Source organism: Bacteroides sp. 3_1_13 (assembly GCF_001185845.1).
Lineage (GTDB): Bacteria > Bacteroidota > Bacteroidia > Bacteroidales > Bacteroidaceae > Bacteroides > Bacteroides xylanisolvens.
In genome coordinates, this window is sequence record NZ_KQ236955.1 from 1663748 (window position 1) to 1721418 (window position 57671).

Below are 57671 nucleotides of genomic sequence, written 5' to 3' on the forward strand. Positions count from 1 at the left end.
AGAGTCATTCGTTCGACTTGTCTTACAGCAGTTTTACGTCCAAGTTCAACATCAATCTTTCTTTGCGTCATTCTTTCAATAACAACGGAATTGAAAGAATCAGCCGCTTGATTACTGATAAAGACGGAGAAATCTTTGAAGGCGGGCATAAAGCTCCCTACGGTGCACTGTATAGCACATACGGTAATATCGGAAAGAGCCGGGAAACAGGATTGAACTTTTATTTGAACTGGAATGCTTCTCCTAAAACGAGAATTTACGTCAATGGACGTGGCAATTATAGCGATTTGCGGAGTCCTGCCCAAGAGCTGCATAATTATGGATGGAATGCTTCTGCTTATGGAGGAATTCAGCAGACCTTACCGGGAAAAGTTCGTTTGAGCCTGAACGGCGGAGGTAGCACACCCCGAATCAGTTTGCAGGGAAAAGGTTCAGGATATAGTTATTATAGTTTGGGATTGAGCCGTTCTTTCCTGAAAGAAGAACGTCTTTCTTTGAATATTTATTGCAGCAATGTTCTGGAGAAATACAGAACTTACAATAATCACACAGAAGGAGCTAACTTTATTTCGAAGAGTTCGAGCAAATATCCGAGCCGGTATTACGGTTTCAGTATTAGCTATCGGCTTGGAGAGTTGAAAGCCAGTGTGAAGAAAGCCGCACGAAGCATCGACAATGACGATGTGAAAGGTGGTGGCGGAGGAGGTGGAAACACCGGTGGTGGAGGTGGCCAGTAGACCACTTCCGCACACCGGGATTCCCTCTTATTTCTGTCTCACGTCTTGCTTGTTGGTGTTAAAACCAAGTTTGGTTAATCCGGCCTGTACGTCGGGATGGCTCATGAAAAGGTTCCATAATAATCCGGTCCGGTAGTTTTCGATCATGACAGCAATAGGACCCTGGTCGATAGCCAGATAACGTTGCGGATACCAATTGTCCGTTTCGCTGAAAGCATCGTAGAATCCGAAAGGACCGAACACTTTATCTCCCATACCATATAGATGGCGCATCACTTGCATGGAATATTCCGGTGTATAGACAATGGATGAAAGTGCGGCGGTAGGGGAGATCACTCCTTTGTCCTCCTGCTCATTGGGCGAATGAGCCGCATATCCATCGACGGAGTAGCTGGCAGTCAGTCCCCAACAATCCGGTCCGAAACCTTTGTAATGTTTAGGGTTGCGGATGCAGTAAGCACGGTTCACCAGTGTCAGGTTGCGCATTTCGTGGAAGTAACTGGGGCAGTATTCATCTTTTAGTCCCACTGGATCAAGTCCGAGGAAAGAGTATTGAGCCCAGAAAAGCGGTCCGGCTTCGGTGCCCTGATAGCGGAGGTGCAACTCGATTCCTTCCACTTTATGCGGAGAAACGATGGCTCCGTTCTGTGCCCAACCGTCATGATAGACAGCCGCAGGTACTCCGTGTGTAGGAGAAGCGGCGGCAAGAATATACATAATCATACATTCGTTGTAGCCGTGTACAGGGAAATTCATTTCCCAGCCATACGTCGGACTCCAATGCCAGTAAAGAACGTTTTGCCCGCCTTGCCGATACCAGTTCCAGTCGACATCCCGCCAAATCTGGTCGATCCGTTGGGCGAGGGCTTTCTCTTTCTCGTTTCCGTTGACGTAATATTGGTGTACGGCCAGTAGCCCTTGGATGAGGAAAGCGGTCTCTACCAGATCGCCACCATTGTCTTTCTGACCGAATGGTTTCACCTTGCCCGTATCACCATACCACCAATGAGGGTAGGCTCCATGGAAACGGTCTGCCTTTTCGAGGAAAGAAACGATGCGTTCCATTCGTGCCAGTCCCTCTTCGCGGGTGACGTAACCGCGGTCGATTCCCGTAAGGATAGCCATGATGCCGAAGCCGCTGCCGCCGGAAGTGACTACGTTGGCATCGTTTTCTGGATAAACGCCGTCCACATGATAACGTTCGGGAGCCAAGCCGCTATTCGGCTCGGCACCTTCCCAGAAATAGAGGAAAGTCCGTCGCTGGACGGTATCCATCAGGGCGTCGTCCGATAACGAGTCGGTGGCTGCGGAAAGGTTGTTGCTTTTGCTTTTCCCTTTACAGCTCTGGAAAGTCAGGGCAACGGCGGATAGAAATAGTAACATGAGTGGAAGTGCACTCATTTCTATTATTCTTTTATATTTATCGTTCATAATCAAGGTGATAAAAGTTTAGTTTAACGTGAACTTCGCGGTTCTCACATCACGGCTGTTCGTACCGATCATCACTTCAAAGTCGCCCGGTTCGGCAACCAGTTGCAAGTCATAATTATAGTATCGAAGCATTTCCGGAGCAATCTTGAAACGGACAATCTTCATTTCTCCCGGTTCCAGGAATATCTTTTGGAAACCTTTCAGCTCTTTGACGGGACGGGTACTGCTACCCACAACGTCGCGGATATAAAGCTGTACCACTTCCGATCCGGGCCATGTTCCGGTATTGGTAACCTCCACTGCCGCGGTCAACGAACCGTTCATGTCCATGGAAGAATGACTCAAGTCGATGTCACTGTAAGAGAACGTCGTATAAGAAAGGCCGTAACCGAACGGATAAAGCGGATCATTGTCCACATCGAGATAGTTGCTGCGGAATTTCTCGAACCATTTGCCATCTTTCAATGGGCGTCCGGTATTTTTGTGCGCATAATAAAGAGGTATCTGGCCGACATTCTTCGGGAAAGTCATAGTCAGTTTACCACCCGGATTGACGTAACCGAAGAGGGCGTCACCAATGGCATAAGCGGCTTCACTACCTCCGAACCATACATTCAGAATGGCAGGCACATGCTCCTGTTCCCAATTCAGCGTAAGCGGACGTCCGGTGAATAACACCAGTACCACCGGTTTGCCTGTCTTTAAAAGTTCTTTCAACAGATTCTGTTGTACGTCGGGAATATTCAAGTCTGTACGACTGCTGCTTTCACCGCTCATTTCAGAAGATTCGCCTAGCGCTGCGATGATGATATCCGACCGACGGGCTACGTTCAATGCTTCGTCCAACAACTGCTGGTCGGTGCGGTTGTCACGGTTCAGGGAACGGCCGAACATCGTTGCCCGTTCTTCGTAACTTGCATCACTAATCAGGTTGCTTCCTTTAGCGTACATGATATTCGCTTTTCCGGCTGTCATCTCTTTCAATCCTTCTACCAAAGAAGGGCAACGGTCGAGCACAGCTGCTACGCTCCATGTACCCGGCATATTGCTACGGCTGTTTGCCAACGGACCGATTACTGCAATATTTCCTTTTGGGTTGAAAGGCAACAACGGATTTCCGTTCGGATTACCGTCGGGACTGTCATTCTTCAGAAGAACGAAACTTTCTGCTGCAATTCTGCGGGCTGCATCACGATGGACTTTGGTAAAGATGTCGCGTGCCGGACGTTTCGGATCGCAATATTTATAAGGATTATCAAACAATCCCAGTTTATATTTGGCTTCCAGAATACGACGGCAAGCCGTATTCAATGTTTCCATAGAGACTTTTCCTTCCTGAACGGATTTCTTCAGTGTCCCTACAAAACCTTCGCTTACCATATCCATATCCACTCCGGCATTGATGGCACGGGCGGATACTGTCTGAAGATCGCCGATACCGTGGTCGATCATTTCTGAAATGCCGGTATAATCAGTTACCACAAAACCGTTGAATCCCCACTGTCCGCGGAGAATATCCGTCATCAGCCATTTATTGGCAGTGGCCGGAATACCGTCTACTTCATTAAAAGAAGCCATCACGCTACCTACACCCGCTTCAACGGCTGCTTCATACGGTAGCATATAATCATTGAACATTCGTTGGCGGCTCATATCCACGGTGTTATAGTCGCGGCCGGCTTCGCCTGCCCCATATAGCGCAAAGTGTTTTACGCAGGCCATGATTTCGTCATTCCGTTCCATGTTTTTCCCCTGATAGCCGCGCACCATCGCTTCGGCAATCATGGCACCGAGAAACGGGTCTTCGCCACTACCTTCGGATACGCGTCCCCAACGAGGGTCGCGTGAAATATCCACCATCGGGCTGAAAGTCCATGAGATTCCATCGGCACTTGCCTCTACGGCTGCAATGCGGGCAGACTCTTCAATGGCTGTCATGTCCCAGGTGCAAGACAAACCGAGCGGGATAGGGAACATCGTTTCGTATCCGTGAATAACGTCCATCCCGAACAATAACGGAATACCCAGCCGGGAATCTTCCACAGCTTGTTTCTGTACTTCACGTATTTTCTCTACTCCTTTCAGATTGAACAATCCTCCCACTTCGCCTTTCTTGATTTTTGCGGCGATGTCGCTGCTTTTAGCTTGTCCCGTAGTGATCTCTCCGGTGACGGGAAGGTTTAACTGTCCGATTTTTTCTTCCAGCGTCATTTTATTCATCAATACGTCGATGAAACGATCCATATCCTGTGGCGACTTTTGTGCCGACGCGGTTAGAAAACCTGCGGCAAACAACAGGACGGATAGTCTTAACTTTTTGTATATCATATTATTATAGTTACTTTTATCTCTATTCATATAAAGTCCTCCTGATGCGTTGAATGTTCGGCACCGAGGAGGACATTGTTCGACACCGAGGAACAGTAGTTTCGGCACCGAGGAAACAACCGTTCGGCACCGAGGAACTTTCTTATTGGTAGTCGGGGTTCTGTACTAACACTCCCTTAGACTTGTCGATCTCTGTCTGCGGCAGTGGAAGCAGTGCGTTTTTGTCCTGATAATTGGTTTTACCGGCTGCGTGCAACACTTCTTTTGCAATGCCCCAACGAACGAGGTCATAGAAACGGTCGAATTCCAACCCTAATTCCACACGGCGTTCGTGGCGGATGGCTTCACGCAATTCTCCCTGATCGGTAGTCGTCACTTTAGGTAATATATTGCTGTTGGTGCCTCTGGCGCGTGCGCGTACTTGTTCCAAATAGTCGATTGCTTCACCCGGAATACCTTTTTCATTAGCTGATTCGGCTCCCATCAGCAGTACATCTGCGTAGCGGATCAGACGAATGTTTACCCAGAATCCTTTGTTGGTATATTCTTTACGCAAAGCCGGGTCGGTATAGGCTTTCTTGTTAAAGTAAGCACCCATTGCCGGAGAGACCGGAGATTCGCCGTATGGCTCGTTGGTGTTTTCCGGAGTGATAGGCTCGCTGTCCGAGTGGCGGAAGTAGAGTAGGGTGGAGTTTTTGCGTGGATCACCCTGTTCGTAGGCTTGCGCCATATATTCTGTTGCCATGTGCCATCCCCAGCCCAAGTCCCATTGACCTGCTCCGCGCACACCCTGTACTTCACAGAACTGGCTACCGATAACATCGCTTTGAGGAAGGGCGGCAGTGGCTGTACATTGCAACTCGAATATGGAACCTCCGTTATTTTCACCATCATCCGTGAAAATCTCATTATACGGAGTCTTTAAGTTGTAGAGCCCCTTTTTGATGACATCGGTGGAGGCTGTGTACATATTGTTCCAGTCGTTGCGCATCATATAAGTACGCGCGTGTAAGGAACGGGCAGCTCCCCAAGTCAGTCGTCCGGTGTATTCGCTACTCCATGTTTCCGGCAATGACTCTTCTGCTGTTTTCAGGTCCTTGTCAATCTGCTCATAGATTTTATCAGCGGTTGTCTTCGGGATATTGGCTTCCGAAGCGTCGTTGATTTTGTAAGTCACCAAAGGAACTTCGCCGAAAGCTCTTACCAGATTGAAGTAACAATAAGCGCGGAAGAAAGAGGCTTCTCCTTTGTTGATAATATCTTCAGCTTCTGTCTGTCCGGCTGTCTCTTTCTCTGCAATAGCGGTAAGGATGTCATTACATTGGTAAATGATGGCATAATTCCTTCCCCAATAAGCACCCAGCAGGCCGTTGGTCGGTGTGTATACGAAGTCGTCGTACATTTCGGCCACGTCAGAACCGTCACTGGAAATACTTCCTTTTTCCGAGTCTTCGGAACGGAAACAGTGGATGGCAAGCGCAGGAGGTCCGGCAGTGACATCATAGTTACGCATCAGCGTATACACATTATAAATCTTACCGTTGACCAGTGCGTTCGGATTATCATCTTCCGTGAACTGTCCTTGCGGACTACGATCCAGAAAGTCACTACAACTACCTAGAAATAATGTAGTTGAAGTAATAAGGGTTGCAAATATATATTTATTCAGTTTCATATAATGATAGTTTTAAAGATTAAAGTTGTGTTCCGCATGGAAAACTGGCAGTGGCACCTTGTCACTAGAATGTTAGGTTGATACCGAAGGTATAGACTGCAGGTACAGGATAACTGCCGTTATCTACTCCGAATGCGGTGGCAGTTCCTCCAAGTTCGGGAGTATATCCGGTGTTATGTTTCCATGTCTTCAAGTTCTGTATGTTGACATAGACTTTCAGAGCTTGCAGACGTATTTTGGCAATTAAGCTCTTGTCGAACGTATACGCTAACTGTACATTACGGATACGGAAGAATTTGCCGTCCTCAATGTAATAGTCGGAGTTGAGGTTGTTGATGGAATGTTTGGTGTTCAGCAACGGTTGGGTGTTGGACGTACCTTCTCCGTGCCAGCGGTCCAAGCGTTGTTCCAGGTAGTTGAACTGGGCAAAATTGTAGTTATCCCATGTACGGAAAATCTTGTTTCCGCCTTGTCCCATCATGTCGATGCCTAACGACCAATTCTTGTAGTCTACTCCGAGGGAAAAACCGTAAGTGACCTTTGGAGTCGGGTTGCCTATCATGGTACGGTCTTCCGGGGTGATTTCTCCGTCACCGTTCACATCGGCGAATTTCAGGTCACCGGGGGTAACGGTAGCCAGTGTATTTTTGGGTGATGCGTCAATATCTGCTTGTGACTGATAAACGCCTGCCACTTTGTAACCATAGAAATATCCGATAGGATAACCTGCCATTGTGTAACTTTGCTGCTTATCTCCGGCAATGATGGAATATCCTTCCTGAACAAGACTTTTTACCTCATTCTTGATAGTAGTCAGGTTGGCACTGACGGAATATCCCCAGTCACCAATCTGATCGCGCCAGGTTACAGCCATTTCCACTCCTTTATTCTGAATCTCTCCCAAGTTTCCGATACCGGGGATAGTTCCGGAAATCCCGGGAACTTCGGCTAACAAATCTTTGGTATTCTTCTTATAGTAAACACCCTCAAAATGCAAGCGGTTGCGAAGCAGGTTCGTTTCAAATCCGGCTTCCCAGGCTTCTACTTTTTCCCAACGCAGGTTAGGATTAGGAAGATAGGCAAGCTGGTATCCGGGATAAATGATGGACGGTTTACCGAATACGGCCGAATAAGCATTGGTCAATAAGGGTTCGGCAGGATAGGCTTTATCCAGGTTCTGGTTTCCTAACGTACCGTAAGATGCTTTGATTTTCAACATATCCAGCCATTTGATGTCTTTCATAAATTCTTCTTCGGACATCAACCAACCTCCACCCAGCGAGAAGAAGTTCTGCCATTCATTTCCTGTATAGGAGAAAGCGGAAGAACCATCCCGGCGGAAAGAACCGTTGAACAAGTATTTGCCTTTATAGTTGTAGATCACGCGTGCAAGTACGGATAATGTACTGCGTTCCCATTGAGTACTTCCATTGGTAGCGGTAGCTGCATCGCCGATGCTGACAAACCATTTGTCCGGATTATCCGGAATAACCAGTCCGACCCCCTGCTTGCGTGCTCCGTCCAATCGGCTCAACGAATTATAATAGGTAGTAAAACCGGCGGTAGCTGTCAGGTTATGATTTCCATTATCAAAGCTGTTGGTGTATGTCAACAGGTAGTCGCTCTGAACTTTTGTTTCATTCTCTTTAAACTGGCTGACCTCGGTCTTGCCTGTTCCCAAAGTAGAGATCCCTCCGTTGACAGTGGCATCGTATACTTTTACGATCGGTGTATACGTCCGTCCGTTGTTCGACGCATAATCCATGGAGAACATCGCTTTGAACGTGAAATGTTTCAGGAAGTCTACCTCACCATAAATGTTACCGGATGCCCGGTAGTTCTCCGCTTTGGTAGTATTCGCTTTCAATTCGACGTCTACCATCGGGTTGTTGATCTGCGCTTTCTGGAATTCGGGCAGAGCCGTATATAATCCGTATTCGTTGTTATACACCGGAGCGATAGGAGTTGCACGCAGGGCATTCAATACCTGTTTGGAATCAGCAGGAAGCATACGTGCACCGTTGAATTGGAAACCGACTTTCAAAAAGTCCGTAATCTTATAATCATTACTTGCGTTGATGGTTACCTTACTGAATTTCTCATGCTCGATGTTGCCTTGTTCGTAAGAATAGCCTACACCCAGATAGAAACTATGTTTGGGCGAAGCCCCTGTAATACTGATGTTATTGTTTGTAATGAAAGCAGTCTGGAAAATTTCGTCTTGCCAGTCGGTATTGGCATCCCAGCCGGTATAATCGAAAGGGTCATCTTTCTGATTGGCGAGCTGTTCGTTATATAGTTCCTTGAATTGTGAACCATTCACCAGTTTCACTTTATCCACTACTTTCTTGAAACCGAAAGAAGTATTAATATTGACCAGTGTCTGTCCCTCTTTGGCTTTCTTTGTGGTAATGATGATAACACCATTCGCACCGCGAACACCGAAGATAGCCAGAGATGACGGGTCTTTCAGGATTTCCATAGATTCGATGTCCTCCGGATTCAGGAAATTGATGTTGTCATTGAATAATCCGTCGACAATGTACAGCGGTTTATATCCGTTGATGGAGTTTGTTCCGCGAATACGGATTTCCGGGTCCGATCCGGCTCGTCCGGAGTTTACAATCTGCACACCTGCCACTTTCCCCTGAAGGGAAGATAGCGGATTCATTGCCGGTTTGTTGGCTAACTCTTCTCCTTTGATATTGGTGATAGAACCTGTCAAGTCTCTTTTCTTTGCACTACCGTATCCGATAACGACTGTTTCGGCTAGTACTTGTGAATCTTCTTTTAAAGTGACATTGATGACGTTCTGTGTCCCCACTTTAATGGTTTGCGAAGTCATCCCCACGTATGAAAATGCCAGTACGTCCTCCGGAGTGACAGAGATTGAATATTTACCGTCCATGTCCGTGATGGTTCCGGTGGAAGTTCCTTGTACGAGTACCGATGCGCCGATCAATGGTTCATTGGCAGCGTCCGTCACTGTTCCTGTCACCGTCTTTGTCTGTGCAAAGGCTGATGCAGAGGCCAGTAGCAGGCAAACAAGCGTCATGATGCTCTTTGACCTGATGGCTTTTTTCTGAAGATGTTGTAAAAGTCTAGTCCTCATTGCATTAAATTTTTCCATTTGTTATTATTTAGGTTGAAGTCTTTTTTCTGCCGTCTTTTGGCAAGAGTAACAAAGGAAACAAACGAAATTCAAAAAAGATTTTGGAAAAAAGAGGGAATGGTTGATTTTAACACTAAAAGAGAGGTGACTGTTGAAAAAAGTCAGGCACGAACCGGTGTTGTTCGTGCCTGAATAATGGGATGAGGATTACCCGTCGGGGGAGGTATATCCTATATATACGCTGTTCGTTTTATGATTTCCTGTTTTAAAACATCTGTTCCGCAGTGGTCATACATTGAATGACATCTTCTTTGCTGCCATTGAAAGGACCTGATTTCTCTATTTTTAAAGTTGACATGGCTGCTGCAAAACGTCCTGCTTCTTCGATGCCGGCACCCGATACCCGTTGGTATAGATACCCGATGGTGTAAGTGTCTCCACACCCTGTTGCATCTACCACTTCTTTGGGTTTATATGCCGGAATACGATAGAAGTCTTTTCTGTCGAAAATAAGTGATCCCATGCTTCCCAAGGTGACAAGCACTTCTTTCACGCCCCATTCATATAATTGACGGGCAGCTTCATGCGGATCGGAAAGACCTGTCAGCACTTCCATCTCGTGCTCGTTGACTTTCAGGAAATGGATATATTGCAGAGCCTCCCGCTTATCTATCCAATCCACCGGATAGACGTGGGTGTCACGCACTTCACGTAAATAGCCTTGTGAGTCTACTGCAATCAACCCTTTTTGAGATAGTTCTTTGATTACTTCCAACGAGAAGTCGTCTGCCAGCAGAGAGCCGAGATGGTAGATTTGCGCATCTATATCTTTCAGCTGACCGGCAGTGAACGGATCGGCTTTCGCTAATACACGTTGAGTACGGTCGTCCGGATTGGCGCCATAGATATTCTCGAAGTATACGGAATATTTGCTTGGCAGGGCGGTTACATGAATACCCATTTCACGTAGTTGCTCCACGACGTTCATTTCAGTGGCACCAACTGCTGTTACTAAAGCGTAATCGATGTCGTTAAAATGGCGGATGGCATGTGAACAATAAAAAGCCGTTCCTCCCGGCATATAGACAGTGTTTTGGGGAGTGACTACTTTGTCTAAAGTGATGTGACCGATGCAGCAAAGTTGATGTTTATTCATGTCTAACCAATTAAAAAGCCTCCAAGATAGTATCTTGAAGGCTTCTAGTTTATTTTTTTGTGCGGATGATAGGACTCGAACCTACACGCCTCACGGCACCAGATCCTAAGTCTGGCGCGGCTACCAATTACGCCACATCCGCATGTGTAGCTTTTTTGTTTAGCGGTGCAAAGATAGGAAGATTTTCTGATTTGGCAAATAATTCGGCAATAAAGTTATTCACTTAAGATTTCGAATGCCTTTTCAATCAGTGGATCTTTCTTTTGTGATTCTATGTCGCCCTGCTCTATCCCTTCTTCCAGAATCTTATCCATATTTACATATACATCAGGTTTTATTCCATCCTCCAATGACTTTCCATACTTATCAAAGTGGGGGCTGGCAGAGAAGCGGACGCTCCAGCCATTGGGTAATTCTGATGAAAATGGCAGCCCTGATCCACCACCAGTCTGATCGCCCAGCTGGATGATTCTTTTATCCTCGTTATCATTGTTTAAGCTGCGCATTATGTTAACAAAATCATTTGTGGCACTATAACATCGACGATTGGTTAGTATCACGACCTTTTTTTGCCAACGAATACTGTTGGAGGGTTCTAAATAAATGGGTTCCATCTCTGAGAAATCATTGTGTCCCGGACCTGTCTTATGTTGGATATATCCTGTTAGTGCCAGTTTATCAGTGAACCGGGCAGCTATGCGTGAAGAATTGGTTAGATTACCTCCTCCGTTATCACGGACATCGATAATTAATCCATTGCAGATTTGTAAATAGTAAAGGACCTCATCCAAATTGCCATCTCCAACTCCGGCACTGAAACTTTCATAACGTATGTATCCTATGTTATTGTCGAATATTTTATATTTAAGACCAGCGGATGTGCGATAGCCTGAATTGGCACTACCCAGATAATAGTTATAAAGAATATCTTCTCTATAATTCCAGGGGTAGCCCTGATACCATGCATCGTAATAAGAAATACGACTGGCAGAAGATAGATTGACATGCCCGTCTTTCAAGATATAAAGCATTTGACTTAGGATGTCGAACAGGTCATCATTGGACATCGACGGAATAATCAGTCTGCTGTATTTGTCATGAACAGCATCCCAGTCAATACCTTTCGTATCCAGGAAACAATACTGTTCGTCAATGATCTTCCATAGTTGTTCGAAATTACCTCTGGGATCATTGGCGTAGTCATCTTCCCCAATGCAACCAGTCAGCACCGGAAGGCAGCAGAGCAGCCAAAGTATTTGTTTGATCTTATTTCTCATCATTAATTGATCTCTCACTTGAAGTTTCAACATTAAATTTTGTTCTCTTAGTAAGCTCTAACCGATGAAGGAAGAGCGGTTCCTTTCTTATTTCGGATACGGTATAGGTCTTTCACAAATCCTACCATGAATACGTGTGAGTAGGTATGTGTCTTGATATTGTTAACGTTGGATTGCTGCAAATCAGCCAGGTAGCTGAAGCGCATTTTCGTATATCCTATCGGCAGATCGACGGAGAGCATCTGTCGCAACGAAGGTTGATTGTGCAGGGAGGTGAATTTTATCACTCCGCTCGAATTTCCCAAAGAGAATATCTCGTAATAAGATTGTCCGTAGTGGGGAGAGAACATCACTCCCATAACCGGCAGATTGACCTGATAACGAAGTACCATCGGATACCGTTTGATTTTCAGGTGCCAAATAGCCATTCCGGAGGCATCCAGATTGACGTATGCCCGTGCGGATGCCGGATTGTTGGTGTTCCGGAGATTATAGACAAAGCCTCCGTTGACATCTATCAATCCTCCGGCTAATAATTTGAAATTATCTGTCAGGCGGAACTGGTAATGTAATCCATAGTTCCAGTTGACTAATCCGGAGAAAGTGTTATTGTTATCAGCCCGGTTGTGCGTATAGCCGATGTCTGCTTGAAAGAAGTTCTGCACAGATACATTTCCATCAAACAACTTGGTCATCCGAATCAACTCACGGGAAACACGGAAGTCGATACCTTTGTATTCCTGCGGTGAAAGATAGGTGTCGAAAACGTTAGTAAATCCGATACCATACATGGTGGCACGTGTTACATACCGATGGGCTTGCAGACTGTCGATCTGCGCTTGTAATCTTGTGCAAAGGGCGAACAGGATGCAACCTGTCAGCCCCAAGTATATTAGTTTTTTCTTCATCAGAATAATTTCATCTGCCCGGTGATTTCATCAATAATATCGCCTTCGCTTTTGCCGCTGTCCGGATCCAGATTTTCCGGCTCCTCTTCAGGAGCTTCCTGTTGTTCTTGTGAGGGTTCGGGGAAGCGAGTTGGTTCAAGCTCATTGATCGTCTCCACTGCATAGGTAGTGATACGTTTTCCCTTGGCTTTGAAACCTTTGACAGCAATGAATTCATCCGCATCGATATTCAACGGATCACGGAAATTGTCGTGTCCGCCAAATATAACTTCCAGGCGAGGATAGTACTCGTCGGTCAGCAGGATCAGACGGTTGTTCTTATTTTCTCCCAAGTAGTTCTGTTTACGGTTAGAGGCCTCAAAACAGAAACGTTTCAGATACGGATAATTCTGTTGGTCGGCATCGTAAAGCGCGGCAGTCCATATCTTGTTAGGATCAAATTTCTCCACGATGCTTACATTATCTTCATAGTGGTTGCTCAAGTCGAAGTTGGTAGTATAGAAATCACCGTTGTTCAGAACAATCAATATGCTGTCGTCGCTTTGGAATTCACCCAGATATTCACCTCGTCCGTCATAGTTGAGGCGGAGTATGTCACGGTCAAACCATACTTTACGTCCACCGAGCGTAGAACCTCCTTTTTGTTTCAGGGATATCTTATGTACCGGCAAGCGGGTAAGAATCACGCCTCGTGCCTGACGTCCCTTGATGCTGACCTCACTGAAATCATGCTCGAAAATGATACGGCGTACACGCGGATTCGGTTTCAGTGTCACCTTGATGATTTCGGCTTCTCCATTCGGGTTGGCGCTGAAATAGGTAATCCGTGATTCGGGAGTTCCCTGTGTGACATCATATTCGCGGTCGCGAACTACAGAGGTCACGGCGAAACGTTTTACGTATGTCGTTCCTTCTTTTCCGTCGCGGTAGGCTACATTGTAGATCGTACGTTTATCGTTCTTCTTGAATACATTGACATAGAGAACGTTTTTGCCGACGAATTTCTTGTCGGCAACAGGAGTAACGATATACTTACCGTCGCGGAAGAAGATAATGACATCATCGATATCCGAACAACATGCCACGAACTCGTCTTTTTTCAAGGCTGTTCCGATAAATCCTTCTTCGCGGTTGATATAAAGTTTCTCGTTTGCTTCTACTACTTTGGCAGCTTCGATGGTGTCGAAGTTACGCAGTTCCGTACGGCGCGGGAAGTTCTTACCGTATTTGTTTTTTAACATCTGATACCAGTTGACGGTATAATCTACGATGTGAGCCAGATGATTATCAATCTCGGCCACTTCTTCTTTCATCCTGGCAATCAGTTCATCCGCTTTGTCCGAATTGAATTTCAGAATACGTCCCATTTTGATTTCCATCAGTTTGAGAATATCCTCTTTGGTGACTTCACGGATAAATTTCGGATAATAAGGCGTCAGGCGTTCGTCAATATGAGCACAAGCTGCGTCCATATCTTTGGATTGTTCGAACTCTTTGTCCTTATAGATGCGTTCTTCGATAAATATCTTTTCGAGCGAAGCAAAGTGCAACGCTTCCAGTATTTCGTTTTTCTTGATTTCCAGTTCCTGCTTTAGCAAATCCAGCGTGTTGTCTGCCGACTTTTTCAAGACTTTGCTGACAGTGAGGAAATGAGGTTTGCTGTCGTCAATCACGCAGCAGTTGGGTGAGATACTTACTTCGCAATCGGTGAATGCGTACAATGCATCGATTGTTTTGTCCGATGATGTACCTGGTGCCAGATGCACTAATATTTCTACGTTGGCAGCTGTGTTATCGTCTACCTTGCGAATTTTGATTTTTCCTTTATCAACAGCTTTCAGGATAGAGTCGATCACTGTTGAAGTGGTTTTCCCATAAGGGATCTCTGTGATTGCAAGTGTTTTGTTATCAATCTTGTTGATCTTGGCACGTACTTTCACTGCTCCGCCACGTTCTCCGTCGTTGTATTTGGCTACATCAATCGAGCCGCCTGTCTGGAAATCGGGATACAGTTGGAATTCTTCCCCACGCAGATAGCTGATGGAAGCATCACAAAGTTCGTTGAAGTTATGCGGCAATATCTTGGAAGAAAGTCCAACGGCGATACCTTCCACTCCCTGCGCCAGTAATAACGGGAATTTCACAGGAAGAGTGACTGGTTCCTTATTTCGTCCGTCGTATGACAATTTCCATTCGGTAGTTTTGGGATTGAAGACAACATCCAGCGCAAACTTGGATAAACGCGCCTCGATATAACGTGGAGCAGCCGCACCGTCTCCGGTGAGGATATTACCCCAGTTACCCTGACAGTCAATTAACAGGTCTTTTTGTCCCAACTGTACCAGGGCATCCCCGATAGAAGCATCACCGTGGGGGTGGAACTGCATGGTGTGTCCCACAATATTTGCCACTTTGTTATACCGCCCGTCATCCAGACGTTTCATAGAATGCAGGATACGACGTTGCACAGGCTTTAAACCGTCATTGATGTGAGGTACGGCACGTTCCAGAATAACATATGAAGCATAGTCCAGAAACCAATTCTGGTACATGCCTGTTAACTGATGTTTTACGCTTTCGTCCCGCGCGTCCGCCGGTTTGTAGTCTGAATGTTCTTCCGTTATCTCGTTGATTTCGTCACTCATAAAATTCGTATATACTATAATTTTAACGCATACGCACGCAAAAATACAAAAATAAAAGAGATTTCGATGAAAAACGGTGAATATTCCGTGTGTTAAAAGGGTATAAATCAGCTTTACGGAAGGAAAACAGAAAGGCATATCCTATCAAAGACATGCCTTTCTGTAAAATTATAACCTGATGAAAAAACGAGAAATGGGGACATGATTTAAACCCGTATTTCCCAACCTTTTTCGTACTCTCTTCCCCAAAGTTTATTGGCTTCCAAATCGTTGAGAATTCGTCCACTTCCCGGATCAATCTGTAATGAATGTCCGACACGTTGGGCAATGTTACCTAATTGTACCAACTGGGTACTGATACAGGCATCTACAATTCCGGAATTTAACTTTGTTCCTTTGCGAATGGCATCAAACCAGTTTCGGAAGTGGAAGGCATCCAGCTTTTCGGATGGATTCAACAGATTGCCGGTCTCAAATTTTAAATCACTTTTTACCTCTTTAATCGTTTTACCTTTTATATCTGCAATTTTATATTCATTGCCACCGCCAATGAAGAGAGTTCCGGTTTCTCCATAAAATGCGGTTCCTACTCCATATCCGTCTACCGGCATCGTATTACAACTACGTCCTTCCCATGAAAAAGATGCTTCGTCGCCAAATTGGAAGGTGATGAGTTGTGTGTCAGGAGTTTGCCAGTCGTCTTGAAAACGATACCGACCTCCGATAGAATCAACCTTTGTAGGATAATCTACGCCCAGTCCCCAGCGGAGTATATCAACAAAGTGGGTTCCATTGTTGAGTGCTTCACCTGTTCCCCAATTCCAGAACCAATGCCAGTTATAATGGATGAAATTATCTTTGAAATCAGCAACACGTGGGGCAGGACCTTGCCATAAATCCCAATCCAGATAATCAGGTACAGGTACAACTTTCCCTGTTCCAATGGAAGGGCGATTATTGACATACCAAGATTTGGCATATCTCACTTTTCCGATAGAACCAGATTTGATTTCTTCCATAGCTTTAATTACATTGGGAAAGGAGCGGCGTTGGTTACCCACTTGAACAATCCGGTTATATTTCAAAGCGGCTCGAACCAACATTTCATTTTCTGCCGGATTATGACTGGTCGGTTTTTCCAGATAAACATGCTTTCCGGCCTGCATAGCCATAATGGCTGCTTTGGCATGCCAATGGTCAGGGGTGGCAATCACCACTGCTTCAAAATCGTTCGACTCTAACATCTTACGAATGTCTTTTTCTCCTTTGGGAGTACGTCCGGTTATTTTGTGGATAGCAGCCTGACATTTTTCTAATGCTCTTGAGTCCACATCACAAATGTAAGTTACTTCACAATCTGGAAGTTTGGCAAATCCTTGCGCCAGGGCCTTACCTCTCGAATTCACTCCAATGACTCCGATACGTATTTTTTCGTTAGCTCCCAGAATATCTTGATAACGGCTTGAACCGAATCCTGGAAGTATGCTTCCTAATGAAAGTGCAGCTGTACCTGCCACTGTTTTTTTGATAAAATCTCTTCTTGTTGTCATAGTATCTATTTTTCTCCAAAATTAGGGTGTTATTAGAATATGTGAATGAGCTTTTCCGTCAATTCTCCTTCAAAAAACGTAAATCTCTTATTTTTTTCTTCGGAAAAGGTGACTCAAGAATATCAGGATTCCTCGGGGAATCCATAAGATAAGATAGATGAAAAAACTAATCACGATGACATACCCGATTTGGGATATTATTTCAATCCATGGGCGGGAATAGATAATGATTGCGATTACATTGATGATAAATGCAAGCAGGAAACTTAGAAGAAAGATATTCCTTTCTTGTTTCAACTTTTTTGAGGTGATAATAATATCTTTCATAGTTTAGAATTTCATATAGGGTATTTTATATTCGTCGGGGAAGAGGATATGGCGTTGTTCATCCATTGCTTGATTCCCTAGTAAGCAAAGGACCGTAGAACAATAAGCCTCTTCTACTACATTCTGTGCTTTCTCTCCAGTGATACAAGATTGGCAGAAAGAGGATAGAATGATATCTGAACCGTCTTTATCTGCTCCGATCATACTTAATCCGCTGTTAACGTGAATATCTCCGTCAATGATGAAATGTGGAGTGTATTCCATTTTCGTTTCCGGTCGCCAGCTGGGGCCCGCTGTTGGTATAGCGGCAAAAGCTTTGTCTTTTACCTGGTCAATCAGTTGGCGGATGCCCGAAGTAGAATGGTCTTCTTCCAGGTAATAAATACCTTTAGCCATATCCATCGTACCTTTGTGGCCTAGAATCTGATCTTCCATACCATTGAACTTATTGGAAATCAATGATTCGTAGGCAATCTTGGTTCCGTCAGAATATCGATAAGTCACATTTACACTATCGTATACTTCACGACCGTCTTTCCAGTAAACAATATCACCCATCCCCATGATACTTACCGGCATTCTTTTAGCTGCCCAGTTACATACTTCTAATTGATGGCAAGCTAGTTCAGTCATTAGTCCGCCCGAACTGTCTTTATATAATCTCCAATTGATTTTGCGCTCCAATTCCGGTGAGGGAACAGGACGACGCCAGTCCGCATTTCTGAACCAATGACAGCGCATTCCTACCACATCTCCGATCAGTCCGGAATGAATCATTTGCATCCCTTTGATATACTTCTCGTCATACATTCGTTGCATACAAAAGTAGAGTACTTTTTCAGACTGGTTGTAAGTGTCATAGATAGCCTTGCACTCGTCAAGGGTGCGTGCCATTGCTTTTTCACAGAAGACATGTTTGCCGGCAGCTAATGCGTCCAACACAATAGGTGCGTGCCAGTTTAGTGGTGTGGATATGATGACTCCATCAATGTCTTTCGATTCCAGCAGCTTACGGTAGTCTGTATAGGACTTGGCATCCGGGCAAAGCTCCAATGCTTGCTGAAGATTGGGAGCATAATTGTCACACACGGCTACAATTTGTGCATGAGGTATTTCCTTGAGGTTATGGATGTGGTATTGCCCTCTGGAACCTGTGCCAATTAAAGCAATCCGTGCTTTTTCATGTTTAATCTCTTTCAATTTTTCGGGGGTACAGGAGGTAAGCCAGGGAGTGGTAGCTAATAAAGCGGTTCCTCCGGCAACATATCCCAGACTTTTTATAAATTGTCTGAGCCCTAAGTCTACTCCTTCTTTTTTATTGTCTTTCATGTTATAAATCATATAGGGTTGCTTGTATATCTTTAAAATTCTCTGTGAGTAATTGCTGTTGTTCTTTATTCGCAATCATCCATACGGTACTTAGAATTTCAGCCTCTAACGGATCTGTAGATATGATAGAGCTTGCTTTTCGTTGTTCATTAAATAAACCCGTAAGTGGATTCATAATGTGTCCGGTATATTGCAGCGTATTACCGGAAGTGGATAATGCTGTATTTTGAAGGTTGAACTCATTTAAAAGAGACTGATTATACGGATTCAGAAAACTCACTTTCCAACTGTCTCCATAAGGATGATGTCCCATGCCCAGAATGGAGCTATTACCGAAATTGACAAATGCATGGTTGATGTTTTCTTGTTCTATGAGTTTTTTGATTTTCTTCAAAGCATACCCTTTGGCAAAGCCTCCGAAATCGAGTGAAATAGTGGAAGATGCAAAGGAAATGCGTTGATGGTCGTGAATTTGTATTTTGGAGAAATCTTTTAATGTAATGTCAAATAGATGAAAGGTGTTTTCGTAATAATATTGGCAAAGTTGCAATATTTCCTCCAGTTCTTTGCTAATTTGAATATAACTTTGCAAAGCATGTTTATTAATACCGGAGACCTCACTGTGGGGATCAAAACGGTTCAAGATCTTATCCAAACGTTCCAGCTCGTTGATGATATGGCACCAAAGTCCGTTTAAACGTTCTGCATCAGAATGAATAAGCAATATATCGAATCGTGTCCCCATGATATGAGGAATGAAGCCATGAAACATGGCTTCATCTTTATAATATTTACATCCTGTCTCTAACACCTATTGTCTTATTTATTTTCTTTCTTTGCCATTTCTACAGCAGTTGTAGTAATGTAATATTTGGTTAATGTATTTTCGTTTTCCCATTCCGGGATGTTTTTGTTACGTATATAATGCAGGAAAGCTTTTGCTACTTTACTGAAGTGCTCTTCATGTCCTAGTCTGTATTCCTGTGGTATATCAATAAGATAAATCCCGTTACTTTTATTTTTGACGGATAAGAACGGGTAGCTTTCTTGAAGTTGTTCTATCGTCTTTTGTAATTGAGTCTCAAAAGCATGGCTGTCAATGTTTGGCTTTTTCTGAATATACAATTCTTTCACAAAACCATTCTTCTCATTTTGAACAATTTTTAAAGTTGCTTTGCTACCTTTTTTGATAGAAGTAAACGTATCTCCTCCATGAACTGGTGGCATATAATTCCATGTGACTTTCATTCCCATATAAATTCCTTTGACGGTGTAGTTGAGACTTCCGTTTGCCATAACTTCCAATACATCATTTTTTATGTATTGATTCAGATAAATAGGGAAAGAGTCTGTTTGCGTTGATTGGCTGAACTCTGCCAATGTGATTGGGGTTGGCCAGTGTTTGGCCGAAAGTACTTTGACATCCGATTGATAATGAATTGCTTCATCTGGAAAACATTGCCAGTTGATAAGATCTATCAAATGTGTTGTTACATCTGCAATTCCTTCTCCTTGTTGTGCTATATCATAGTACCATGCAGGACGAACCAGCGGTTTACCGGAAACCTTTTTAAAGAAATGATGTACGCTTTCCATTATTACAGAAGGGTTGTCCGGTGAGCCTTTTTGTAATTCTCCAAATAATTCTGTTTGATGTAAGAGCTCTTTTTCTATGATGTTGAGAATATCATATCGCTCCGTCATCAAATCATATAAAAGGAGCCCCTTTTGTTGTGCTAGCAGATAAGCCTCTGTCAATAATTGGAAGTCCTGTGAGTTAATAGCCAGTGGCTTATCTGCAAGAACATTATATCCGGCTTTGATAGATTCTATAATATATCGTGTCTTCTTCTGATTATTTCCAGCCAGAATTACGACATCACCTTTATGATCTGAAAGCATTTTCTGGAGATAATCTTCGCCTGTATATACCTGTTTCTTCCATGTAGTGGGAGACTTTGGCCGATGGTTGTAAGAGTCAATACTTTCCAGGTATTGATTGACGCCTATTCCTTCAGGAGCGTATATCCGGATGGTATCATTAATAACAGCTAATGCATCTTTCTGAAGCAGACTGGCATGGAAATGTCCTGGATCAAGAACAACTACTTCTATTTTACATGAATCATTGGCTTCCGCCTTATTCATAGTCTGTTTCTTGGAGAAAGAACATGAAGCAACTATAAATAAGATTGATATAAGCCCGATTCCTTTATATATAAATTTCATTTTCTTATTTATTATAGGTTTTGATTAATTTCCGGGCGTCTTTCCATCCTTTTTGGTAAGCTTCTTCCAATGTGACAATTCTTCCATTCTCTTCTTTACTCATATTGGATGCTTTCATGAAAGTGAATATTTCAATTGTTTCTTCTCTGGAGATAGGAGAGATTCCTGTTTGGAAGTATTTGAGAATCTGCTCAAGGAGTGCTTTATATCCTTGATAACCTCCTACTGTTATTGCCCCTTTGGAAGTATAGGCTGTTCCTCCATAAATTTGCGGTCCCTTTATAATAGCCCTAAAAGTTCCGATTCTACCATCTTTCCATCGTCCTACTACTATATCCCCTCTATCTGAAGACATCCGGTTGACTGATTCGCATCCTGTCCCCATAATTGTGTATAATGTTTCTACTCCATGAATACCATAGAAACCGAAATCCGGATGCGTTGGTTCCACTTTGTGAGGAGAATAACAATCGGCTCCAAGGATTTTGCCAAATTCTCCATTTCTTAATTTCTGGTTTTGAGGAGTAAATCTAAGAGCAGAAGAGGAAAAAACAGGCGCATTGTATTTTTCTGCCATTTCATAAATAGCGATTGCATCTCCTAAAGTAGCTCCGATAGGTTTGTCAATATAGCATATCTTACCTGATTTGAATACCTCGACGGCTTGTTCCAAATGTAGTCTGCCGTCATTGGTTTCCAAAAGGACACAGTCTACTTTTTCCAGTAAATCTGCTATTGATGAGGTGATTTCCACGCCATTTGCTTTGACCTTTTCAATGTATCCGGGGATTCGTTCGTAACTGGATTGAATAGTCTTTGAACCGTACGGATACGCTGCTACTACCCTAAAACCTTTGGAAAAGGTCTCATCCGAACCACTATTAATCAGTTCGGTGAAAGCGGTGGAATGGGATGTGTCCAGACCAATAATTCCGATCCGCATAACTTTTTGTGCGTGTATACTGAAGCTAATAGCCAGTAGTATAAGAAGAAGTGAGATTCTGTTTTTCATAATCCTTTATAAATTAATTCTTTTTGCACTTTCCGGGTCCAAATATAATGAAGAATTTTCTTTTCTTCGCAATATGCTGGCCGGACATTTTTCTGAAACTTCACCATAAACAGTCTGATAGACTGCTTGAGCTTTATTTTTGAACGGGACGATACAAAACATCCATTCAGCTCTTAGCAAAGCCGGTATCGTGAGTGTTAAAGCTTCTTTGGGTACTAAGTCTAGTGTCATGAAGCATTTTTCATTGACTTGCTGTTGGCGACATATTGGATCCAGCTCAACTACTTTCACAAGTTTGGGATCATTAAAGTCTGCTACATCCGGATCATTGAAAGCAATATGCCCATTTTCTCCAATTCCCAGACAAACGATGTCAACCGGATGCTTAGTCAGCAAGTCTGCATATCGCTGACATTCCTCTTCAAGGTTTTCCGCCAGACCATTCAGATAGTTGACTTTCTTGAAAGGAACTTTGTCAAAGATACGAATTCTAAGGAAATGTCCAAAACTTTGTGGGGCTTCCGGATGTATACCGATGTATTCATCCATATGAAAAGCGTTTATTCTGGTCCAGTCGATGCGTTTGTCATGAATCAGATGACTCAAAAACTCATTTTGTGAGGGGGCAGCGGCGAAAATCATATTTATTTCCGGTTTGCTTTCCAATAAACGACAAATTTGGTCGCCGACTTCTTTTGCGGCTACACTGCCCATCTCTTGAATGGACGGGAAAATTCGAACTGTTAATTGTTCCTGCTGAAAAACTTTGGTCTTAGTTTCATTTAGTATAGATAACATGGCCTTTTAATATTGTATTATTTATATTTATTTGATTATCAAAAATGACTATGTCGGCATCCTTACCGATTTCTAAAGAACCTTTTTCTTTGTCAATATGAAGAATACGGGCGGGCGTCAGGCTCATCATACGGACGGCGTCAATGAGAGGAACACCGGCTAAATATATCATGGTTCGAACCAGCCGGTCGGTTGTTGCAACACTACCGGCAAAAGCTTTCCGATCCGGCATTTTGGCCACTCCGTCTTCGATAATGACTTTCTGGCCATTGTTGAGGCTACCTAATATCGATTCACCGTCCGGCATACCCGCTCCTCTCATGGCATCAGTGCAGAGGGCTGTTTTATCAACTCCTTTGAACTTGTATACGAATTGGAGCAGGGGTTTCGGAAGATGTATGCCATCGGCAATAATCTCCACTGTCATATCTTCAATCAAGTAGGCGGCTTCTACTACTCCGGCATAGCGGAAAGCATTTTTGCGGGTCACTGATGACATGGCCGAATAAAGGTGGGTCACATGTGTATAACCTGCTGTAAAGGCTTTCTCAACTTCTTCATAAATCGCGTCGGTATGAGCGATGGAGGGGAGAATATGATGTTGTTGCAGAGTTTGCCCTAGTGCTAGAGCACCCTCCAACTCTGGAGCTACGCTCCAACGGATAATATCTTTTGAGGCTTCCAGAATGGCATTGTATTCTTCAGCTTGCGGCTTTTTCAGGAAGTTCGGGTCTTGCGCACCACATTGTTTCGGTGAAAAGTAAGGTCCTTCCAAATGTAAACCGATAAACTGCGAACCATTGATATTCATTTCTTTGGCTTTCCGATATACGGTAAACGTCGTCATTAACTCCTCGTTAGTGCTGGTAAGTGTGGTGGGAACCATTGCGGTAGTACCATACTTGGCATGTGTTTCGGCCACTCCGAGAAAAGCCTCGACAGTACCATCCATGAAGTCATGTCCTCCTCCTCCGTGGATATGCATGTCGATGAATCCTGGTGAAACATAATTCTGACGGGCGTCTATTACCTTGTCACCAACGAGCGGTTGATAGCTTTCATTGGGAATAATCTGCTCAATTTTTCCATTTTCGCATATCAATGTTTGGCCCATTTCTATGCCTGTTGGTAGAATGAGTTTTCCATTTGTTATGATGAGTCTTTCCATATTATTTCGTTTTTAATTTATTTCCAGGAGTCTATTTTATGACCTTTAACTGCAAAGAAAACCAAATATAAAAAACAGGGAATCAATACCCAATAACCGAAACGCAGACTATACATATCTGCCAGATGACCATATATCAGAGGCAGAATGGCATTGCCACATAATCCCATAATAAGAAGAGAGGAACCGGTTTTGGTGAATTTCCCTAGTCCATGAATGGAAAGTGGCCAGATACCTGCGTAGATTAAAGCATTCGGGAAACCCAATGCATTCAGAAAGAAAATGGAGGCATTGGCATGATGACCGAACAGAGTTACTTCAAAATCTGCAAATACAACTCCGAATGAAAGGAGTAATCCGATGATGGTACAACCTATAAGTGCATTTTTTTGTGAAACATATTTGGGTATTAACAGGATCCCCAGGAGGTAACCAATCATAGTACAGGCCAATGTATATGAGGGAAATGTTTTAGCTTCGAGCAGGTCCATACCCATCGAATTGGCATAATTGATGATTGTATCAATTGCGATAACCTGTGTTCCTACATGAAGAAATATAGCCACTGCTCCCAAGATAAGGTAGGGAAAGTCGAAAATACTTTTTCTGGTGTGATGGTGGCTACCTGTATCTTCCGTGCTGTTTTCTTCGTCTGTATTGATTTCAGGCAGAATGGAGTAACGGATACCGATACCGGTAAGCAGTAAAATAACGCCTAGAACAGCATAAGGCACAATGACGCGTTGTATTAATTCGTCAAGCATAGCATTCTTTGTGACTATGTCTAAAGTCCCCGATTCTATAGTGGCAAAAAGCTCCTTGTCGGTAACATTTAATATCAATGCAGCAAATATGAGTGGTGAGACGATACCTGCGAATTTATTGCATATTCCCATAATACTGATTCGTTTGGCGGCACTATCAATAGGACCGATAATAGTGACATAAGGATTAGCGGCAGTTTGCAATATGGCTAATCCGGTGCCGATGGAAAATAGACCGGCCAGGAATATCTCGAATTGACGGGCTAATGCTGCCGGAACAAATAAGAAAGCTCCTAAGGCGGTAAGCATAAAACCATACATAATACCTCGCTTGAATCCCACTTTCTTGAGAAGTACTCCCGAGGGGATAGCCATTACAAAGTAGGCGATATAAAATGCAAAGGCGACAAAGTAGGATTCGAAATGTGTCAGTTCACAGGATATGCGGAAGTATGGAATCAGTATGGCATTGACCCACGACACAAATCCGAAGATAAAGAACATCCCTGCCAGAATTGCAATTGATATGTAGTATGTCTTTTTGCTGCTTATAAGGTTATTGTTTCCCATGTGTTTTTATTTTTTCAGTTCGAAATCTTTCTGTAATTTGATGTCCCGTGACGATGCGCCTATTAATACTGTAAACATGCCAGGTTCGTCTTTCCAGCATTTACTTTCGGTATCGTAGTATTGTAAGGCGCGGCGCGGTAACTTGATAGTGACTTGTTTGGATTCACCCGGTTTTAAGCCAACCTTAGTGAACCCTTTTAATTCTTTAAACGGGCGTTCTACAGAACATTTGTTTTGATGCAAATATAACTGTGCAATTTCCTGGCCATATCGTTTTCCCGTGTTAGTAATGGTGAATGATACGGCAAACTCTGTGTCCGAGTCTTTCCATACAGGTTTCATCTTTATGTTTGAATAAGTAAAAGTGGTATAGGATAATCCATAACCGAATTCAAATTGGGGGACTACACGGTAAGTATCGAAGTAGCGGTAGCCGACCATAAGCCCTTCCTTGAAACGGACGGTGTCGTTTATACCCGGATATTCTCCAAATACGTGATCAGGCATATCTTCCAGACGCTTACACCAGGTAGTAGTCAGTTTTCCCGAAGGATTGACTTCTCCAAACAATGTACGTGCCAGTGCATTTCCTCCTTCCATCCCTAGAAAACTGCCGTGCAGTAATGCCGTAGCATCATTATACCATTCTCCTATTTCGACGGGGCCACCGGAGATTAGTACCACTACAGTGTTGGGATTAACCTCCAGGATACCTTTTAATAATCTGTCCTGTTGGTAAGGAAGCTTTAAATTCGGCTTATCGTACCCTTCACAGTCAGAACCATGTTCGTGGGAGGTTCCACCTATATAGATAACCAATTCTGCTTGGGCAGCTGTATTGATTGCTTTCTTATATAGCTCTTCATCGGATTTATCAAATTCGTTCGTGAACCAATGACCAACCTTATACGCCTTTTTACTCAATTGATAACCGGGTGCATATTCGATCCGGGCTTTTCCATCTAAAAGATTTTGTAGCCCTTCCAAAGGAGTAACTTCATATTTAGCTTTAAGTTTTGTACTGCCACCTCCTGCTGCAAATACTTCGGTTGCATTTGCGCCAATCACTGCGACATTCTTGTATTGTGCCGGGTCTAGTGGTAGCATATCTTTGGAATTCTTCAATAATACCAATGATTCCTCCGCTATTTCTCTGGCAGCCTTAGTATGGGCAGGTATTGCAAGTTTGGCTGCCATACCTGTAGTGTCATAAGGAACTTGTCCTATTAAATCAAGTCGAATCATCAATTTCAGAATATTACGTACTTTTTTGTTGACGGCTTCTTCCGGAATCTCTCCATTACGTACTTTCTTCAATAAAGGATCGGCCAAATAATATTTATTGAAAGCATATTTCCCATTTTCTTTGATGCTTGTTCCCATTTCGACATCCATACCGCACAGAGCTGTTCGCTCTGTGTTATGGACTGCATTCCAGTCCGATACGACTAATCCGTCAAATCCTAGTTCATCACGAAGTAAAGTATCAAGAAGATAAGGACTTTCCGTACACCACAACCCTCGAACCTTGTTATATGCCGCCATGGCTGCCATGGCTCCACCTCGTTGTATGGCAGCTTCAAAAGCCGGAAGATAAATTTCGTGTAAGGTGCGTTCGTCTACTTCTACACTCACTTTGTACTGGTTGTATGCCTGGCTATTCAGAGCAAAATGCTTCACACAAGAGGCTACTCCCTGTGACTGTACTCCTTGTATATATGGAACAGCCAGTTCACCGGAGAAGAAAGGATCCTCGCTGAAATATTCCCAATTACGTCCATTGAGTAAGGAACGGTGAATGTTGACTCCCGGAGCCAGGCTCACATGCTTACCGCGTGCTTTACATTCAGCTCCAAGAACTTCTCCATATAGCTGTGCCAGATCACGGTTCCAAGTAGATGCTAAGGCGCTTAATGCAGGTAGATAGCTACATGCGTCGTTATCCCATCGGGCGGATTCCCACCCATTGGCTACTCCCTCAAATCTTACTCCGTGAGGTCCGTCGGAGTAGTGCAGGTCGGGGATGCCAAGCCTTGGAACACCGGTACTTGAAAACATCGTGTTACTGTGCAACATTCCAATTTTCTCTTCCAAAGTCATTTGTGATAATAAACTTTCTATCTGTTTATCAGTACTTGCTACTTTATTACCAGTCAGACAGGAGGAGAATATAATCAGAATCAGCCAGCTATATGGAGTCAGTCTTTTCATACTAGAATACTTGTTGTCTTTGATTATTTTGAATTATTCTTTCTTGTTTCAATTTCACTGTACACAGCATCCGGGATCAAATCAAGCCAGTAAGGATCCTGGACGAGTTCCTTGTACAGTTCAAGTGCCAGAGGGTCACTTTGCAGACGGCGGTCACCATTCTCTGCATTTTCGTGATTCTCCCATACGACGGCCTTGACACGTGGCTCTTCATCCTTCAGCTTAAACCATTCTCTTACCCATCTCTGGTGGTCGCATGTGCTGGAGTATCCTCCTTCACTAATCATGATAGGCTTGTCTGCCGATACCTGCTTGATTCCTTGCATCAGTGTGAGCGGATATCTTCTTTCTTCCGGATAAGTAGCACTAAGCGATGGTGGATAACAGCTTACTCCCAGCCAATCTACATACATATCTCCTGGATAATAGTTTTTCATTGCGTTTGCTTCTGTACCTGGCATGCTTACACTGTTGGGTGACCATACGAAGACATTGTAGGCAGTGACACCCAACTGTTCTGCAATGTTATACATACGTCTCCAAGCCTTGACATAGTTTGTGGGATCTCCGTAATACGGAGTCCAGCTTCCATTCATTTCGTTGGCTGGTCTGAACCAGATAGGTCCCATGTCACGTACTTTTTGGGCAGCCACTTCGGCGAAGTATGATTTGTGAAAATCGTCAAGTTCGCCATTTGCCATTTGCTGGGTGGGAATGACGGGCAGCCATCCGTAAAGGAAGAATCGGTATTTGCCCTGATAGTTTTTTCCCCAGTATTTCTCACGTACTGTTTGCATTTCGCTGAAATTTCGTCCCGGTTCCATATTCTGATACCATAAGATCATAGATAGTTGTTTTCCCACCAATTTTTCAAATAAGGCAACGGCACACTGGTCAGTACTTCCTTCGCGGTCTTCCGGATCGAATCCGTATAATGGTGGGAATGCTCCATGATAACATCCTTTTTCGGGGACGTACTTCATGTCATTATGAAATTCTCCCATTACCTTGATTTCGTCGATGAGCATCATCGTACTGGTGGAAGCTGAAGATTTGAGAGTCGCTTTCACATATCTGCATGCTACATTACTAAAGTCTGTTTTTCCCCAAGCGTCCGACTTTCCGTTGCTGTCGGAATAGGTAATTGGTGAGGCTGCTTTTTCCCATTGGCTTTTGTCCTTGCTGGTTGATACTTCTATTTGAGCAGGGAATACAATTTGTGATGTCGGATCGGAAATAGCATGTACTGATACTTCTGTGATACTGCGTAATGATCCCAAATCAATTATTACTTCTACAGTTTGTGCATTCCAACCGACTCCTCTGTTTTTAGTCGAGAGGGTACCGGTCTCCTCATCCGTCAGTTTGGTGCCGGATGTCCAGGGATCGAGAGGGGCTTTATCAGCATAGGCACTGTTGGCTACAACATTCATTTTATAGAATTTGCCTGCCGCCACATTAATAATGCTTTGTTCATTTGGATCTTTGGGCTTGTTTGGATCAAAAGTAACTTCCCACGATCTCGTTTCTTCTGCATTGCAAGCGTATATGAGTATTGCAACTGCTATTAACCATAAATTTTTTAATTTCATATTTAGTGGTATATTATAAGGTTGATTACTGGTTGTTTGTATTACATATCAATACAGTCATATTGGTAGCAGGCGATGCCTCCATTAGAGAATACGAGATAAACGTATAGATAATAACCATTTTTGGCAACTTTAAATACGACATCTCCGGTTCCTTCGGTGTTCTGACCGGAATTCTCGCGACCTCCATATATCTTGTCCGGACATACTACTATCTGGTTATCGAATGAACCGCTGCTAAGGTCATACATACGGACAGCATCAGAACCAGTTACGGCATAGTTGAAACTATTTACATGATTGTAAATGACATAAGGTACTTTGTTGAACACGGCATAGTCTACGGCATTGATAATTGTGTTACCCGGAGCACCTGTATTTGCCGCTTTTATGCTATTGTCTGTTCCTTTAAACCAGTAGAAATAGCGTTTGGCAGAAGTGTCTGTGACATGGCTGGCCAAGAAATAGTCACTTTGAGTGTCGGTGTCATCAGCATAAATCACATCCGCCCATTTAATCCAGTTTGAAGTCAGCAGAGAGGAACTCATAATGACAAATTCCGGACTTTGTGATTGTAAAGTACCATTTATGACACGCCAGCGGGCGAATTGTACTTTACTATCTTTTTGGAATACCGGAGTTGTGATAAGGGCATTGGCATCCAAATCTCCCTGGATAGAGATCTTCCAACCAAATCTTATATTAGTGCCAGTTTTATATTCAATATATTTCTGTGGTTTCTCATTCACTCCATTAGCTTTCCATACGGTGAAAGTACCTCCTGATGGAGTATAGCTGCAGAATAAAATATTATTTCCCCGATCTGCTGTTGCATGGAAGTTTGAATTATCACCGGCAAATTGGCTGATATCCATAGAACCTGCTATTTCTCCGGTCTGGCTATTTAAGTAAATGGCACGATCATTGGCACGTTCGTTGATGACAACATATTTGTCGACTACTGCAAGCCCGGTTACTTTACCCGGTAGCAGAATACCGCTTATTTCAGATAGTCTTTTAGACCATAATAGCTTACCGCTTCCTTGGCGAATACCTGCAACAGTTTTTTGCGGAATATCTTTTTTTACCGTATATGTTGCTTTATCTATACCATTCTGTGCTGTGACGACGATAGTCTGTTCTTGTTCATAGTCTAGTGCTTCTGTTTCGGGATTGGGACTGCATGTTGCTCCATGTGAGATATCAATGTTAGCTATCTGCTCCCCTACATTATCTATGGTTACTAATGAAATTGTTTTTTCGTTTTCATTAATGACTCCCAATAGCCCTATGGCAGGAATATCGAATTTGGTGATGCTACATTCGTTGCTCTTACGGATTTCACCTATTACTTTGAATTCGGTACTAGTCCCGGAGGTCTGATCTTTCACTGTGATATAGTTGTCTTGGGTAAGATCCATATAAAGTAATGGTGGAGTTACACTGACATTATTTGCTAAACTGGCACTCAATCTTACCCGTTTTAGTGCAGAGGTCGGCAATACATTATCCGACAATTTGGGATAATTGTATGGGAAAACAAATGTGATTGAATGATTGGTATAATCTATCTCACCTTTGAAACTATTTTCGCTGCTGTCATCGTTCGGAAACGATGCAGTGATGCTGTTGATACCTTCGCGTTGAATGTCAGAACCCAACTCTTCAGGACTGTGACAACTAGTTACTCCCCATAGAAGAACTAATGCCTGGATGATTGATATAATTTTGTTTTTCATTGTTCTAAGAGTTTTATTGTTATTTCCATTCATCATATTGCTCAATCAATGAGTTATTCTTCAATTCTTCAGACGGTACAGGAAGGACATATAATTTCTTTATAAACTTGCGGTCCTGTCCGTCGCAATCAACATATTCGTATGTATTGGTAGCACCAATGATTTTAAAGCCATGTGTGCGATAGTTGTTGTATTCAATATGGGCTAATTCCCAACGACGCATATCCCAGAATAAATGCCCTTCATAGGCTAGTTCAACCTTTCTTTCATTTCTGTAATCTTTGAACCAAGCCTCGCCTGTAGAGGATTTACCCGGTAAATTTACTTTTACTCTGGCGCGTACCTCATTCATTGCACTTTGGGCTTCCCCGATCTTATTGAGTCGATAAGCTGCTTCCGCTTTGTTCAATAAAACTTCTGCATAGCGAATTTCAACCCACGGTTGGGCGCTTTTCCCATTTTTGACGTCTGTCAGCGTTTCATCTAACAATTTCCTTAAAAAATAACCGGTTGTGGTTTTGCCGTATGAAGTACCCTGTTCCCGGTAAGGCATAAACACACCATTCTTTCCGTCAAGGCTGCAATCCATCTTTTTCCCTTTCCAGGTACATCCTCTATAGATTACAGTTGCGGCGAAGCGAGGTTCCAGTTGGTCGTATGGAGGAGTTTCATCAGTAATGCCATGCCAGGGTGTCCAGTCTATCTTTTCTCCATTTTTGCTTTCATAACATTCTACCATTTCCTGGGTAGGAGTTCCTGTTGAACCATTGTCATAACCATCACATTGTGGTACATAATACCGGTCGAAAAGATGATTAGGCCCGTTGGCAGCATCATAATCAAACTCCAGAATCGCTTCTTTATTATTCCCTTTCCATGCATCTTCATATTTGTCCGTCAGACCATATAGTTTGAGTGCAATTACATTATTAGCAGCATCATAGGCATCCTGCCAACGTTTGGCATATAACATTGCTCTCGATTTCAGAGCATAGGCTGCTCCTTTGGTGATACGCCCTTTATTTGCCGCATCCCATTCCTTGGGTAAATTATTGGCTGCAAAATCAAGATCGTCGGCTATGAATTGCCAGGTTTCTTCAGCACTGCTGCGGGCTTTATTAGTTGATACTGGCAGATCGTCATACAAGATGACACCTCCATGCCTTTTGGCTAACTGGAAATATACAAATGCACGGAAAAAGCGTACTTGAGCTTCCCAAAGCTTATTTCTATCTGCTGAAAATTCGGAATATTTTCTTTGTAGAGATAGAAATTGGTTTGTTTCTCGGATCTGTTTGTATGCTGTTGAACGTAGCCAGATACTGTATAGACAGTTATCCGGAGAGATAGCATCCGGTGTAAGTACATAAAGATTAGGATGGCCGGCTCTGTGTCCTAGCGTATATGAACCATACTTAAATGCGTCAGTCAGACTTTCTGTAAAACTTCCGTAGAATTGGGCCTCCCCGAATTGACCGTAATCATGCAGGAGGGGATAGAAACTATTCACATATTTGTCAACCTGGGTTTCATCTTGCCAGATGATTTCATCACTAACGGTAGTCGTTTGTTTTACTTCATCCAGCCAGTCGTTGCACGAACTTAAAGTCAGCAACACAAAGAAGAGTGATATATTAATAGATAACTTTTTCATATAGCGTATATTTTAGAATGTGATTTTAGCTCCAAGTGTATAAGTCCTTTGTTGCGGATAATATCCATTGTTTACAGCTGGAGATTCCGGGTCGATGTTGTACTTGGACACAGCGCTGAAAGTCAGAAGATTGTATCCCTCAACATAGAGGCGAAGAGCTTCCACTCCCAATGGACTCAACCATTTTTTAGGGAAATTGTATCCTATTTGCGCTGTTTTTATTCTCAAATAGTTTCCGTTACGATACCAGAATGTGGAGGCCAGCCCGTTATTCAAACTTCTCGGATTGATTTCCAGACAAGGGAACTCTGCATTTGTATTTTCGGGTGTCCAGGAGTTTGCCACCAGATAGACTGGTGCATTGCCATTCTGATAGAATGGACGCGTGAAGGCCGTAGCGCTTTGGATTCCGGATGAACCGGTTGCCGTATATACTCCGGTTAATGCAACATCGCTGCCAAGCCCCCATGATGCCAAAATATCAAAATCGAATCCTTTCCAGTTACCAAATAAATTGAAAGAACCTGTGTGGGTCGGTCTTGAACTTTTACCTACATACCCCTGATCTTGATTGACGGTTATAATACCGTCTCCATTTCTATCCATATACTTGATATATCCGGGATAAGCCGGTCGGTCGGGCATGGTAGCGGAGTTGGCTATCTCTTCCTCACTCTGGAACAATCCTTGGGCAATGAATCCCATTTTCGAACCGATTTGCTTTCCGGTCAGTCGTCTGTATTCCGGTGTATTTTCAGAGTCACCTGCATATTTGAGCCATCTTCCGTATGCGTATGACCAGATTAATTTGGCTCCATAACTGAAACTTCCAATTCTGTTCTGATGTGTAAAAGTGACATCAAAACCCTTATAATCTGCTTTGTTTACGTTTGCAGTTGAAAAATAATAGCCTCCCATGGAAGGAGTGTGCGAACCGGTTACGGAAGATAATTTGTCATATTCATATTTATAAAAAGCATCCAGTTCCATTCCTAATAATCCATTCCATAAAGTTACATCTACTCCGATATTATAGTTGAGGCATTGCGCCCATGTCAAATTGGGATTTCCCAATACGGACGGATAGATAGCAGTTTGACTGGCTCCGCCTATTACTACAGAATTGGGGGATGTGCTCATCGTATTTCTCCATTGGAAAGGCTGGATACCGCTGGTTGCAGTTTTTCCGATACCTGCTCTTAATTTCAGATTGTCTACCCAAGTAGCATGAAACCATTTTTCATTATTGATTCTCCAGGCAAGAGAGAGACCGGGCAGGGTGACCCAGCGTTTGTTCATACCACCAAACAGATAACTACCATCGTGGCGTAGTGAAGCCTCCAAATAATATTTGTCAGCGTAATTGTAGTTCAAACGACCTACAAAACCGGCTACACGTGTCTGGCTGCTTCTCCCCGAAGGTATAGCAGGTTGCTCTTTCCCCTCTTTGGTGAATCCTGTGATTTGGTTCAACTCATCCAACTGAATGAAATCTAATCCGGTTCCCGTTACACCGAGATTGTTGCTATTACGTTCCCGTGTTTCGGCCAGCAATAATACTCCGATCGAGTGATCTCCAAATTTGTTATCATACGTGATACTGGTTTGCGTAGTGAACTCTTGGGCGCGTGATGCCGATTCGGATAATATAGGTGTATCTTTCAACACACTGTAGTCCTTATGGTAGGTGAGTGTGGTAGTGGCTGCATTAGGTAAATCCATAATCATGACTTCATTCGGCTTGGTCAACTGTTTAGTCATCCCATGAACTAAGTCGTACGCTCCCTGAAATTTTAAACTTAATCCTTTAAGCCAAGGTGTGTCGTATTTCAGACTGAAATTAGACTGCATATATGATTGGTTGGACCTGTTATATCCTGAATCGTATATGGATGCGATAGGAGCTACCGGAGAACCGGAAGTCGGGGTTGAAACATCGTATATTTTCCCATTATATTCATAAGTATCCTGTACATATGGCAAAGCATAGCATACCTGTTGGGGAATATTCATCCAATCATCCGGATCGGCAGAAAATTTGGGAGCATCCCGTTTTTCTATACGCCCCGAAACACCTAATGACAGACTAAGTCCTTTAGCCAACTGTGCGTCGATATTAGAACGAAGATTCATTCGACGGTATTTGAACTTATCTATATTTCCTTTTTCTTCCAGATAACCGATAGATGTGAAGAAACGAATCTTTTCACTTCCTCCTGATGCTGAAATATTATGATGTTGGCGAACACCGGTTCCATATACTTTATCGTACCAATTGGTATTTCCCCATCCGTCGACACCCTCGCGCATTTTGCGCACCATGTCGACAGTAAACACTTCCGTATCACCTTGTAGAAGACGGGCTTTATTGTACCAATAAGCATATCCCGGTCCATCGAGCCATTCTTGTTCTTCTGCATTCTGGCTGATACCCACAGTACCTGTATAGCTAATGGTGACTTTATCTGTTTGTCCCTTTTTGGTTGTGACAATGAATGCTCCATTTGCGTCCAGACCATAAACGGCTACGGCTGATGCATCCTTTAATACAGACACAGATTCTATTTCATTCGGATCGAGTCCGTTGAAGTCACTTGCGCTTCTTCTGATGCCGTCAATAACATAGATAATACCACTTTGCCCGCGTATGGACAAGGAGGCATTATCCGCACCGGGTTGTCCACTGGCTTGTACGGCGGAAATACCGGCAACACGTGCACCGATGATATTACTGATTCCCATGGTTGGGGCTTTAAGTATTTCTTTATCGGAGACAGTAGATATGGCGGCGGTCAGACTACCGCGCTTTTGAGTTCCATAGCCTACCACTACGATTTCATCCAGCGAGGAGACATCTTCTTTAAGAGTGATATTGATATTCGTCTTATTACCTACTTTGACTTCCTGGCTGACCATTCCGATATAGGAGAATACCAATACGTCATTCTTATGGGCATTAATGCTATATTTTCCGTCAACATTTGTAATGGTACCGACATTCGTTGCACCCTTGACAGCTACAGATACGCCAGGTAATGGTTCATCATTACCATCTTTCACAAACCCTTTTATTACTTCTTGTGCAAGACAATCGAGAGTGCACATTAAAAGAGTAATAAACAACGAGGTTACTAACCTTGGATTCCATCTGATTTTCTTCATTGCATGATAAGTTTTTAAATATTAGATCGTCGATTTGAAATTTTAATTTCTAACAATAGTCTCTTTAGACCGGTTAACTAGTTAATGATACAAAAGTATTCTGTTTCAAAGACATGCGCGGTGGCAAAAACGAAAAACTATCTTCAAAAAACGAAGAATAATACATTGTTAATCTTCTTTTGGCGTTTTTCTTTTTAAGAACCATTCGAAGAACTTATATATAGTTTCGTTTGATTCGGGAGTAGGATCATGCTTGGGCCTGTTCGTCATTGCCACTCGATGATGATAACCCAAAAGCCGGTTGACTGCGACAGAGTGATTTAATGGAATCCATCTGTCTACATTATCAGAATAACCTCCTGATACGAGAAATGGGCGAGGAGCCAATAAAGAATGGAGTTCATGTAAATCATGCCCCTCTTTACATAGTCTGGCATAGACACTTGTTGAAGAGTTATTGCCGTTGTTGCTCCAGATTTTTTTCCAGGGTGGGGGATAATACCCCAAGTACCAAGGTTCCCAATAATTGATATAATTATCTTTGGTTTCATCAAAGACGATACCCGGATCACTCCAGGCGGTGCAGGCAAACTTTTCGTATAAACAAGAAGCAAACATAGCCCATTTAGCACCGTAGGAGTGTCCCATGATACCAATTCGGGTAGAGTCGACACTTTCGACTCTGGCTAATACTTCCCAGGCATTGGCTGCCGCATAAGCAAGTACTGAAAGAGGTTGCATAGTGGAGTTGCTGATAGTCGGGTAATAGAGAGAGTAAGTCTTATCTTTGGTGGTCTGTTTAGTTCCTAATGAGAGAGTAACGAATCCTCTTTTGGTTAATTGGTAGGCGAAATCTCTATTAGCTTTTCCTCCCCATCCGATAGCTGTTTCCGGTTCGTAGAATACTGTGATAACGGCAGGATGTTTCCCTTTCTTATTTGGTTCCAGTAAATAGCCGTAAGTCTGTTCCAGAGGAGTCCAATAAAAACGCACTAAATGTTGTTTGAAATCTTCGCGTTCTGTGGTTTTTATAATCTCCAGTTTTTGATTGGTGATGATAGCCGGCCAATGACCGATCAGGTTCAACCATTTGTCTTTTATTTCTTTTCTTCGTTTTAGCCAGTCGTCTGCGTTTTTGACTGTATCTCCATTGTAAAATAAAAGAGGGTTGCGGTAAGTTCCAAATTTCTCCTGATACAGTGGTGGTGGGGTAAAGTAGGCGGATAGCTTCTCCCAGTTTCTTTTTGTCTGGTTAATCTCTAATCTTTTGCACCCCATTATTGAGGTGATCCCCCAATAAATAATAATAGGATAGATAATCGTTCTCGTTTTTCCTCTTATGGTATGTCTTTGCATAGTATTAATATCTAAAATGTATTTCGAAAGGTATGAAAACAAAGGTAGGTCATTCTCATGAATGATCTTAATGTCAAAACGAAAAACAGTCTTCAGAAAGCGTTTATTTTATCTTTGTCTAGTCTTTTTCTGCCGGTATTCAATAGGTGAACATCCTTTGAATTTCTTGAAAATCCGGGCAATGTTATTATAGTCTGTAAAGCCTACTTCCATTGCTAAATCGGCCAATGGACGGTCGGTTGTGAGCAGTAGATCTGCAAGATGATTACACCGGCAATTCAGAATATATTGGTATATAGAGGTATTCAGTGCGTTTTTGAATTTCACTTCGAAGTTTCTGCGGGATAGCGGAATGTTTGCAAGCAGAGACTCTATGGTCAAATCGGAGCTGTAATGTGAATCTATATATTTCACTACTTCGAGAATGTAAGGGTCTTTAATATTGTGTTTCTCCGTCGATTGGCGTAGTTCGATGCGGATGGGGTTGATAACAATATTGAAAGTGCCTTCATGTTCCTTCTTTATTTGTTGATGAATAAGTCTGCCGATAGAATAGCCTCCTCTTTCTACTTCGAGCTCTATGGATGAAATGGGAGGGTCGGAAATATTACACATCAGTTCGTCATTGTCCACGCCTAATAAAGCAATTTCTTCCGGAATAGGAATATTCGTCATTTTGCAAGTTTCAGAAATGAACAGGGCGTGCGCATCATCACAACAAAATAGAGCGACTGGCTTGGGGAGTTGCTGTAACCATTGGCTGACTTCCATCCTTATCTCATCTTCCTGTTTATCAGATTCGAAACTGAAAAATTCGCCTCCGATACGTTTCACTTCCTGCCGATACCCTTCGCAGCGTTCGTCAGACCAAACCACCCCTTTAACGCCGAAATAAGCAAAATTGCGAAACATTCTTTTGGCAAAAAACTGGGCTGCCATTCTTCCCGTTCCTTTATAATCACCTGTCAGATTAGAGTAAGTGACGCTCCGGTGATGGTAGTTTTGTAGTACTACTGGAATATTCAGCTCCTTCTGCAAATCGATCGTATCGTTATTCCACTGACCGATAATGGCGTCGGCTTTCCATTCTTTCGCCCATTTCAGAATGCCTTGTTCGCCATGCATTGTGCTATAATAAGAAGGTAGTCGGTAAAAGAGCCAGGGGCCGTTTTCTTTGGAGTATTGGACAAGTCCCCGTAGCAGTTTCCTGTCAAATTCGCTTGAATAGTCTATCAATAGAAGAATCTTAATCATAGTTCTATGTTTTTCTTTAGTATAATGTAGGGATGCACAAATATAGAAGAATTCTTTTGTTCTCTCGCAATAAAGACTTAATTTTGTTGCAGCCAACACTTATCTGACACCCGGGTCTCATGAGCACTGACACCCGGGTGTTGGTATGCTTGACACCCGGGTCTCAATGGTGTTGACACCCGGGTGTCAGATAGAACGCGAGTATAAACGAAAAAAGAAAGGAGTATAAACGATGGCAGTGCCTTATGTAGTGAGAAAAAAAGCCGATTTAACATCGGGAGAAAGAAAAGAATTATGGTATGGTGTACCCAAAAAACTGATAGATCCGATTCGGAATAGAGAATTTGCCGAGTACATGGAAAAACGGAGTGGATTTCATCGCGGGCAGATAGATGGTATATTGACGGAAATGGTTGATGCTATCCGTAGTCTGTTGTCTATCGGACAGCCGGTTACTATCGAAGGACTTGGCACATTCCATACGTCACTGACCAGTCCGGGATTTGAACGCCCCGAACAGGTAACCCCAGGAAAGGTGTCCGTTTCACGTGTCTATTTCGTGGCTTGTCCTGAATTTAGCCGGGAAGTGAAAAAGATGAAATGCATGCGTATTCCTTTTAATCTGTATATGCCCGAAGAGATGCTGACCAAAGAAATGAAGAAAGCGGACCGGGAGCAGGAGCGGGAAGAATATGACCGTATGGTGGCACCGGAAATCGAGGAAGAAGTTCAGGAATAAGATAAATTAATACCCTCCCTGTCTTATTTATGAGATAAATCCCTATCTTTGTGGCACTTTTTACGAAAAAAGCAAATTCAAATTAATAGATATAGAAAAGAAAATGGCACAAGAAGACGTTTTTAAGAAGCTTGTATCGCATTGCAAAGAGTATGGTTTCGTATTCCCTTCGAGCGATATCTACGACGGACTAGGCGCTGTGTATGACTACGGTCAGATGGGCGTTGAATTGAAAAATAACATCAAGAAATACTGGTGGGACAGCATGGTGCTGTTGCACGAGAACATTGTCGGTATCGACTCTGCCATCTTTATGCATCCTACTATCTGGAAGGCTTCCGGACACGTAGACGCATTCAATGACCCTTTGATTGACAATAAAGACTCTAAGAAACGTTATCGTGCTGACGTGTTGATCGAAGATCAGCTGGCTAAGTATGACGATAAAATCAATAAAGAAGTAGCGAAAGCTGCCAAGAGATTCGGCGAATCTTTTGATGAGGCTCAATTCCGTTCTACCAACGGACGTGTATTGGAGCATCAGGCAAAACGTGACGCACTTCACACTCGCTTTGCTAAAGCTCTGAACGACGGTAATCTGGAAGAATTGCGTCAGATCATTATTGATGAAGAAATCGTATGCCCGATCTCCGGTACAAAGAACTGGACAGAAGTTCGTCAGTTTAATCTGATGTTCTCTACTGAAATGGGTTCTACTTCCGAAGGATCCATGAAGATTTATCTTCGTCCGGAAACTGCACAGGGTATTTTTGTAAACTACCTCAATGTACAGAAGACGGGTCGTATGAAAGTTCCTTTCGGTATCGCACAGATTGGTAAGGCTTTCCGTAACGAGATCGTTGCCCGTCAGTTCATCTTCCGTATGCGTGAGTTCGAACAGATGGAAATGCAGTTCTTTGTAAAACCGGGAACTGAACTTGACTGGTTCAAGAAATGGAAAGAAATCCGTTTGAAATGGCATAAAGCTCTTGGATTCGGCGATGCAAGCTATCGTTATCACGATCACGATAAACTGGCTCACTACGCAAATGCCGCTACTGATATTGAATTCCTGATGCCGTTCGGATTCAAAGAAGTGGAAGGTATCCACTCTCGTACTAACTTCGACTTGTCTCAACATGAGAAGTTCTCCGGCAAGAGCATCAAATACTTCGATCCGGAACTGAACGAGTCTTATACTCCGTACGTAATCGAAACTTCTATCGGTGTTGACCGTATGTTCCTTAGCATCATGAGCGCATCTTATTGCGAAGAGCAATTGGAGAATGGTGAAAGCCGTGTGGTTCTGAAATTGCCTGCTGCTTTGGCTCCGGTGAAACTGGCGGTTATGCCGTTGGTAAAGAAAGACGGTCTGCCTGAAAAAGCCCGTGAGGTTATTGACAGCCTGAAGTTCCACTTCCATTGCCAATATGACGAAAAGGATAGTATCGGTAAGCGTTATCGCCGTCAGGATGCTATTGGTACTCCGTACTGTGTAACAGTCGATCATCAGACATTAGAAGATAACTGCGTGACATTGCGTAACCGCGATACCATGCAACAAGAGCGTGTAGCTATCTCTGAACTGAATAATATCATCGCAGACAGAGTAAGCATCACTTCTCTATTGAAAACTTTACAATAAACCTTTGACGAATGAGTAAAAAGATCTATTTATTCTCCATCCTATTGCTGGCTCTTGCATTCACTGCTTGCAGTGAAACGGAAGAGACGGGCAAATATGATAACTGGCAGGCACGTAATGAAGCTTTTATAGATTCAATAGCCAATGCTCATGCAAATACCGCTACACGTGGTCAGTTGGATTCTATTCATATGATTGCATATCCTGGAGTTCCTATCTATTTTAAAAAGAAAACTCCTGTGGGAGATGGGGTGATTCAAAATATTATCCCGCGGGCAACAGATGAGGTTACTGTATATTATAAAGGTTCTTATATCATTTGGGGTAATACTGGTGGTTATGTTGATAAACAAGATAACTTTATAGGGGAAGCGTTTGATGGCTCTTTTACTGAAGCGAATCCTAGCATTGATTTTTCAAGAACTGCGAACTTAACAATTAATGGGCTTGTGACTGGTTTGTCAGAGGTATTGCAACGAAGAAAAATTGGTGAACGTTTGGAAGTGTATGTTCCATGGAAATATGGTTATGGTAGTAGTGATTATACTCCAAAAGGTTCTTCGATTACTATTTTAGGTTATTCAACTTTAGTATTTGATATTCAAATGTTAAAGTGCGAAAAATAATCACTTATTATCATTTGGAATTTATTAAAATAAAGTTCCCTTATTCTAATCCTATTTCATCTATGGCAAAGGATAGAATAAGGGAGCTTATTATTAATATAGCATTGGTTTAGATATGATTTTTATTCTATGAATTATTTCTAAAACTGAAGTATTTCATATATTGTATTTCTACCAGGAGTAATACCATGGAAATTCTTATCTGCAGGTAAGTCATATCCTATAGGATTGTTCCATTTATCCCATACAATAGCTTGATTTGCATTCTTTTCATTTTCATCATCAATCCATAATCCTCATTGTCATGATGTCGTTTGACTACTCCTTATGTTTTGTTCCTTCTTGCTTATATTACAGAAGATTACATTTTTGATTTTTTATACTACTCTCCCTAATCTGCAAATGTGTTGGAATCGTCACCTGCTTGATAGTCTTATCTCCTTTTATCTGATCGATAAGTAGTTGGCAGGCAGTTTCTCCCATTTTATAGGTCTGATGTGATACTGCTGATAATTTCGGTTCCACATAATTAGCATGCTGCTCGTCTGTATACCCGATGATTGCCACATCATTCGGAATCCGGAGGCCGTGATTTTTGATAACTTCCATTGCTGCGAAAGCCAATGTGTCATTCATGGCAAGAATAGCATCCGGAGGCTGTGGAAGTGACAGTAAAGTTTCTGTGGCAATCTTGCCTTCCTCATAATCAATCTTCCGGCAGACTACCAACTCTTTTTCGATCGGAATACGATTTTCACGCAAGGCTTCCAGATAGCCATGTTTTCTTCTCTTTACAATATCCAGATGATTGGCTCCTCCGATAAAAGCTACCCGCTTACTTCCATTATCCAGAAGATGCTGTGTAGCTATCTGTGCGGATTGGGCCCCATCTGCTATCACCGATGAAAATTGGTCGGTCAGGCAAACACGGTCGAACAGGATAAGTGGCATATTAATGTCTTTCAAGGCGGAGATGTGGGAGAAATCGGTTGTTTCTTGAGACAGACAGGCGATGATGCCTTCCACACGCATATTGACCAGATTCTCGATATTTCTTTTTTCGTGCTCGTAAGACTCATGCGAGGTCGTGATAATCACGAAATACCCGTTGGCAATAGCCATATTCTCTATTCCATTCAGAATTGATGCAAAGAAATGAGTGACAATATCCGGAACGATCACTCCGATGATACGTGGCGCATTTTTCCGCAGGCTCATGGCAAAAGGGTTGGGACGGTAGTTCATCTCTTTGGCCAGTGCCTTTGCTTTGGCGCAAAGTTCACGGCTGATTTCCGGACTATCTTTTAGTGCCCTGGATACAGTAGGAATCGACACCCCCAATGCTTGGGCGAGATCTTTTAATGAAGTATGTTTCCGGTTTTCCATTTGAAAGTCTGCAACTTAGATTCTTTTTACAAAGAAAGCACATTCCCGGAAAATTAAAAGCATCTGAAGCAATATTTTTTACGTAAACCGTTACGTTGGTTTTTCGACCGCTCTCTGCTGCACTGAAACTATTACTGACCTATTTTTGTCGCATACAAAATGATTTAAAACCTAAAAGTATGCAATACCATGAAATCGGAAAGACAGGGATGAAAGTATCATCTCTTAGTTTTGGAGCTTCTTCTTTAGGAGGAGTTTTCCATGATTTGAAAGAAAAAGAAGGCATTCAGGCTGTGTTTACCGCTGTTGAGGCAGGAATGAACTTTATCGATGTGTCTCCTTATTACGGACATTATAAAGCGGAAACTGTTTTAGGAAAGGCACTTAAAGATCTTCCTCGCGACCGTTATTACCTTTCTACCAAAGTGGGACGTTATGGAAAAGATGGAGTGAATCTGTGGGATTACTCTGCAAAACGTGCGACAGAAAGTGTGTATGAGAGCATGGAACGTCTGAATATAGATTTTATCGATCTGATAAATGTACACGATGTGGAATTTGCCGATTTGAATCAGGTGGTTAATGAAACTCTGCCTGCTTTAGTCGAGCTGCGTGAAAAAGGTGTGGTAGGACACGTTGGAATTACCGACTTGCAACTCGAAAACTTGAAATGGGTAATCGACCATTCACCAAGCGGTACGATTGAATCTGTGCTTAGCTTCTGCCATTATTGCTTGTGTGATGATAAATTAGCAGACTTCCTGGACTACTTCGAATCCAAAGAAATCGGCGTGATTAATGCTTCTCCCCTTTCAATGGGACTGTTGAGTGAACGTGGCGTTCCTGCCTGGCATCCGGCTCCCAAACCCTTGGTAGAGGCTTGCCGTAAAGCAATGGAACATTGCAAAGCTAAGAATTATCCGATTGAGAAACTGGCTATGCAGTTCTCCGTCAGCAATCCCCGTATAGCAACGACTTTATTTAGTACAACTAATCCGGAGAATGTGAAAAAGAACATCGCTTTCATCGAAGAACCTATTGACTGGGAACTCGTTCGAGAAGTGCAGGAGATTATCGGAGAGCAGAAACGTGTAAGTTGGGCGAACTCATAAAACAGCGTCTTCGTATGGACTATACAATTATTGATGCGCACGCCCATCTGTGGTTACGGCAGGATACTGTTGTGGACGGATTGCCTATCCGGACTTTGGAAAATGGCCGTTCGGAATTTATGGGAGAAATCCGGCAAATGGTTCCGCCCTTTATGGTAGACGGTGTGAATAGTGCGGAAGTTTTTCTTTCGAATATGGACTATGCGCAAGTGGCTGCGGCTGTCATTACCCAAGAGTTTATTGACGGTATTCAGAATGATTATTTGTCGGAAGTCGTTTCCCATTATCCCAACCGTTTCTTTGTTTGCGGAATGTGTGAGTTTCGCAAACCTGGATTTTTGGAGCAGGCGAAAGAGCTTATAGCCAAAGGTTTTAAGGCTATAAAAATCCCTGCCCAGCGCTTGTTGTTAAAAGAGGGACGGGTAATGCTGAATAATGAGGAAATGATGCAGATGTTTCATTCTATGGAAGAACGGAATGTCACGCTCTCCATCGATTTGGCTGACGGAGCAACACAGGTTTCCGAAATGGAAGAGATTATTCAGGAATGTCCCCGCCTAAAAATAGCTGTCGGACACTTCGGAATGGTGACACGTCCGGGCTGGAAAGAACAAATCCGCCTGGCACGTCATCCCAATGTGATGATTGAATCCGGAGGAATCACCTGGCTTTTCAATGATGAATTTTATCCTTTCAAAGGAGCAGTGAAAGCCATTCGTGAAGCAGCAGACTTGGTTGGCATGGAGAAACTGATGTGGGGATCGGACTATCCGCGCACCATTACAGCAATCACCTACAAGATGTCATACGATTTTGTGGTGAAGTCTTCCGAGTTGACGGAAGAGGACAAAAGACTCTTTTTGGGAGAAAATGCCCGGAACTTCTATGGATTCACGGATCTCCCCGTACTTCCTTACATCAAGAACATGTCCGAATGATAGAGAAAACATCCTTATCGTAAAACTAGATTTATACCATGAAAAAGAATACATATACAATACCTTTAGCGTTGGTTTTCTGCCTTTTCTTTCTGTGGGCAATAAGCAGCAATCTGCTTCCCACGATGATCCGGCAATTGATGAAGACATGTGAACTGAATACCTTTGAAGCCTCCTTTACCGAGACTGCCTACTGGTTGGCTTATTTTATTTTCCCCATCCCCATAGCGATGTTTATGAAACGTTACAGCTATAAGGCGGGGATTATTTTCGGACTGGTATTAGCAGCAATCGGAGGCCTGCTTTTCTTTCCCGCCGCCATTTTAAAAGAATATTGGGCTTACCTCTGTATCTTCTTTATTATCGCTACGGGAATGTGCTTTCTGGAGACAGCTGCCAATCCGTATGTGACGGTTTTAGGAGCCCCCGAAACAGCTCCCCGCCGATTGAATCTGGCGCAGTCTTTCAATGGACTCGGAGCTTTTATCGCTGCCATGTTTTTGAGTAAGCTCATCCTTAGCGGAACTCATTACACGCGAGAGACCCTTCCTGTAGATTATCCGGGAGGCTGGCAGGCCTATATCCAATTGGAAACGGATGCCATGAAACTCCCTTATCTGATATTGGCTATACTGTTGATTGCCATAGCTGTTGTCTTCATCTTTTCAAAATTGCCGAAGATTGGGGACGAAGGAGAAACGGCTTCTTCCGATAAAATGACTTCTTCGGGTAAAACGAAAGAGGGTAGCCAGAAAGAAAAACTGATAGACTTCGGTGTATTGAAGCACTCACACTTGCGGTGGGGAGTGATTGCGCAATTCTTCTATAACGGCGGACAGACGGCGATAAACAGTTTGTTCCTGGTTTACTGTTGCACTTATGCCGGATTGCCGGAAGATACAGCGACTACCTTCTTCGGATTGTATATGCTTGCATTTCTTTTGGGGCGTTGGATCGGTACCGGATTGATGGTGAAATTCCGTCCACAGGATATGCTACTGGTTTACGCCTTGATGAATATTCTTTTGTGCGGGGCAGTGATGATATGGGGAGGTATGATCGGGTTATACGCAATGTTGGCTATCTCTTTCTTTATGTCTATAATGTATCCCACGCAGTTCTCATTGGCGCTAAAAGGACTGGGGAATCAGACAAAGAGCGGTTCGGCATTTCTGGTAATGGCTATTGTCGGCAATGCCTGCCTGCCACAGTTGACGGCTTATTTTATGCATGCCAATGAGCATATCTATTATATGGCCTATTGTGTACCGATGATTTGTTTTGTCTTCTGTGCATATTACGGCTGGAAAGGTTATAAAGTAATCGATTAATAAATTTATTTATCAAACATATCCAATGAAAGCAGTTCAAATTGTCAATCCCTCCGAAATGAAGGTGGTTGAACTGGAAAAACCGACCGTTGGTGTCGGTGAAGTATTAGTAAGAATCAAGTATGTGGGTTTCTGTGGCTCCGACCTGAATACCTTTTTAGGACGTAACCCAATGGTGAAGTTACCGGTAATCCCGGGACATGAGGTAGGAGCGGTGATTGAGGAGATCGGTCCGGATGTTCCGGCCGGCTTTGAAAAAGGGATGAACGTGACATTGAATCCATATACCAATTGTGGTAAATGTGCTTCCTGTCGTAATGGTCGTGTCAATGCCTGTGAGCATAATGAAACGTTAGGGGTACAGCGCAATGGAGTGATGTGCGAATATGCAGTTTTACCTTGGACAAAGATTATTCCGGCTGGTAATATCTCTCCTCGCGATTGTGCGTTGATTGAGCCGATGAGTGTCGGATTCCATGCGGTATCTCGTGCGCAGGTGATCGATAATGAATATGTGATGGTTATTGGCTGCGGTATGATTGGTATCGGTGCCATTGTACGTGCTGCTTTGAGAGGGGCAACGGTCATTGCTGTCGAACTGGATGACGAGAAACTGGAACTGGCGAAAAGGGTAGGTGCCTCTTATGTGATTAACTCCAAGACAGAAAATGTACACGAACGGATGCAACAGATAACGGAGGGCTTCGGTGCCGATGTGGTGATTGAAGCTGTCGGCAGTCCGGTCACTTATGTGATGGCGGTGGATGAAGTCGGTTTTACAGGGCGGGTCGTTTGCATTGGCTATGCCAAAAGCGAAGTAGCTTTCCAAACGAAATATTTCGTTCAGAAAGAACTGGATATCCGTGGTTCCAGAAATGCGTTGCCGGCAGATTTCCGTGCGGTTATTAATTATATGAAAGAAGGCAACTGTCCGGTAGAAGAACTGATTTCGAAGATTGCCAAACCGGAAGGAGCTTTGGAAGCTATGCAGGAATGGACGGCTAATCCGGGAAAGGTGTTCCGTATACTGGTTGAGTTCTGATAAGTTCTTGTAATAAGAATAGTTGTTGATGCCTGTTGTTTCGGGTATGTAATAAGTGAGAGGAGGCTGAATACAGTCTCCTCTCTTTGGGAGATAGGGTGATGTAACATGAGTAAATATAGATGTAACATTCTTCATTCGATATGTAGCATCACAAAGAAATCATGTAGCATACTTTGGTCAATATATCTGTTTGCATTTTCTATTTTTGTGATGTGGAAGATAACAAGGAACATTTTAAATAATTAGCTTTCAAATAATAGATAATGTAGCCAGTTAATAAAAAACGATGATTATGCTGAAAACAAAAATCAACACTATTTTACTGTGTACTCTTTTTACATTGTTCTTCCCGCTATCAGCCGGAGCACAATACCGTAATCCTATTCTTTATGCTGACGTGCCCGATATGTCGGTGTGTCGCGCAGGCGATTACTTTTACATGGTTTCCACCACTATGCACCTGATGCCGGGAGCACCTATCATGCGTTCGCCGGACATGAAACATTGGGAAACTATCAGCTACGTATTTTCTCGCATTGACGATGGTCCTCGTTATGATTTGCTCGAAGGCACTGCTTACGGGCAAGGACAATGGGCATCATCTATCCGCTATCATGACGGTAAATTCTATGTCTGGTTTACAGCCAATGGCGCGCCCGGACGTGGGTTTGTCTATACTGCGACAGATCCGGCCGGTCCCTGGAAACTTCTTTCGCGTCCTCCGCATTTCCATGACGGTTCGCTTCTGTTTGATGATGACGGGCGGGTGTATCTCTTTCACAGTACGGGACAGCTTACGGAGTTGAAAACCGATTTGACCGATGTACTTCCCGGTGGCATCAATCAGCAAATATTTGAACGGGATGCTGACGAACAAGGGCTGTTGGAAGGTAGTTCCGTCATCAAGTATAATGGGAAATATTACTTGCTGATGATTTCTATGGATTGGAGTATTCCCGGCCGTCTGCGTCGTGAAGTATGCTATCGTGCCGATAAGATTACCGGACCTTACGAAAAGCGTGTCATTCTTGAAACGGAGTTTGACGGGCATGGCGGTGTTGGTCAAGGATGTATCGTAGACGGGAAAAACGGTGAATGGTACGGACTGATTTTTCAGGATCGTGGTGGCGTAGGGCGTGTGCCGTGTCTCATGCCTTGTACATGGACGGAAGATGGTTGGCCTATGCTGGGAGACAAGGATGGGCACATTCCGAATGATACCACTTTATCGTATATGTCAATGGATGGTATCTGCGGTTCGGATGATTTTTCCGCTTCCGGGCTTTCCCTCTATTGGCAGTGGAATCATAACCCCGTCGATCAGGCATGGAGTCTTACCGACCGTCCCGGATTTCTGCGTTTGAAAACCTCCCGTGTGGTAGATAACCTGTTTGTTGCTCCCAATACGTTGACCCAACGTATGGTAGGACCGAAATGTATGGGCACTGTCAGTCTCTCTCTGGGGGGGATGAAAGATGGTGACCGTGCAGGATTATCGGCTTTTAATGGTGACAGCGGTGTGCTTACGATTGAAAAGAACGGAAATAAACTGTCTCTTGTGATGAGTGAACAGAAAAGCGTGTTTGAGAAAACGAAGCGTGCCATTAGCCGTGTGGATATGACCGAACAAGCCCGTATACCTCTTAACAAAGAGCTTGTCTACTTGCGTGTGGAAGGTGACTTTACCAATGGACGGGATGAGGCTCGTTTTTCTTATAGTCTTGATGGGAAAGCATGGATACCTGTTGGTCTGCCTGTCAAGATGAAATTTGACTACACCCGTATGTTTATGGGCAGTAAGTTTGCCATATTTAACTATGCTACACGTTCTGTAGGCGGTTATGTAGATGTGGACTCTTTTGATTATTCGTTCTGTGATGCGTCAATGTAACAAACAAATATGTATTTGTAACCAATGAAACATTGTTTTATTGGAAAATAGGCTATTTTTGTTTCCAAATTAATCATAACTAATAAGTATAATATTATGAAAAGAGGTTGGATACCGATTATGGGTGTTTGTTTGGTGTTATCGTTTTCGGCATGTAAGCAATTGCTGCCTTACCAGGACACTTCTTTAACGGCGGAACAACGGGCGGAGGATTTGTTGCCCCGGTTGACTTTGGAAGAAAAAGTATCATTAATGCAAAATGCGTCACCTGCTATCCCTCGACTGGGAATTAAAGAATATGAGTGGTGGAATGAGGCGTTGCACGGTGTGGGACGTGCCGGATTGGCTACTGTTTTTCCCCAGTCTATCGGTATGGGAGCTTCTTTTAATGATTCATTATTATATGAAGTGTTCAATGCCACTTCCGATGAGGCTCGCGTAAAATCGCGTATTTTCGGTGAAAGCGGCGTGCTGAAACGCTATCAGGGATTAACATTCTGGACACCGAATGTCAATATATTCCGTGACCCTCGTTGGGGACGCGGTCAGGAAACTTATGGTGAAGACCCTTATCTGACAGGACAAATGGGAATGGCTGTAGTCCGTGGTTTGCAAGGACCGGAAGATGCCGGGTATGATAAGCTGCACGCATGTGCCAAGCACTTTGCCGTTCATTCAGGACCGGAGTGGAACCGGCATAGTTTTGATGCGGAGAATATAGATCCCCGGGATTTATGGGAAACCTATCTGCCTGCTTTTAAAGATTTGGTACAGAAAGCGCATGTAAAGGAAGTGATGTGTGCCTACAATCGTTTTGAGGGAGAGCCTTGTTGTGGCAGCAATCGCCTGTTGATGCAAATATTGCGGGATGAATGGGGATACAAAGGCATTGTAGTCTCTGACTGTGGAGCGATCTCCGATTTCTATAGACCGGGAACGCATGGGACTCACCCGGATAAGGAACACGCCTCGGCCGCTGCTGTGCGGACAGGCACAGACCTTGAATGTGGAAGTGAATATGCTTCACTGGCGGATGCTGTAAAAGCCGGTCTGATTGACGAAAAAGAAATAGATATTTCATTGAAACGTTTGTTGACGGCACGTTTTGAACTGGGAGAAATGGACGAACAACCGGCTTGGGCGGAAATTCCAACCTCTGTGTTGAATAGTAAGGAACATCAGGCATTGGCTTTGCGTATGGCTCGTGAATCATTGGTGCTCTTGCAGAATAAAAACAACATCCTGCCTCTGAATACCCATCTGAAAATAGCCGTTATGGGACCTAATGCCAATGACTCCGTGATGCAGTGGGGAAATTATAACGGTATTCCGGCACATACGGTTACCTTATTGGAAGCTGTCCGTGCCAAACTACCGGAAGGACAAATCATATACGAACCGGGTTGTGACCGTGTGGATGGAAAGACACTCCAAAGCCTGTTTGATGAATGTAGCATAAATGGTAAACCCGGTTTCTTGGCAGAATATTGGAATAATCGTGATCGTGAAGGGGAAGTGGTTGCTACCGATCAGATTTCCACTCCGTTCCATTTTGCGACAACAGGGGCTACTACATTTGCGCCCGGTGTGGAAATAACTAATTTCTCGGCTCGTTATGAATCTGTCTTTCGTCCTTCGCAGTCCGGTGATGTTGCTTTCCGTTTCCAACTGGATGGTGAAGTGACTCTTATTATAAATGGTGAGCAAGTGGCCCAGAAAATATATGTTAAGAATCCGACGAACCTCTATACGTTACAGGCGAAGGCTGGAAAAGAGTATCATATCGAGATTTTATTCAAACAACGGAATGAAAGGGCTACACTTGATTTTGATTTGGGCAAAGAGGTCGGGATCGACTTGAACTTCGCAGTGAAGAGAGTAATGGATGCTGATGTGATTCTTTTTGCTGGTGGAATTTCCCCAAGTCTGGAAGGTGAGGAAATGCCGGTAGAAGTTCCCGGATTTAAGGGTGGTGACCGTACGGATATTGAACTTCCGGACGCTCAACGTGATTTGTTGAAAGCTTTGAAGAAGGCTGGTAAAAAGGTTGTCTTTATCAATTATTCCGGTTCAGCTATCGGACTAGTGCCCGAAACGACTACTTGTGAAGCGATTCTGCAGGCATGGTATCCGGGACAGGCGGGTGGTACAGCTATCGTTGATGCTCTTTGGGGAGAGTATAATCCCGGTGGACGCCTGCCGGTCACTTTCTATAAGGATGTGAATCAATTGCCGGACTTTGAAGACTATTCCATGAAGGGGCGTACCTATCGATATATGCAACAGCAACCACTTTTCCCATTCGGTCATGGGTTGAGTTATACTGACTTTGCTTATGGAGAAGCTAAATTGAGCAAGAATACAATCGCCAAAGGTGAAAATGTAGTATTGACTATTCCGGTAAGCAATGTCGGGCAACGTGATGGAGAAGAGGTGGTTCAGGTTTATTTGAGACGTCCGGGTGATAAGGAAGGTCCCCGTTATACCTTGCGTGCTTTCAAACGCGTTCATATTCCGGCAGGGAAAACTGAATCAGTAGCTATTCCTCTTACCGGTGAGAACTTTGAATGGTTTGATGTAGAGTCGAATACGATGCGTCCGTTGGAAGGTACTTATGAATTACTGTATGGAGGAACTTCTGATAGAAATAAGTTGAAAACGATTGTAATGAACGTACAGTAATACCGCTTTGGAATTTTGTTTATTTTTACAGATAGACAATCCGGATTTATTTATTGAATGAATAAAGAAAGAACGACCTTGTTCCTTTAAAAGGAACGGGTCGTTTCTTTTAAACCAAGCCCCCGTTTCTTTTAAACCAACGGGGGCTTTCCTTTAAAGGAAAATGAATATTTGCTAATTCTTGATATTCAGCATTTTATATGATGGGAAATAAAAGTGCTGAAATAATAGGTAATGTAGTTATTTATCTTACCATTTTTCTGTTTTGAGGCTTTTTGTTACATCAGAAAAGAATCATGTTACATGTCTGTGATAAATGTAACCTGTATATAGATGCCTGTATCATGATTGTACATATATGATAAAACCGAATCGATACATTTGCAAACACTACTATGGAACAGAAAATTATAGAAAATAAAAAGTGATAATATGAGAACATTAAAATTGATTTTGTCGGGCTGGCAATCCGTGGGTCTTGTCGTATTTATTATGTTGTTTTTTAATATGGAGGTGAGTGGCAAGGGTAAAATAACAAAAAATGCTCCTGTCTTTACGCAATTTATTTATCAGGGGGAGGATGCTATTTATCAAAACAATCCTTTAAAGCCGGGTGAGTTCTATAATCCTATTTTGCAGGGTTGCTATCCCGATCCGAGTATAACGCGGAAAGGTAATGATTATTATTTAGTGTGCTCATCTTTTGCTATGTTTCCCGGGGTGCCTATTTTCCATTCTAATGATCTGGTCAACTGGAAACAAATCGGTCATGTGCTGGACAGAACGTCACAATTAAAGGTTGAAGATTGCGGTATTAGTGCAGGTGTATATGCTCCTGCTATAAGATATAATCCCAATAATGATACGTTTTATATGATAACCACTCAATTTTCCGGTGGCTTTGGAAATATGGTGGTAAAGACAAAGAATCCGGAGAATGGCTGGAGTGATCCGATCAAACTTCAATTTGAAGGCATTGATCCTTCTCTTTTCTTTGATGATAATGGCAAGGCATACGTGGTACATAATGATGCTCCTGCTCAGGGAGAAGAACGTTACTCGGGACACCGTGTCATAAAAATATGGGATTATGATGTGGAGAATGATAAAGTGGTTCCGGGAACGGACCGGATCATAGTAAACGGTGGCGTCAATATAGAAGAAAAGCCGATATGGATTGAGGCTCCTCATATCTATAAGAAAGATGGACGTTATTACTTAATGTGTGCCGAAGGAGGAACCGGAGGTTGGCATAGCGAAGTCATTTTTGTAAGTGATCATCCGAAAGGACCTTATCTTCCGGCAAATAATAATCCTATTTTAACTCAACGTTATTTTCCTGCAAACCGGACGGATAAAGTAGACTGGGCTGGTCATGCAGACTTAGTGGAGGGACCCGACGGAAAATATTATGGTGTATTTTTAGGAATACGCCCCAATGAGAAGAACAGAGTGAATACCGGACGCGAAACTTTTATTCTTCCGGTGGACTGGAGCGGAACATTTCCCGTTTTCGAGAATGGGCTTATTCCTATGAAACCTACATTGAAGATGCCTTCGGGAGTAGAGAACCAAACAGGGAAAAACGGTTATTTGCCTAGTGGCAACTTTGTTTTTAAGGATGATTTCTCCGATAAGACATTAGATTTTAGATGGATTGGTCTTAGAGGTCCTCGTGAAGAATTCGTTGATATGACCGATAAAGGATTGCGGATCGTCCCCTTTACCTCAAATATCAATGAAGTGAAACCTACTTCTACTTTGTTCTACCGTCAGCAGCATAATCAATTTACCGCGGCAGCAACCATGGAGTACAAACCGAAAAATGAGAAAGATTTTGCCGGTATAACATGTTATCAAAATGAAAGATATCACTATGTTTTCGGTATCACTAAAAAGGGAAAAGACTATTACCTGATGCTGCAAAGAACCGAAAAAGGACAAGCGAGTGTCCTGGGTGAGATGAAAATAGAAACAGAGAAACCTGTGACACTGCAAGTAACAGCCAATGGAGATGATTATCGTTTTAATTATTCGATTGATGGAAAGGTATTTATGAATTTAGGAGGAACCGTTTCCGGCGATATTCTTTCTACTAATGAGGCTGGTGGCTTTACAGGAGCAATGATTGGACTGTATGCAACATCTGTTGGTAATTAATTAGAAACCTTATTATTCTATAATTATGAAAATACATCATCTATTTTGGGGTATATGTTTATGCTTCAGTACAAATGTTTTATTCGCACAAAATTATCAGAAAACATCGTCGGGTATCAAGACCACAGTGAATGCAGTGGATATAGAAGTACAATTTTTTGCGCCTGCTGTGGCGAGGATAATAAAGTCTCCGGAAGGTGTTGCCTATGAAAAAGAGAGTCTTTCTGTAATTGCAAAACCTGAAAAGGTAAGTTTCAAAGCTGATATAAAAGATAATAAGATTGTATTGAATACCAGTGAACTAAGTGTCAGTGTGGACACCGGGACGGGAATTGTTTCTTATTTCTCAAAGGATGGCAAAGTATTATTGGCAGAGAAATCCGGTATGCAGTTTATCGATTTCGATGATGCCGGGACAAAAACTTATCAGGTTTATCAACCTTTTGTATTAGATAAGGAAGAAGCCATTTATGGTTTGGGACAATTGCAAAATGGAAAGATGATTCAGCGGAACATGACTAAAAATCTGCTACAGGGTAACGTTGAAGATGTGTCACCTTTCTTCCAGTCCACCAAAGGATATGGTGTGTTTTGGGATAACTATTCGCCGACTCTTTTTACGGATAACGAAGTTGAAACATCTTTCCGTTCTGAAGTAGGTGACTGTGTGGATTATTACTTCATGTATGGGAAAAATGCCGACGGTGTTATAGCACAGGTACGCAACCTGACCGGGCAAGCGCCGATGTTTCCTTTATGGACTTATGGTTACTGGCAAAGTAAAGAAAGATATAAAAGCCAGGAGGAAGTGGTAGACGTTGTTCGTAAATATCGTGAATTGGGTATTCCTTTGGATGGCATTATTCAGGATTGGCAATATTGGGGGCATAACTATTTGTGGAATGCGATGGATTTTCAGAATCCGACTTTCAATAATCCTCAAAAGATGATGGAGGATGTCCATGCGATGAACGCACACATGGCTATATCTATCTGGTCGTCATTCGGACCGATGACCAAACCTTATAGAGAATTGGACAAAAAAGGTATGTTGTTTAATTTCACTACCTGGCCGCAATCGGGGTTGGAGTCATGGCCCCCCAATATGGAATATCCTTCCGGTGTAAGAGTGTATGATGCTTACAATCCCGAAGCGCGTGACATTTATTGGAAATATCTGAATGATGGAATTTTTAAGTTGGGAATGGATGCCTGGTGGATGGATTCTACCGAACCCGATCATTTGGATTGGAAGCCGGAGGATATGGATACCAAAACCTATCTGGGCTCGTTCCGTAGGGTGCGCAATGCTTATCCGTTGATGACTGTCGGAGGGGTTTACGACCATCAGCGTGCAGTGACTTCGGACAAACGGGTGTTTATTTTAACCCGTTCGGGATTCTTGGGGCAGCAACGTTATGGTGCAAATGTATGGAGTGGTGATGTCGCTTCCACATGGGAGAGTTTTAGAAATCAGATTCCTGCCGGATTAAACTTTTCTTTGTGTGGTATGCCTCACTGGAATAGTGATATTGGTGGCTTTTTTGCAGGACATTATAATAAAAGCTGGAATGATGATAGTGCTTCAAAAAATCCATTGTATCAGGAGCTTTATGTGCGTTGGTTGCAGTTTGGGACGTTCAATCCGATGATGCGTTCGCACGGGACGGATGTTTATAGGGAAATCTATAAGTTCGGAAAGAAGGGCGAACCTGTATATGATGCTATCGAGAAGATGATAGGTTTACGTTACTCTCTGTTGCCTTATATTTATTCTACTTCTTGGGAGGTGAGCAATCGTCAATCGAGTTTTATGCGCGCTTTGATGATGGATTTTGTAGATGACAGAAAGGTGTGGGATATCAATGACGAATATATGTTTGGAAAATCGATCCTTGTGGCTCCGATTGCTCATGCACAATATACACCGGAAGCTGTGGTAAAAGTCTCCGAAGAAGAAGGATGGAACAGAGATGGAGCGAAAAAAACAAAAACTGACGCTGCTGTGGATTTCATGGAAACGAAATCTACTAACATATACTTACCGGCAGGAACGCTATGGTATGACTTCTGGACGAACGAGAAACATGAAGGCGGAAAGGAAATTACCAAAGAGACTACACTGGATGTTATTCCATTGTATGTAAAAGCGGGTAGTATTATTCCTGTCGGTCCACAAGTTCAGTATGCAACTGAAAAACCGTGGGATCATCTTGAATTGAAGGTGTATGCGGGTGCGAATGGAAACTTCATTTTATATGAAGATGAATTTGATAATTACAATTATGAAAAAGGAGCTTATACGGAAATTCCAATCTCTTGGAATAATGCATCTCGTAAATTGACGATAGGGGCAAGAAAAGGTGCGTATGAGGGAATGTTGAAGAACCGTAAGTTTACTGTAACTCTTCAGGATGGGACTCAAAAAAACATCGATTATAATGGGAAAGCGATTTCTGTAAAGTTTTGATTGTAATAGAATGTGTGATTATGTCAGTAGAAAAGAATCTAAAAAGTAGAAATATGATGAAGTTTTTTATAGTGATGGCTATGCTATTGGGTAGTAGCGTTGCAAGTGCAGAAAATAAACAGATAACAAGTCCTGATGGAAAGTTGGTAGTAACAGTCGCAGATATGGATGGAGGACCTTCTTATTCTGTTAGTTATGACAATGTTCTTTTTTTGAAGCCATCTCCATTGGGGATTATTGCAAATATTGGAGATTTTTCATCGGGGATGTCGCTGGAAAAGAATGTTTCAACAAATAAAATAGATGAAACATACGAGTTGGCTTCTATTAAAAAGAGCAAGGTACATTATGTGGCAAATGAAGCTGTATTTTCGTTTACACAACAAGGGAAAACAATTTATGATGTTATATTCCGCATAAGTAATAACGATGTTGCTTTTAAATATAAGATGTATCCGCAAGGTGAGACACTAAGTTGCGTGGTAAAGCAAGAAGTCACAGGATTTGTATTTCCTGACGGAACCACCACTTTCCTTTGTCCGCAAAGTAAACCGATGGGGGGATTTGCCCGTACTTCTCCAAGTTATGAGACGTCTTATACGGCAGATGATGTCGCAGGGAAAAATGGCTGGGGAGAAGGATACACATTTCCCTGTTTATTCCGTAATGGAGATAATGGTTGGACACTTGTTTCCGAAACGGGAGTAAATGGTGGATATTGTGCGAGCCGTCTGTTGGGACACAAAGGAGGAACGTATACAATCGGATTTCCGCAAGAAGGTGAAGCAAATGGGAATGGTACGGTTTCTCTGGGGATAGCATTACCGGGCGAGACGCCTTGGCGTACTATTACTGTGGGCAAGACTTTGGCTCCAATAGTGGAGACAACGGTTCCTTTTGATGTTGTAAAACCGCTTTATCCGGCAAAAGGAGAGTATACGTATGGACGGGGTTCATGGAGCTGGATTATCGGTATGGATGGAAGTACTAATTATAAAGAGCAACTCCGGTATATTGATTTTTCGGCAGCAATGGGGTATCAATCTGTGTTGGTGGATGCCCTGTGGGATAAACAAATAGGACGTGATAAAATTGAAGAATTGGCTAAATATGGGAAGGACAAAGGGGTAGCTCTTTATTTGTGGTATAATTCGAATGGGTATTGGAATGATGCTCCGCAAACTCCGAGAGGTATAATGGATAATGCGATAGCCAGACGTAAGGAGATGAAATGGATGCAAAGCATTGGTATTCGTGGAATAAAAGTTGACTTTTTCGGAGGTGACAAGCAAATGACTATGCAGTTGTATGAGGATATCTTGTCGGATGCAAACGAGTACGGTCTTTTAGTTATTTTCCATGGATGTACTTTGCCTCGTGGCTGGGAACGTATGTATCCTAACTTCGCATCGAGTGAGGCTGTATTGGCTAGTGAAAATCTTCATTTCTCTCAAGGCAGTTGTGATAATGAGGCCTTTAATGCTACCTTGCACCCGTTTATTCGTAATACTGTGGGTAGCATGGATTTTGGAGGTAGTGCATTGAACAAATATTATAATGCGGATAATGCTCCACGGGGAAGCCGGCGGGTGACATCAGATGTCTACGCACTGGCTACGGCGGTTCTATTTCAGAGTCCGGTACAGCATTTTGCTTTGGCAC

Annotated in this window: 38 protein-coding genes and 1 tRNA gene (2 of these 39 running past the window's edge); 13 read left to right on the forward strand and 26 right to left on the reverse strand. The window is 42.9% G+C overall.

What is annotated here, in order from left to right; all coding sequences use genetic code 11:
• Window positions 1-737, forward strand: partial view of an outer membrane beta-barrel family protein gene (locus HMPREF9009_RS05950; RefSeq protein ID WP_049701700.1) — the end only. 1825 nt of this gene lie to the left of the window's left edge; the window shows 737 of its 2562 coding nt (coding positions 1826-2562); its start codon lies beyond the left edge, outside the window; it ends in the stop codon at window positions 735-737.
• A 27-nt stretch (window positions 738-764) separates the two neighbouring features.
• On the opposite strand, the gene HMPREF9009_RS05955 is transcribed toward HMPREF9009_RS05950, so the two are convergent.
• The 25 genes from HMPREF9009_RS05955 to HMPREF9009_RS06075 form a co-directional block, all read right to left on the reverse strand.
• Window positions 765-2168 (reverse strand): glucoamylase family protein, encoded by a 1404-nt coding sequence (locus tag HMPREF9009_RS05955; protein ID WP_157446468.1) that lies wholly within the window; start codon window positions 2166-2168, stop codon window positions 765-767.
• 18 nt (window positions 2169-2186) lie between these two features.
• The gene (gene bglX, locus HMPREF9009_RS05960) at window positions 2187-4496 is read right to left on the reverse strand and encodes a beta-glucosidase BglX (RefSeq protein WP_049701702.1); all 2310 of its coding nucleotides are present in this window, start codon (window positions 4494-4496) and stop codon (window positions 2187-2189) included.
• Window positions 4497-4638: 142 nt separating this feature from the next.
• On the reverse strand, window positions 4639-6171 hold the full coding sequence (locus tag HMPREF9009_RS05965) for a RagB/SusD family nutrient uptake outer membrane protein (RefSeq protein ID WP_049701703.1): 1533 nt from the start codon (window positions 6169-6171) through the stop codon (window positions 4639-4641).
• A 64-nt stretch (window positions 6172-6235) separates the two neighbouring features.
• Window positions 6236-9301, reverse strand: a complete 3066-nt coding sequence (locus HMPREF9009_RS05970; RefSeq protein ID WP_149941782.1) for a SusC/RagA family TonB-linked outer membrane protein — start codon at window positions 9299-9301, stop codon at window positions 6236-6238.
• Between the two features lie 247 nt (window positions 9302-9548).
• A complete protein-coding gene (locus HMPREF9009_RS05975; protein WP_049701704.1) occupies window positions 9549-10439 on the reverse strand; it encodes a carbohydrate kinase family protein in 891 nt (296 codons plus the stop codon).
• A 60-nt stretch (window positions 10440-10499) separates the two neighbouring features.
• Window positions 10500-10581: transfer RNA gene (locus HMPREF9009_RS05980), tRNA-Leu, on the reverse strand.
• 73 nt (window positions 10582-10654) lie between these two features.
• The gene (locus tag HMPREF9009_RS05985) at window positions 10655-11716 is read right to left on the reverse strand and encodes a S41 family peptidase (protein WP_049702273.1); all 1062 of its coding nucleotides are present in this window, start codon (window positions 11714-11716) and stop codon (window positions 10655-10657) included.
• Window positions 11717-11763: 47 nt separating this feature from the next.
• Window positions 11764-12624: a DUF3316 domain-containing protein gene (locus HMPREF9009_RS05990; RefSeq protein WP_049701705.1), complete on the reverse strand. Its 861-nt coding sequence runs from the start codon at window positions 12622-12624 to the stop codon at window positions 11764-11766.
• A complete protein-coding gene (locus tag HMPREF9009_RS05995) occupies window positions 12624-15269 on the reverse strand; it encodes a DNA gyrase/topoisomerase IV subunit A (RefSeq protein ID WP_049701706.1) in 2646 nt (881 codons plus the stop codon). The genes HMPREF9009_RS05990 and HMPREF9009_RS05995 overlap by 1 nt, the downstream gene beginning before the upstream one ends.
• A 206-nt stretch (window positions 15270-15475) precedes the next feature.
• Entirely contained in the window at window positions 15476-16819 is a 1344-nt protein-coding gene (locus HMPREF9009_RS06000) for a Gfo/Idh/MocA family oxidoreductase (RefSeq protein WP_008024306.1), read from the reverse strand.
• Window positions 16820-16906: 87 nt separating this feature from the next.
• Window positions 16907-17146 carry a hypothetical protein gene (locus tag HMPREF9009_RS26110; protein ID WP_004299591.1) on the reverse strand — a complete coding sequence of 80 codons (240 nt, stop codon included), beginning with the start codon at window positions 17144-17146 and terminating at the stop codon, window positions 16907-16909.
• 3 nt (window positions 17147-17149) lie between these two features.
• Window positions 17150-18475 carry a Gfo/Idh/MocA family protein gene (locus tag HMPREF9009_RS06010; RefSeq protein ID WP_049702274.1) on the reverse strand — a complete coding sequence of 442 codons (1326 nt, stop codon included), beginning with the start codon at window positions 18473-18475 and terminating at the stop codon, window positions 17150-17152.
• Between the two features lies 1 nt (window position 18476).
• A complete protein-coding gene (locus tag HMPREF9009_RS06015; protein ID WP_049702275.1) occupies window positions 18477-19247 on the reverse strand; it encodes an FAD:protein FMN transferase in 771 nt (256 codons plus the stop codon).
• Between the two features lie 47 nt (window positions 19248-19294).
• A complete protein-coding gene (locus HMPREF9009_RS06020) occupies window positions 19295-20704 on the reverse strand; it encodes a putative oxidoreductase C-terminal domain-containing protein (RefSeq protein ID WP_049701707.1) in 1410 nt (469 codons plus the stop codon).
• A gap of 4 nt (window positions 20705-20708) precedes the next feature.
• A complete protein-coding gene (locus HMPREF9009_RS06025) occupies window positions 20709-21716 on the reverse strand; it encodes a Gfo/Idh/MocA family protein (protein WP_008024316.1) in 1008 nt (335 codons plus the stop codon).
• A gap of 6 nt (window positions 21717-21722) precedes the next feature.
• Window positions 21723-22514, reverse strand: a complete 792-nt coding sequence (locus tag HMPREF9009_RS06030) for a glucosamine-6-phosphate deaminase (RefSeq protein ID WP_049701708.1) — start codon at window positions 22512-22514, stop codon at window positions 21723-21725.
• Entirely contained in the window at window positions 22495-23682 is a 1188-nt protein-coding gene (gene nagA, locus HMPREF9009_RS06035) for an N-acetylglucosamine-6-phosphate deacetylase (protein WP_008024320.1), read from the reverse strand. The genes HMPREF9009_RS06030 and nagA overlap by 20 nt, the downstream gene beginning before the upstream one ends.
• 17 nt (window positions 23683-23699) lie before the next feature.
• The gene (locus HMPREF9009_RS06040) at window positions 23700-25016 is read right to left on the reverse strand and encodes a sugar MFS transporter (RefSeq protein ID WP_004309608.1); all 1317 of its coding nucleotides are present in this window, start codon (window positions 25014-25016) and stop codon (window positions 23700-23702) included.
• 6 nt (window positions 25017-25022) lie between these two features.
• Window positions 25023-27227 carry a beta-glucosidase family protein gene (locus HMPREF9009_RS06045; RefSeq protein WP_004305152.1) on the reverse strand — a complete coding sequence of 735 codons (2205 nt, stop codon included), beginning with the start codon at window positions 27225-27227 and terminating at the stop codon, window positions 25023-25025.
• A 23-nt stretch (window positions 27228-27250) separates the two neighbouring features.
• Window positions 27251-28819 carry a glycoside hydrolase family 26 protein gene (locus tag HMPREF9009_RS06050; protein WP_049701709.1) on the reverse strand — a complete coding sequence of 523 codons (1569 nt, stop codon included), beginning with the start codon at window positions 28817-28819 and terminating at the stop codon, window positions 27251-27253.
• A gap of 41 nt (window positions 28820-28860) precedes the next feature.
• A complete protein-coding gene (locus HMPREF9009_RS06055) occupies window positions 28861-30558 on the reverse strand; it encodes a DUF5018 domain-containing protein (RefSeq protein WP_049702276.1) in 1698 nt (565 codons plus the stop codon).
• Window positions 30559-30577: 19 nt separating this feature from the next.
• Window positions 30578-32212 (reverse strand): RagB/SusD family nutrient uptake outer membrane protein, encoded by a 1635-nt coding sequence (locus tag HMPREF9009_RS06060; protein WP_022199327.1) that lies wholly within the window; start codon window positions 32210-32212, stop codon window positions 30578-30580.
• A gap of 12 nt (window positions 32213-32224) precedes the next feature.
• Window positions 32225-35374, reverse strand: a complete 3150-nt coding sequence (locus HMPREF9009_RS06065) for a SusC/RagA family TonB-linked outer membrane protein (RefSeq protein WP_049701710.1) — start codon at window positions 35372-35374, stop codon at window positions 32225-32227.
• A gap of 168 nt (window positions 35375-35542) precedes the next feature.
• Complete coding sequence (locus HMPREF9009_RS06070; RefSeq protein ID WP_049701711.1) at window positions 35543-36730, reverse strand: alpha/beta hydrolase family protein; 1188 nt, start codon at window positions 36728-36730, stop codon at window positions 35543-35545.
• A 108-nt stretch (window positions 36731-36838) separates the two neighbouring features.
• The gene (locus HMPREF9009_RS06075) at window positions 36839-37984 is read right to left on the reverse strand and encodes an AraC family transcriptional regulator (RefSeq protein ID WP_004314068.1); all 1146 of its coding nucleotides are present in this window, start codon (window positions 37982-37984) and stop codon (window positions 36839-36841) included.
• A gap of 232 nt (window positions 37985-38216) precedes the next feature.
• Here HMPREF9009_RS06075 and HMPREF9009_RS06080 point away from each other — a divergent pair, with 232 nt between their 5' ends.
• The 3 genes from HMPREF9009_RS06080 (at window position 38217) to HMPREF9009_RS06090 (ending at window position 40994) form a co-directional block, all read left to right on the forward strand.
• Entirely contained in the window at window positions 38217-38723 is a 507-nt protein-coding gene (locus HMPREF9009_RS06080) for an HU family DNA-binding protein (RefSeq protein ID WP_004314067.1), read from the forward strand.
• A gap of 103 nt (window positions 38724-38826) precedes the next feature.
• Entirely contained in the window at window positions 38827-40368 is a 1542-nt protein-coding gene (locus HMPREF9009_RS06085) for a glycine--tRNA ligase (RefSeq protein WP_049701712.1), read from the forward strand.
• Window positions 40369-40379: 11 nt separating this feature from the next.
• A complete protein-coding gene (locus HMPREF9009_RS06090; RefSeq protein WP_049701713.1) occupies window positions 40380-40994 on the forward strand; it encodes an FKBP-type peptidyl-prolyl cis-trans isomerase in 615 nt (204 codons plus the stop codon).
• A 351-nt stretch (window positions 40995-41345) separates the two neighbouring features.
• On the opposite strand, the gene HMPREF9009_RS06095 is transcribed toward HMPREF9009_RS06090, so the two are convergent.
• Complete coding sequence (locus HMPREF9009_RS06095) at window positions 41346-42380, reverse strand: LacI family DNA-binding transcriptional regulator (protein WP_049701714.1); 1035 nt, start codon at window positions 42378-42380, stop codon at window positions 41346-41348.
• 179 nt (window positions 42381-42559) lie between these two features.
• Between HMPREF9009_RS06095 and HMPREF9009_RS06100 the strand changes: the two genes are divergently transcribed.
• From HMPREF9009_RS06100 to HMPREF9009_RS06140, 9 genes are all read left to right on the forward strand, one after another.
• Complete coding sequence (locus HMPREF9009_RS06100) at window positions 42560-43492, forward strand: aldo/keto reductase (RefSeq protein WP_004309617.1); 933 nt, start codon at window positions 42560-42562, stop codon at window positions 43490-43492.
• 14 nt (window positions 43493-43506) lie between these two features.
• Entirely contained in the window at window positions 43507-44430 is a 924-nt protein-coding gene (locus HMPREF9009_RS06105) for an amidohydrolase family protein (protein ID WP_049701715.1), read from the forward strand.
• Between the two features lie 38 nt (window positions 44431-44468).
• On the forward strand, window positions 44469-45761 hold the full coding sequence (gene fucP / locus HMPREF9009_RS06110) for an L-fucose:H+ symporter permease (protein WP_004305136.1): 1293 nt from the start codon (window positions 44469-44471) through the stop codon (window positions 45759-45761).
• A gap of 25 nt (window positions 45762-45786) precedes the next feature.
• A complete protein-coding gene (locus tag HMPREF9009_RS06115) occupies window positions 45787-46803 on the forward strand; it encodes a zinc-binding alcohol dehydrogenase family protein (protein WP_049701716.1) in 1017 nt (338 codons plus the stop codon).
• A gap of 295 nt (window positions 46804-47098) precedes the next feature.
• Window positions 47099-48697: a glycoside hydrolase family 43 protein gene (locus HMPREF9009_RS06120; protein ID WP_032849613.1), complete on the forward strand. Its 1599-nt coding sequence runs from the start codon at window positions 47099-47101 to the stop codon at window positions 48695-48697.
• Between the two features lie 96 nt (window positions 48698-48793).
• Window positions 48794-51379, forward strand: coding sequence for a xylan 1,4-beta-xylosidase (xyl3A, locus tag HMPREF9009_RS06125; RefSeq protein WP_049701717.1), 2586 nt, complete (start codon window positions 48794-48796; stop codon window positions 51377-51379).
• 432 nt (window positions 51380-51811) lie between these two features.
• The gene (locus HMPREF9009_RS06130; RefSeq protein WP_049701718.1) at window positions 51812-53539 is read left to right on the forward strand and encodes a glycoside hydrolase family 43 protein; all 1728 of its coding nucleotides are present in this window, start codon (window positions 51812-51814) and stop codon (window positions 53537-53539) included.
• Between the two features lie 25 nt (window positions 53540-53564).
• Entirely contained in the window at window positions 53565-56009 is a 2445-nt protein-coding gene (locus tag HMPREF9009_RS06135) for a glycoside hydrolase family 31 protein (RefSeq protein ID WP_049701719.1), read from the forward strand.
• A 20-nt stretch (window positions 56010-56029) separates the two neighbouring features.
• Window positions 56030-57671: the 5' portion of a glycoside hydrolase family 97 protein gene (locus tag HMPREF9009_RS06140; RefSeq protein ID WP_049701720.1), read on the forward strand. 335 nt of this gene lie beyond the right edge of the window; the window shows 1642 of its 1977 coding nt (coding positions 1-1642); its start codon is at window positions 56030-56032; its stop codon lies beyond the right edge, outside the window.

Coding starts and splice junctions, on each gene's coding strand:
- HMPREF9009_RS05975 (WP_049701704.1), bottom strand. CDS start 10,439: ATGAATAAACATCAACTTTGCTGCATCGGTCACATCACTTTAGACAAA.
- HMPREF9009_RS06075 (WP_004314068.1), bottom strand. CDS start 37,984: ATGATTAAGATTCTTCTATTGATAGACTATTCAAGCGAATTTGACAGG.
- bglX (WP_049701702.1), bottom strand. CDS start 4,496: ATGATATACAAAAAGTTAAGACTATCCGTCCTGTTGTTTGCCGCAGGT.
- HMPREF9009_RS06055 (WP_049702276.1), bottom strand. CDS start 30,558: ATGAAAAACAAAATTATATCAATCATCCAGGCATTAGTTCTTCTATGG.
- HMPREF9009_RS06120 (WP_032849613.1), top strand. CDS start 47,099: ATGCTGAAAACAAAAATCAACACTATTTTACTGTGTACTCTTTTTACA.
- HMPREF9009_RS06010 (WP_049702274.1), bottom strand. CDS start 18,475: ATGAAAGACAATAAAAAAGAAGGAGTAGACTTAGGGCTCAGACAATTT.
- HMPREF9009_RS06060 (WP_022199327.1), bottom strand. CDS start 32,212: ATGAAAAAGTTATCTATTAATATATCACTCTTCTTTGTGTTGCTGACT.
- HMPREF9009_RS06050 (WP_049701709.1), bottom strand. CDS start 28,819: ATGAAATTAAAAAATTTATGGTTAATAGCAGTTGCAATACTCATATAC.
- HMPREF9009_RS06000 (WP_008024306.1), bottom strand. CDS start 16,819: ATGACAACAAGAAGAGATTTTATCAAAAAAACAGTGGCAGGTACAGCT.
- HMPREF9009_RS05995 (WP_049701706.1), bottom strand. CDS start 15,269: ATGAGTGACGAAATCAACGAGATAACGGAAGAACATTCAGACTACAAA.
- HMPREF9009_RS06085 (WP_049701712.1), top strand. CDS start 38,827: ATGGCACAAGAAGACGTTTTTAAGAAGCTTGTATCGCATTGCAAAGAG.
- fucP (WP_004305136.1), top strand. CDS start 44,469: ATGAAAAAGAATACATATACAATACCTTTAGCGTTGGTTTTCTGCCTT.
- HMPREF9009_RS06040 (WP_004309608.1), bottom strand. CDS start 25,016: ATGGGAAACAATAACCTTATAAGCAGCAAAAAGACATACTACATATCA.
- HMPREF9009_RS06115 (WP_049701716.1), top strand. CDS start 45,787: ATGAAAGCAGTTCAAATTGTCAATCCCTCCGAAATGAAGGTGGTTGAA.
- HMPREF9009_RS05955 (WP_157446468.1), bottom strand. CDS start 2,168: ATGAACGATAAATATAAAAGAATAATAGAAATGAGTGCACTTCCACTC.
- HMPREF9009_RS06100 (WP_004309617.1), top strand. CDS start 42,560: ATGCAATACCATGAAATCGGAAAGACAGGGATGAAAGTATCATCTCTT.
- HMPREF9009_RS06105 (WP_049701715.1), top strand. CDS start 43,507: ATGGACTATACAATTATTGATGCGCACGCCCATCTGTGGTTACGGCAG.
- HMPREF9009_RS06070 (WP_049701711.1), bottom strand. CDS start 36,730: ATGCAAAGACATACCATAAGAGGAAAAACGAGAACGATTATCTATCCT.
- HMPREF9009_RS06135 (WP_049701719.1), top strand. CDS start 53,565: ATGAAAATACATCATCTATTTTGGGGTATATGTTTATGCTTCAGTACA.
- HMPREF9009_RS06045 (WP_004305152.1), bottom strand. CDS start 27,227: ATGAAAAGACTGACTCCATATAGCTGGCTGATTCTGATTATATTCTCC.
- xyl3A (WP_049701717.1), top strand. CDS start 48,794: ATGAAAAGAGGTTGGATACCGATTATGGGTGTTTGTTTGGTGTTATCG.
- HMPREF9009_RS06065 (WP_049701710.1), bottom strand. CDS start 35,374: ATGAAGAAAATCAGATGGAATCCAAGGTTAGTAACCTCGTTGTTTATT.
- HMPREF9009_RS06020 (WP_049701707.1), bottom strand. CDS start 20,704: ATGAAATTTATATATAAAGGAATCGGGCTTATATCAATCTTATTTATA.
- HMPREF9009_RS26110 (WP_004299591.1), bottom strand. CDS start 17,146: ATGAAAGATATTATTATCACCTCAAAAAAGTTGAAACAAGAAAGGAAT.
- HMPREF9009_RS05970 (WP_149941782.1), bottom strand. CDS start 9,301: ATGGAAAAATTTAATGCAATGAGGACTAGACTTTTACAACATCTTCAG.
- HMPREF9009_RS06030 (WP_049701708.1), bottom strand. CDS start 22,514: ATGTTATCTATACTAAATGAAACTAAGACCAAAGTTTTTCAGCAGGAA.
- HMPREF9009_RS05990 (WP_049701705.1), bottom strand. CDS start 12,624: ATGAAGAAAAAACTAATATACTTGGGGCTGACAGGTTGCATCCTGTTC.
- HMPREF9009_RS06095 (WP_049701714.1), bottom strand. CDS start 42,380: ATGGAAAACCGGAAACATACTTCATTAAAAGATCTCGCCCAAGCATTG.
- nagA (WP_008024320.1), bottom strand. CDS start 23,682: ATGGAAAGACTCATCATAACAAATGGAAAACTCATTCTACCAACAGGC.
- HMPREF9009_RS06015 (WP_049702275.1), bottom strand. CDS start 19,247: ATGTTTCATGGCTTCATTCCTCATATCATGGGGACACGATTCGATATA.
- HMPREF9009_RS06130 (WP_049701718.1), top strand. CDS start 51,812: ATGAGAACATTAAAATTGATTTTGTCGGGCTGGCAATCCGTGGGTCTT.
- HMPREF9009_RS05965 (WP_049701703.1), bottom strand. CDS start 6,171: ATGAAACTGAATAAATATATATTTGCAACCCTTATTACTTCAACTACA.
- HMPREF9009_RS05985 (WP_049702273.1), bottom strand. CDS start 11,716: ATGAGAAATAAGATCAAACAAATACTTTGGCTGCTCTGCTGCCTTCCG.
- HMPREF9009_RS06080 (WP_004314067.1), top strand. CDS start 38,217: ATGGCAGTGCCTTATGTAGTGAGAAAAAAAGCCGATTTAACATCGGGA.
- HMPREF9009_RS06025 (WP_008024316.1), bottom strand. CDS start 21,716: ATGAAAAACAGAATCTCACTTCTTCTTATACTACTGGCTATTAGCTTC.
- HMPREF9009_RS06090 (WP_049701713.1), top strand. CDS start 40,380: ATGAGTAAAAAGATCTATTTATTCTCCATCCTATTGCTGGCTCTTGCA.